Origin of the sequence: Microbacterium hibisci (assembly GCF_015278255.1) — a bacterium.
GTDB lineage: Bacteria > Actinomycetota > Actinomycetes > Actinomycetales > Microbacteriaceae > Microbacterium > Microbacterium hibisci.
Genome location: NZ_JADIJC010000001.1, coordinates 338,082 through 395,752, shown reverse-complemented (window position 1 = coordinate 395,752; position 57,671 = coordinate 338,082). Strand labels below are relative to the sequence as shown.

At 70.9% G+C, this 57,671-nt stretch carries 54 protein-coding genes and 1 tRNA gene (2 of these 55 cut by a window edge); 43 read left to right on the top strand and 12 right to left on the bottom strand.

All coding sequences use genetic code 11. The features are described 5' to 3' along the window. From IM770_RS01910 to IM770_RS01815, 20 genes are all read left to right on the top strand, one after another. Positions 1–37 carry the 3' end of a GNAT family N-acetyltransferase gene (locus IM770_RS01910; protein ID WP_307785340.1) on the top strand. The gene continues 512 nt to the left of window position 1, outside the view, so 37 of the gene's 549 nt are visible here — the last part of the coding sequence; the start codon falls outside the window, past its left edge; its stop codon occupies positions 35–37. Positions 38–80: 43 nt separating this feature from the next. Continuing rightward, positions 81–539, top strand: a complete 459-nt coding sequence (gene aroQ / locus IM770_RS01905; protein WP_203579438.1) for a type II 3-dehydroquinate dehydratase — start codon at positions 81–83, stop codon at positions 537–539. 118 nt (positions 540–657) lie between these two features. Then, positions 658–1,218: an elongation factor P gene (gene efp / locus IM770_RS01900; protein ID WP_045302503.1), complete on the top strand. Its 561-nt coding sequence runs from the start codon at positions 658–660 to the stop codon at positions 1,216–1,218. A gap of 19 nt (positions 1,219–1,237) precedes the next feature. Next, positions 1,238–1,648, top strand: coding sequence for a transcription antitermination factor NusB (gene nusB / locus IM770_RS01895; RefSeq protein ID WP_203579437.1), 411 nt, complete (start codon positions 1,238–1,240; stop codon positions 1,646–1,648). A gap of 124 nt (positions 1,649–1,772) precedes the next feature. Then, the gene (locus IM770_RS01890; RefSeq protein ID WP_307785339.1) at positions 1,773–5,042 is read left to right on the top strand and encodes a DEAD/DEAH box helicase; all 3,270 of its coding nucleotides are present in this window, start codon (positions 1,773–1,775) and stop codon (positions 5,040–5,042) included. 115 nt (positions 5,043–5,157) lie between these two features. Further along, positions 5,158–6,732 (top strand): Rieske 2Fe-2S domain-containing protein, encoded by a 1,575-nt coding sequence (locus IM770_RS01885; protein WP_203579435.1) that lies wholly within the window; start codon positions 5,158–5,160, stop codon positions 6,730–6,732. A gap of 172 nt (positions 6,733–6,904) precedes the next feature. Further along, positions 6,905–7,444 (top strand): DoxX family membrane protein, encoded by a 540-nt coding sequence (locus IM770_RS01880; RefSeq protein ID WP_203579434.1) that lies wholly within the window; start codon positions 6,905–6,907, stop codon positions 7,442–7,444. Between the two features lie 123 nt (positions 7,445–7,567). Beyond that, positions 7,568–8,101: a bifunctional pyr operon transcriptional regulator/uracil phosphoribosyltransferase PyrR gene (pyrR, locus tag IM770_RS01875; RefSeq protein WP_203579433.1), complete on the top strand. Its 534-nt coding sequence runs from the start codon at positions 7,568–7,570 to the stop codon at positions 8,099–8,101. A 10-nt stretch (positions 8,102–8,111) separates the two neighbouring features. Continuing rightward, a complete protein-coding gene (locus tag IM770_RS01870) occupies positions 8,112–9,119 on the top strand; it encodes an aspartate carbamoyltransferase catalytic subunit (RefSeq protein WP_203579432.1) in 1,008 nt (335 codons plus the stop codon). Further along, complete coding sequence (locus IM770_RS01865; protein ID WP_203579431.1) at positions 9,116–10,426, top strand: dihydroorotase; 1,311 nt, start codon at positions 9,116–9,118, stop codon at positions 10,424–10,426. Before IM770_RS01870 ends, IM770_RS01865 begins: the two co-directional genes overlap by 4 nt. Then, a complete protein-coding gene (locus IM770_RS01860; protein WP_203579430.1) occupies positions 10,423–10,932 on the top strand; it encodes a PH-like domain-containing protein in 510 nt (169 codons plus the stop codon). Before IM770_RS01865 ends, IM770_RS01860 begins: the two co-directional genes overlap by 4 nt. After that, positions 10,929–12,086, top strand: a complete 1,158-nt coding sequence (gene carA, locus IM770_RS01855; RefSeq protein ID WP_203579429.1) for a glutamine-hydrolyzing carbamoyl-phosphate synthase small subunit — start codon at positions 10,929–10,931, stop codon at positions 12,084–12,086. The genes IM770_RS01860 and carA overlap by 4 nt, the downstream gene beginning before the upstream one ends. Further along, positions 12,079–15,366, top strand: coding sequence for a carbamoyl-phosphate synthase large subunit (carB, locus tag IM770_RS01850; protein WP_203579428.1), 3,288 nt, complete (start codon positions 12,079–12,081; stop codon positions 15,364–15,366). Before carA ends, carB begins: the two co-directional genes overlap by 8 nt. Continuing rightward, complete coding sequence (pyrF, locus tag IM770_RS01845) at positions 15,363–16,196, top strand: orotidine-5'-phosphate decarboxylase (RefSeq protein ID WP_203579427.1); 834 nt, start codon at positions 15,363–15,365, stop codon at positions 16,194–16,196. Before carB ends, pyrF begins: the two co-directional genes overlap by 4 nt. A 1-nt stretch (position 16,197) precedes the next feature. Further along, complete coding sequence (gene gmk, locus IM770_RS01840) at positions 16,198–17,136, top strand: guanylate kinase (protein WP_203579426.1); 939 nt, start codon at positions 16,198–16,200, stop codon at positions 17,134–17,136. Between the two features lie 90 nt (positions 17,137–17,226). Further along, positions 17,227–17,481 (top strand): DNA-directed RNA polymerase subunit omega, encoded by a 255-nt coding sequence (gene rpoZ, locus IM770_RS01835; protein ID WP_109209451.1) that lies wholly within the window; start codon positions 17,227–17,229, stop codon positions 17,479–17,481. A 126-nt stretch (positions 17,482–17,607) separates the two neighbouring features. Further along, entirely contained in the window at positions 17,608–18,801 is a 1,194-nt protein-coding gene (gene metK / locus IM770_RS01830; protein WP_203579425.1) for a methionine adenosyltransferase, read from the top strand. Positions 18,802–18,811: 10 nt separating this feature from the next. Then, on the top strand, positions 18,812–20,833 hold the full coding sequence (locus IM770_RS01825; RefSeq protein ID WP_307785338.1) for a primosomal protein N' family DNA-binding protein: 2,022 nt from the start codon (positions 18,812–18,814) through the stop codon (positions 20,831–20,833). Positions 20,834–20,854: 21 nt separating this feature from the next. Then, the gene (gene fmt, locus IM770_RS01820) at positions 20,855–21,778 is read left to right on the top strand and encodes a methionyl-tRNA formyltransferase (protein WP_203579424.1); all 924 of its coding nucleotides are present in this window, start codon (positions 20,855–20,857) and stop codon (positions 21,776–21,778) included. After that, positions 21,775–23,145: an RsmB/NOP family class I SAM-dependent RNA methyltransferase gene (locus tag IM770_RS01815; protein ID WP_203579423.1), complete on the top strand. Its 1,371-nt coding sequence runs from the start codon at positions 21,775–21,777 to the stop codon at positions 23,143–23,145. Before fmt ends, IM770_RS01815 begins: the two co-directional genes overlap by 4 nt. A gap of 92 nt (positions 23,146–23,237) precedes the next feature. Here IM770_RS01815 and IM770_RS01810 read toward each other — a convergent pair whose 3' ends face one another. Continuing rightward, entirely contained in the window at positions 23,238–24,779 is a 1,542-nt protein-coding gene (locus tag IM770_RS01810) for a hypothetical protein (protein ID WP_203579422.1), read from the bottom strand. A gap of 86 nt (positions 24,780–24,865) precedes the next feature. After that, positions 24,866–26,038 carry a glutaminase A gene (gene glsA, locus IM770_RS01805; RefSeq protein WP_203579421.1) on the bottom strand — a complete coding sequence of 391 codons (1,173 nt, stop codon included), beginning with the start codon at positions 26,036–26,038 and terminating at the stop codon, positions 24,866–24,868. Positions 26,039–26,058: 20 nt separating this feature from the next. On the opposite strand from glsA, the gene rpe reads away from it, so the two are divergent. The 14 genes from rpe to pyk all read left to right on the top strand — a co-directional run bounded on the left by rpe (position 26,059) and on the right by pyk (position 41,526). Beyond that, entirely contained in the window at positions 26,059–26,754 is a 696-nt protein-coding gene (gene rpe, locus IM770_RS01800; RefSeq protein ID WP_203579420.1) for a ribulose-phosphate 3-epimerase, read from the top strand. A gap of 52 nt (positions 26,755–26,806) precedes the next feature. Beyond that, entirely contained in the window at positions 26,807–27,070 is a 264-nt protein-coding gene (locus tag IM770_RS01795; RefSeq protein WP_045302883.1) for a phosphoribosyl-ATP diphosphatase, read from the top strand. A gap of 43 nt (positions 27,071–27,113) precedes the next feature. Continuing rightward, positions 27,114–27,956, top strand: a complete 843-nt coding sequence (hisG, locus tag IM770_RS01790) for an ATP phosphoribosyltransferase (RefSeq protein ID WP_203579419.1) — start codon at positions 27,114–27,116, stop codon at positions 27,954–27,956. 16 nt (positions 27,957–27,972) lie between these two features. Then, positions 27,973–28,746, top strand: coding sequence for an imidazole glycerol phosphate synthase subunit HisF (gene hisF, locus IM770_RS01785; RefSeq protein ID WP_203579418.1), 774 nt, complete (start codon positions 27,973–27,975; stop codon positions 28,744–28,746). Next, positions 28,743–29,108, top strand: a complete 366-nt coding sequence (gene hisI / locus IM770_RS01780) for a phosphoribosyl-AMP cyclohydrolase (protein WP_203579417.1) — start codon at positions 28,743–28,745, stop codon at positions 29,106–29,108. Before hisF ends, hisI begins: the two co-directional genes overlap by 4 nt. Continuing rightward, positions 29,105–29,716 carry a Trp biosynthesis-associated membrane protein gene (locus IM770_RS01775; protein WP_203579416.1) on the top strand — a complete coding sequence of 204 codons (612 nt, stop codon included), beginning with the start codon at positions 29,105–29,107 and terminating at the stop codon, positions 29,714–29,716. The genes hisI and IM770_RS01775 overlap by 4 nt, the downstream gene beginning before the upstream one ends. Positions 29,717–29,767: 51 nt before the next feature. After that, positions 29,768–29,998 (top strand): DUF6704 family protein, encoded by a 231-nt coding sequence (locus IM770_RS01770; RefSeq protein WP_203579415.1) that lies wholly within the window; start codon positions 29,768–29,770, stop codon positions 29,996–29,998. A 2-nt stretch (positions 29,999–30,000) separates the two neighbouring features. Then, positions 30,001–30,777 carry an indole-3-glycerol phosphate synthase TrpC gene (gene trpC / locus IM770_RS01765; RefSeq protein ID WP_203579414.1) on the top strand — a complete coding sequence of 259 codons (777 nt, stop codon included), beginning with the start codon at positions 30,001–30,003 and terminating at the stop codon, positions 30,775–30,777. Next, positions 30,774–32,039 carry a tryptophan synthase subunit beta gene (gene trpB / locus IM770_RS01760; RefSeq protein WP_203579413.1) on the top strand — a complete coding sequence of 422 codons (1,266 nt, stop codon included), beginning with the start codon at positions 30,774–30,776 and terminating at the stop codon, positions 32,037–32,039. The genes trpC and trpB overlap by 4 nt, the downstream gene beginning before the upstream one ends. Beyond that, the gene (gene trpA / locus IM770_RS01755; RefSeq protein WP_203579412.1) at positions 32,036–32,845 is read left to right on the top strand and encodes a tryptophan synthase subunit alpha; all 810 of its coding nucleotides are present in this window, start codon (positions 32,036–32,038) and stop codon (positions 32,843–32,845) included. Before trpB ends, trpA begins: the two co-directional genes overlap by 4 nt. A gap of 65 nt (positions 32,846–32,910) precedes the next feature. Then, entirely contained in the window at positions 32,911–33,885 is a 975-nt protein-coding gene (gene lgt / locus IM770_RS01750) for a prolipoprotein diacylglyceryl transferase (protein WP_203579411.1), read from the top strand. Positions 33,886–33,960: 75 nt separating this feature from the next. Next, positions 33,961–38,568 (top strand): glutamate synthase large subunit, encoded by a 4,608-nt coding sequence (gene gltB / locus IM770_RS01745; protein ID WP_203579410.1) that lies wholly within the window; start codon positions 33,961–33,963, stop codon positions 38,566–38,568. Then, complete coding sequence (locus IM770_RS01740) at positions 38,561–40,027, top strand: glutamate synthase subunit beta (protein ID WP_203579409.1); 1,467 nt, start codon at positions 38,561–38,563, stop codon at positions 40,025–40,027. Before gltB ends, IM770_RS01740 begins: the two co-directional genes overlap by 8 nt. 47 nt (positions 40,028–40,074) lie before the next feature. After that, on the top strand, positions 40,075–41,526 hold the full coding sequence (pyk, locus tag IM770_RS01735; protein WP_203579408.1) for a pyruvate kinase: 1,452 nt from the start codon (positions 40,075–40,077) through the stop codon (positions 41,524–41,526). Positions 41,527–41,529: 3 nt separating this feature from the next. On the opposite strand, the gene IM770_RS01730 is transcribed toward pyk, so the two are convergent. Continuing rightward, on the bottom strand, positions 41,530–43,161 hold the full coding sequence (locus IM770_RS01730; RefSeq protein WP_203579407.1) for a RecQ family ATP-dependent DNA helicase: 1,632 nt from the start codon (positions 43,159–43,161) through the stop codon (positions 41,530–41,532). A gap of 146 nt (positions 43,162–43,307) precedes the next feature. Between IM770_RS01730 and IM770_RS01725 the strand changes: the two genes are divergently transcribed. Then, complete coding sequence (locus IM770_RS01725) at positions 43,308–43,697, top strand: SHOCT domain-containing protein (protein WP_203579406.1); 390 nt, start codon at positions 43,308–43,310, stop codon at positions 43,695–43,697. 82 nt (positions 43,698–43,779) lie between these two features. On the opposite strand, the gene IM770_RS01720 is transcribed toward IM770_RS01725, so the two are convergent. From IM770_RS01720 to IM770_RS01700, 5 genes are all read right to left on the bottom strand, one after another. Continuing rightward, entirely contained in the window at positions 43,780–44,547 is a 768-nt protein-coding gene (locus IM770_RS01720; protein WP_203579405.1) for an ABC transporter permease, read from the bottom strand. Beyond that, positions 44,544–45,359 (bottom strand): ABC transporter ATP-binding protein, encoded by an 816-nt coding sequence (locus IM770_RS01715; RefSeq protein ID WP_203579404.1) that lies wholly within the window; start codon positions 45,357–45,359, stop codon positions 44,544–44,546. The genes IM770_RS01720 and IM770_RS01715 overlap by 4 nt, the downstream gene beginning before the upstream one ends. Beyond that, positions 45,356–45,724, bottom strand: a complete 369-nt coding sequence (locus IM770_RS01710; protein WP_203579403.1) for a DUF1048 domain-containing protein — start codon at positions 45,722–45,724, stop codon at positions 45,356–45,358. Before IM770_RS01710 ends, IM770_RS01715 begins: the two co-directional genes overlap by 4 nt. Positions 45,725–45,726: 2 nt before the next feature. Next, positions 45,727–46,089 carry a PadR family transcriptional regulator gene (locus IM770_RS01705; RefSeq protein WP_203579402.1) on the bottom strand — a complete coding sequence of 121 codons (363 nt, stop codon included), beginning with the start codon at positions 46,087–46,089 and terminating at the stop codon, positions 45,727–45,729. A gap of 204 nt (positions 46,090–46,293) precedes the next feature. Beyond that, positions 46,294–46,376: transfer RNA gene (locus IM770_RS01700), tRNA-Leu, on the bottom strand. Positions 46,377–46,423: 47 nt separating this feature from the next. Between IM770_RS01700 and IM770_RS01695 the strand changes: the two genes are divergently transcribed. Then, positions 46,424–47,047: an ANTAR domain-containing response regulator gene (locus IM770_RS01695; protein ID WP_109209425.1), complete on the top strand. Its 624-nt coding sequence runs from the start codon at positions 46,424–46,426 to the stop codon at positions 47,045–47,047. 79 nt (positions 47,048–47,126) lie between these two features. On the opposite strand, the gene IM770_RS01690 is transcribed toward IM770_RS01695, so the two are convergent. Next, positions 47,127–47,552, bottom strand: coding sequence for a PaaI family thioesterase (locus IM770_RS01690; protein ID WP_203579401.1), 426 nt, complete (start codon positions 47,550–47,552; stop codon positions 47,127–47,129). Between the two features lie 64 nt (positions 47,553–47,616). Between IM770_RS01690 and polA the strand changes: the two genes are divergently transcribed. Together polA and IM770_RS01680 are read left to right on the top strand one after the other, a co-directional pair. After that, positions 47,617–50,274 carry a DNA polymerase I gene (gene polA / locus IM770_RS01685; RefSeq protein ID WP_203579400.1) on the top strand — a complete coding sequence of 886 codons (2,658 nt, stop codon included), beginning with the start codon at positions 47,617–47,619 and terminating at the stop codon, positions 50,272–50,274. Positions 50,275–50,353: 79 nt separating this feature from the next. Further along, positions 50,354–52,027: a DUF885 domain-containing protein gene (locus tag IM770_RS01680; RefSeq protein ID WP_203579399.1), complete on the top strand. Its 1,674-nt coding sequence runs from the start codon at positions 50,354–50,356 to the stop codon at positions 52,025–52,027. Positions 52,028–52,046: 19 nt separating this feature from the next. On the opposite strand, the gene IM770_RS01675 is transcribed toward IM770_RS01680, so the two are convergent. Beyond that, the gene (locus tag IM770_RS01675) at positions 52,047–52,697 is read right to left on the bottom strand and encodes a phosphoribosyltransferase (RefSeq protein WP_203579398.1); all 651 of its coding nucleotides are present in this window, start codon (positions 52,695–52,697) and stop codon (positions 52,047–52,049) included. A gap of 89 nt (positions 52,698–52,786) precedes the next feature. On the opposite strand from IM770_RS01675, the gene IM770_RS01670 reads away from it, so the two are divergent. From IM770_RS01670 to IM770_RS01660, 3 genes are read left to right on the top strand one after another with little or no spacing between them, the layout of a single operon-like run. Beyond that, positions 52,787–53,845, top strand: coding sequence for an LLM class flavin-dependent oxidoreductase (locus IM770_RS01670; protein ID WP_307785337.1), 1,059 nt, complete (start codon positions 52,787–52,789; stop codon positions 53,843–53,845). 36 nt (positions 53,846–53,881) lie between these two features. Next, on the top strand, positions 53,882–55,234 hold the full coding sequence (locus tag IM770_RS01665; protein WP_203579397.1) for an MFS transporter: 1,353 nt from the start codon (positions 53,882–53,884) through the stop codon (positions 55,232–55,234). Positions 55,235–55,275: 41 nt separating this feature from the next. After that, on the top strand, positions 55,276–56,037 hold the full coding sequence (locus IM770_RS01660; protein ID WP_203579396.1) for an SGNH/GDSL hydrolase family protein: 762 nt from the start codon (positions 55,276–55,278) through the stop codon (positions 56,035–56,037). Positions 56,038–56,073: 36 nt separating this feature from the next. Here IM770_RS01660 and IM770_RS01655 read toward each other — a convergent pair whose 3' ends face one another. Further along, a complete protein-coding gene (locus tag IM770_RS01655) occupies positions 56,074–56,643 on the bottom strand; it encodes a dihydrofolate reductase family protein (protein WP_203579395.1) in 570 nt (189 codons plus the stop codon). 94 nt (positions 56,644–56,737) lie between these two features. Here IM770_RS01655 and IM770_RS01650 point away from each other — a divergent pair, with 94 nt between their 5' ends. After that, entirely contained in the window at positions 56,738–57,124 is a 387-nt protein-coding gene (locus IM770_RS01650) for an ArsR/SmtB family transcription factor (protein ID WP_203579394.1), read from the top strand. After that, on the top strand, positions 57,121–57,567 hold the full coding sequence (locus tag IM770_RS01645) for an SRPBCC family protein (RefSeq protein ID WP_203579393.1): 447 nt from the start codon (positions 57,121–57,123) through the stop codon (positions 57,565–57,567). Before IM770_RS01650 ends, IM770_RS01645 begins: the two co-directional genes overlap by 4 nt. A gap of 77 nt (positions 57,568–57,644) precedes the next feature. On the opposite strand, the gene IM770_RS01640 is transcribed toward IM770_RS01645, so the two are convergent. Beyond that, positions 57,645–57,671: the final stretch of a carbohydrate kinase family protein gene (locus tag IM770_RS01640; protein WP_203579392.1), read on the bottom strand. Its footprint extends 810 nt past the window's final position; the window shows 27 of its 837 coding nt (coding positions 811–837); its start codon lies beyond the right edge, outside the window; its stop codon occupies positions 57,645–57,647.

Below are 57,671 nucleotides of genomic sequence, written 5' to 3'. Positions count from 1 at the left end.
CGGGCCCGAGATCGTCATGTCGCGGCCGCTCCCGTGACACGTGGTCCGGGGCTCTCCGTGCCCGCTGATATCGTGCGACCATGACCTCCCCCCGCCGTCTTCTGCTCGTCAACGGGCCCAACCTGAATCTCCTGGGCACGCGCGAGCCGGCCGTCTACGGCACCGCGACGCTCGCCGACGTCGAGCGTGTGACGACGGATGCCGCGGCCCGGCGCGGATTCGAGGTGCGGGCCGTGCAGAGCAATCACGAGGGCGTGCTCCTCGACGAGATCCACGCCGCGCGTGAGGACTGCGCCGGCATCGTGATCAACCCGGGCGGACTCACGCACACCTCCGTCGTGCTGCGCGATGCGCTGGCGGGTGTGGGCCTTCCCGTGGCCGAGGTCCACATCTCGGATGTGCGCGCCCGCGAGGAGTTCCGGCACCATTCGTACGTCGCCGACGTGGCGCTGGTGCACGTCGTCGGCGAGGGGGTCGCCGGCTACGAGACCGCCGTCGCGCGGCTGATCGACATCATCACCGGGCAGGCCGAGGGCTGACGAATCGGCCGGGGACCAGGCATCCCGTAGAATCGAACGTCGGCGCGTCCGCCCCCCTGAGCTTGTGGAGGGGCCGCCCAGCGCCTCCCTCACTTCGACGAAACGGATTCGCACCCTCATGGCTTCCACCGCAGACATCAAGAACGGCGTCGTCCTCAGCATCGACGGCCAGCTCTGGAACGTCATCGAGTTCCAGCACGTCAAGCCCGGCAAGGGCGGCGCTTTCGTCCGCACGAAGCTCAAGAACGTGGTCTCCGGCAAGGTCGTCGACCGCACCTACAACGCCGGCGCGAAGATCGACATCGAGAACGTCGACCGCCGCGACTTCACCTACCTCTACAACGACGGCGACAACTTCGTCTTCATGGACGTCGAGGACTACGACCAGATCAACGTGGGCGCCGCCACCGTCGGCGACGCCGCTCACTTCCTGCTCGAGAACCAGCAGGTGCAGATCGCCCTCAACAACGGCAACCCGCTCTACGTCGAGCTTCCGGCGTCGGTCGTGCTCGAGATCACCTACACCGAGCCGGGCCTGCAGGGCGACCGCTCGTCGGCCGGCACGAAGGCCGCCACCGTCGAGACCGGCTACGAGATCCAGGTGCCGCTGTTCGTCGAGACCGGCACCAAGGTCAAGGTCGACACCCGCACGGGCGACTACCTCGGCCGCGTCAACTGACGCGCGCGGCACCTGACACATGAGTGCCCGTACGAAGGCGCGCAAGCGCGCGCTCGACATCCTGTTCCAGGCCGACGTCCGCGGCGACACGCCTGCCACCGTCCTCGCGGCCGAGGCCCAGCGCGCGGCGAACGAGCCCGCCCGCCAGGCCTCGTGGCTGTACGCCCGCGAGATCGTGGACGGCGTGATCGACAACCAGGACGCGATCGACGAGCAGATCACGACGTTCGCGAAGGACTGGACGCTCGCTCGTATGCCCGCGGTCGACCGCGCCGTGCTGCGCATCGGCGCATGGGAGATCCTCTACAACGACGACGTGCCGACGGCCGTCGCGATCGACGAGGCGGTGGAGCTCGTCAAGGAGTTCTCGACCGACGAGTCGGGCCCGTTCGTCCACGGCGTGCTCGCGCGCATCGCGCGCGCGAGCTGACAACTCGGCGGCTGACGACGCCCCCGCTGCGCACGACCCGGCTGCCCACACGCCGGCCGAGGCCGGGCAGGCCGATCCGTCGCCGAGCGCCGGACTGTCGGCGGCCGCGGGCAGGATGGAAGCCGTGACCTCGTCCGCCGGAGCGCCTCCGTTCGTCGACCCCGGACACATCCGCCGTCACACCGACAGCGGAACCTTCGAACGCGGATCGGCGTACTTCGCCGACGGCGCGGTGCAGCGGCTCGAGTGGGATCCGGTCTCGTGCGTCGTCGAGTCGGTCGTGGCCGGCAGCGCGGGGCGGACGTATCGGTGCCGGATCCGGCTCGACCCTCACCGCGTCAACCGGCCGATCGCCGCGACGTCGTGCACGTGTCCGGTGCAGTTCGACTGCAAGCACACCGTGGCGACCCTGCTCGCGGGCAACCGTGCGGCTGCGGCCGCCCCCGGCCAGCCCGGCGGCACGGCCTGGCGCGCGCTGTTCGAGCCGCCGCGGGCGCCGGCGCGCCCGCACACTCCGCTCGCGCTCGGCGTCGAGCTGCGCCAGCGCATCCGGCACGGCGCGTCCGCATGGGCACCGGCGCGCGTGGCGTCGGCGACGCCGCGCGGGCTGCATCAGCACGGCGCCGACGTGCTGGTGGGGCTGCGCCCGCTCGAGCGCTCTGCGCGCTCCGACGCGTGGATCAAGGGCGGTGTCTCATGGGACGCGCTGCGCCGGCCCACGACCGCCTTCGACCCGGCGCAGGCTCGCTGGTTCGCCGAGCTGCACAGCATCGGCCGCGACGTGCGCTCATTCGGGGCGTTCTCGGATGTGTCGGAGTGGCTGACGCTCGACGACATCGAGTCCAGCCTGCTGTGGCCGCATCTCGCTGCCGCTGCGGCTCGCGGCATCCCGCTGGTGCCGACGAAGCGGAGCAGCTCCGTCACCCTGGCCACGGAGGCGACCGTCGCGGTCCGCGCCCAGCGCACGGCACGGGGGCTCGAGATCTCGCCCGTCGTCACCATCGACGGAGAGCGGACGGATGCCGCGGACGTGCGCGCCGTCGGACGCACCGGCATCTACCGATTCACCGCGCAGCGCGACCGCATCGACCTGGTGCTGGCCGCCGTCGCGCTGCCGGATCCGCTTCCGGCGCTCCTCTCGACGCGAGAGACCGTGATCGTGCCGGCTGCCGAGGCGGACGAGTTCGTCGGCGAGCACCTGCCCCGCATCGCCCGGCGGGTCGCTCTGGAGACGCCGGGCCTCGACGTCGCCCCGCCGCCGCGTCCTCGCCTCGTGGCGATGGTGCGGTTCGAGCCGAGTCATCGGCTCGTCTACACGCTGACGTGGCAGTACGGCGGCGGCGACCTGCAGGGCTGGGACTCGACGGGCGACGACCGCGACGCCGCGGCGGAAGCGATCGTGCGCGACCGCGTCGAGCGCCTGTGGCGTGATCACTCACCGGTCGACTTCGCGTCCGCGGACGCGCTGACCGGCATCGACGCGGCCGAGTTCGCGTCGCGCCTGCTCCCGCTGCTGGAGGCCGACCCCGACGTCCGCGTGGAGATCTCCGGCGAGCGCCCGCCGTACCGGGAGCTGGCCGGCGACCCGCGCATCGAGGTCAGCACGGCCGAGTCCACCGACGCCGACTGGTTCGATCTGGGCGTCGTCGTGACGATCGACGGACGCCGCATCCCGTTCGGCACGCTGTTCACCGCGCTGTCCCGTGGGCGCAAGAAGATCCTGTTGGGCGACGGCGCGTACTTCTCGCTGTCGCACCCCTCGCTCCAGCGGCTGCGCGACCTCATCGACGAGGCCGGCGAACTGGACGAGTGGGAGACCGGACCCCGCCTCAGCCGCTACCAGACCGCGCTGTGGGCCGATTTCGAGGATCTCGCCGACGAGGCGCAGCCGGCCGTGTCGTGGCGCGCCACGGTCGAGGCGCTCCGCGACGCCGACGGCGTGCCGGCGACGCCCCCGCCGGCAGCCCTCGAGGCAGAGCTGCGCCCGTATCAGCGGGTCGGCTACGACTGGCTGGCCTTCCTCTGGCACCACCGTCTCGGCGGCATCCTCGCCGACGACATGGGGCTCGGCAAGACGCTGCAGCTGCTCGCGCTCATCGCCCACGCGCGCGAGAGCGGCGAGCGACGACCGTTCCTGGTCGTCGCGCCCACGTCGGTCCTGTCGACGTGGCGGAGCGAGGCCGCGCGCTTCACCCCGGGCCTGCGCGTCGCCGTGGTCGACGCGACGCGCGCGAAGCGCGGGACGACGGTGACGGATGCCGCGACCACCGCCGACGTCGTCGTCACCTCGTATACGCTGCTGCGGCTCGACGAGCCCGAGTTCGCGCGGGTGCAGTGGGCGGGCCTCATCCTCGACGAGGCGCAGTTCGTGAAGAACAGCCAGACCAAGGCGTATCGCGCGGCGCGCGACCTGCCGGCCGACGTGGTCTACGCCGTCACCGGCACGCCGCTGGAGAACAGCCTCACCGAGCTCTGGGCGCTGCTCTCGCTCGCTGCGCCTGGGCTGTTCCCGTCGGCGCGACGGTTCCGCGAGGAGTACGTCGGACCGATCGAAAAGGGCAAGGTCCCCGAGAACCAGGAGGGCGGCGCCTACCGGGCCGGACGCCTCGCGCGCCTGCGCCGCCGCATCCGTCCGCTCGTGCTGCGTCGTACCAAAGACCTCGTGGCGGCCGATCTGCCGGCCAAGCAGGAGCAGGAGGTGCGCATCGAGCTCGGCGCGGCGCACCGCGCGCTGTACGACACCGTGCTCCAGCGCGAGCGGCAGAAGGTGCTGGGGCTGCTGGACGACCTCGACCGCAACCGGTTCATCGTCTTCCGCTCGCTGACGCTCCTCCGCATGCTGAGCCTGGCCCCCGAGCTCGTCGATCCGGCCCACGCCGGCATCGCGCCCAGCAAGCTCGGAGCCCTCTTCGAGCAGCTCGACGAGGCTCTCGCGGAGGGCCACCGCGCGCTGGTGTTCAGCCAGTTCACCTCGTTCCTCGGCCTCGTCGCCGCGAGACTCGAGGAGCGCGGCATCCCGTACGCGTACCTCGACGGCTCGACGCGCGATCGCGATGCCGCCGTCGCCGCTTTCCGCGGGGGAGAGGCGCCGGTGTTCCTCATCAGCCTCAAGGCGGGGGGCTTCGGCCTGACGCTGACCGAGGCCGACTACGTCTTCCTGCTCGACCCGTGGTGGAACCCGGCGGCCGAGGCCCAGGCCGTCGACCGCGCGCACCGCATCGGCCAGCATCGAAGCGTGATGGTCTACCGTCTCATCGCGAGCGGAACCATCGAGGAGAAGGTGATGGCGCTGCAGCAGCGGAAGGCGCGGCTGTTCCGCTCCGTGATGGACGACGACGCGCTGTTCGGCCAGGCCCTCACCGCCGACGACATCCGCGGGCTGTTCGACGTGTGAGGCGTCCGCGCCGCGCCGGCGCGAGGGGCCAGGTCGGGTTTTGCACGGCGGGCGGTCCGGTGCGCGCGACGACCCTCGCCTAGACTCTTCTGGTTCGACACGGGAGGACGCACCCATGCGCATCACGGGCCTCGGCCACGCCGGAATGTTCATCGAGACGGCCGGAGGAACCATCCTCTGCGACCCGGTGATCGGGCCGACCTTCTTCGGATCGTGGTTCCCGTTCCCCGACAACCGGGGACTCGACTGGGCGAAGTACGGCAACGCCGACTTCCTCTACGTCTCGCACCGTCACCGCGACCACTTCGATCCGGCGCTGATGGAGAAGTACATCCCGAAGGACATCAAGGTGCTCCTGCCGGAGTACCCGACGGATGACCTCGAGCAGGACCTTCGCAAGCTCGGCTACGACAACATCGTCTACACGCAGGCGGGCGTCCCGCTCGAGTTCGGCGCGCTCAAGGTGATGGTGACCCCGCTGCGCGCGCCCAGCGACGGCCCGATCGGCGACTCGTCGCTGAGCGTCGACGACGGCACCGCCAGCATCCTGAACCAGAACGACTCCCACCCCCTCGACCTCGAGAAGCTGCTGTCGTTCTCGAAGCCGGAGGCGTACTTCACGCAGGTGTCGGGCGCGATCTGGTGGCCGATGGTCTACGACCTGCCGCAGGACGCCAAGCAGAACTTCGCCAAGCTCAAGCGCGATGCGCAGAACAAGCGGGCGATGTACTACATCGAGAAGGTCGACGCCGAGCACGTCTTCCCGATGGCCGGTCCGCCGATGTTCCTGCGCGAGGAGCTGTTCAAGTACAACGGCCAGGGCCTCGACGGCGACGCGATCTTCACCGACCAGCGCGAGTTCCTCGCGCACATGCGGGAGCTCCGCCCCGAGCAGAAGGGCTATGAGTTCCTCCCCGGGACCGTCGTCGAACTCGTCGACGGCGAGCTCACGGTGACGCAGACGCTGTACACCCAGGCCGAGATCGACCGGATCTTCGACGACAAGTGGGCGTATCTCGCCGAGCAGCGCGACACGCGACAGGACGAGATCCGCGCCGAGGAGGCCTCGCGCGCCGCTGTGCTCCCGCCCGACGAGATGCTCGCGGCGATCAAGGAGTGGTGGGAGCCGCTGCTGCGCCGCGCGCGCACCATCCGCAACGGGGTGGGCGGCGTGGTGCGCTTCCGCATCGGCGAGCTCGACATGGTCGTCGACTTCCCCAAGGCGAAGGTGCGCGAATACGCCGGCGAGGAGTGCATCTACTGGTACACGATCCCGGCCGACCTCGTCTCGACGAACATCGCCGACCACGAGATCGACTGGTCCAACTCGATCTTCCTCTCGATGCAGTTCGAGGTCGGTCGCAGCGGCAAGTTCAACGAGTTCCTGACGACTTTCCTGAAGTGCCTGTCGCGCGACCGCATCGAGTATGTCGAGAACTGGTACGCGGAGCAGACCGACCAGACCGAGGACGCACAGCTCGGCGACTGGATCGTGCAGCGGCGATGCCCGCACCTGCGTGCGGATCTGACCAAGACCGGCAAGATCGAGGACGGCGTGCTCACCTGCTCGCTGCACGACTGGAAGTGGGATCTCGCCTCGGGCAGATGCCTGACCAGCCAGGGGCACCCCATCCGCGCGTCGCAGGTGGAGGACGACCTCTTCCGAGCGGCGACCACGCCGGCGGCCTGACGACGCCGAGCGCCGTCTCGTTGTAGGAACGCTACAACGAGACGGCGGTGTCATGCCGGAATCTGTGTACGACGGCCGCCAATCTCGGGTGCGGCGTATCACTGCGCGTCCGTCGGCGTCCTGATCACCGTGCCCGCGATCGCGGGTGATCAGAACCCGAAGGAGTCACGCCATGACCACCGTTCCCGTCCGCGGCGCCGCCGGCGTCGTCGTCCCGTCGTCCACCCGCCGCCAGAACCCGTTCGCGGCCGCCCTCGCGTGGGAAGCCCGCGCCGAAGCCGCCGTCAAGGTCTCGCTGCAGCGGTGGAGCATCCCCGCCCTGCGCGTCGCCCTCGGCGCGGTGTTCGCCGTGTTCGGCGCACTGAAGCTCTTCCCCGGCGTCAGCCCGGTCGAGGCGCTCGTGAGCTCCACCTGGGAGAAGCTCACCTTCGGTCTGGTCAGCGGACAGGTCGCACTCATCGCGACGGCCGCGATCGAGGTCGCCGCGGGTGTGCTGCTCATCGTGGGCGGCGCGTTCGCCCGCATCGGCCTCGTCGTGCTGGCCCTCGCGTTCGTCGGCATCCTGTCGCCGATCGTCCTCCTGCCCGCCGAGGTCTTCGGCCCGGCCGGCCCGACCCTGACCGGCCAGTACATCTTCAAGAACGTCGTGCTGATCGCCGCCGCCCTCGTCGTCGCCTCTCGGGTGCTGCGCGGACCGTCGCCGCGCTCCTGACGCCCGCTCCGCACACGGCGCAGGCCGGTCCCGATTCGGGACCGGCCTGCGCCGTGTCGTAGACTGGACGGCGATCACAGCAACCTTTAACCCCGTCCTGTGAGGCGGAGAAGGGAGCGGCGGATGAGCACGCGAACCGTGCTGCACGAGGCCGACATCGCCCGGGCCCTGACTCGGATCTCGCACGAGATCCTCGAGTCCAACAAGGGCCCCGACGGACTCGTCCTCCTGGGGATCCCCACCCGCGGCGTCACCCTCGCCCACCGCATCGGTGCGCTCGTCGAGCAGTTCGGCGGGGCTGCGGTCCCCGTCGGGGCGCTGGACGTGACCATGTACCGCGACGACCTGCACCGCAACCCGACCCGCGCCCCGCAGCCGACGCAGATCCCCGCCGGCGGCATCGACGGCAAGGTCGTCGTGCTCGTAGACGACGTGCTGTTCTCGGGCCGCAGCATCCGCGCCGCCCTCGACGCGCTCCAGGACATCGGGCGCCCGGCGGCCGTGCGCCTCGCCACCCTCGTCGACCGCGGGCATCGGGAGCTGCCGATCCGCCCGGACTTCGTGGGCAAGAACCTTCCGAGCTCGCGCGACGAGCGCGTCAACGTCCGACTTGCCGAGACCGACGGCTCGGAATCCGTCACGATCGAGGGGAGGTGACGTTCGGGTCATGAGGCACCTGCTCGACACCCAGACCCTCGCACGCGAGGACGCCCTGCGCATCCTCGACGTGGCCGAGGACATGGCCGACACCCAGCGCCGTGAGGTCAAGAAGCTTCCGACGCTCCGAGGCAAGACGGTCGTCAACCTGTTCTTCGAGGACTCCACGCGCACGCGCATCTCGTTCGAAGCCGCCGCGAAGCGCCTGTCGGCCGACGTGATCAACTTCTCCGCGAAGGGCTCCAGCGTCTCCAAGGGGGAGTCGCTGCAAGACACGGCGCAGACGCTGCAGGCGATGGGGGCGGATGCCGTCGTCATCCGTCACGGAGCCTCGGGCGCCCCCCGAACCCTGGCGACCAGCGGCTGGATCAGCGCGGGCGTCGTCAACGCCGGCGACGGCACGCACGAACACCCCACCCAGGCGCTGCTCGACGCGTTCACGATCCGCAAGCGCCGCTTCGGCGACGACAGCCGCGGACAGGACCTCGACGGCGTGAAGGTCACCATCGTCGGAGACGTCCTCCACTCGCGGGTCGCGCGGTCCAACGTCTGGCTGCTGAACACGCTCGGCGCGCGCGTCACGCTCGTGGCGCCGCCCACGCTGGTGCCTCAGGACGTGTCTAACTGGCCTGTCGAGGTGCTTTACGACCTCGACGACGCGATCTCCGCCGGTCCGGACGCCCTCATGATGCTGCGCATCCAGCTCGAGCGCATGAATGCCGCATATTTCCCCACTGAACGGGAGTATTCGCGCCGGTGGGGTCTGGACGCACGGCGTCTTCAGGAGCTCGGAGCGGATAGCATTGTCATGCACCCCGGACCCATGAACCGGGGGCTGGAGATCTCCGCAGAAGCCGCGGACTCGCCCCGCTCGACAGTGCTCGAACAGGTCGCGAACGGCGTCTCGGTGCGCATGGCCGCGCTGTACCTGCTGCTGGCGGGTGCGGAGCGCAGCACTGCCGACACCCTGTCCGCGAACGACGCCGCCGACGGCACGGAGAAGGAGAACACCCGATGAGCGAAACCCTTCTCTTCCGCGGAGCCCTCGTCGAGGGCACCGTCGGGGCCGACGTCGTCGTCGCGGACGGCGTCATCGCAGAGATCGGCCCGGGTCTCAGCCGCGCCGGCGCCACCGTCGTCGACGTCGACGGTCTCGTGCTGCTGCCCGGCCTGGTCGACCTGCACACGCACCTGCGCGAGCCCGGGTACGAGGCATCCGAGACGATCCTCACCGGATCCCGTGCCGCCGCGGCCGGCGGCTACACCGCCGTCTTCGCCATGCCCAACACCTCGCCGGTCGCCGACACGGCGGGCGTCGTCGAGCAGGAGCTCGCGCTGGGGGAGGCCGCCGGCTTCGTCACCGTGCAGCCCATCGGCGCCGTCACCGTCGGGCAGAAGGGCGAGCGCCTCGCCGAGCTCGGCGCGATGGCCGACTCGCGGGCGCGCGTGCGCGTGTTCAGCGACGACGGCTTCTGCGTGTGGGACCCGCTGATCATGCGGCGCGCGCTCGAGTACGTGAAGGCGTTCGACGGCGTCATCGCGCAGCATGCGCAGGACCCGCGCCTCACCGAGGGCGCGCAGATGAACGAGGGCGCGGTCTCGGCCGAGCTCGGCCTCGCCGGCTGGCCCGCCGTGGCCGAGGAGTCGATCATCGCGCGCGACGTCCTCCTCGCCGAGCACGTGGGCTCGCGCCTGCACGTCTGCCACCTCTCGACGGCGGGTTCGGTGGACATCATCCGCTGGGCCAAGAAGCGGGGCGTCGACGTCACCGCGGAGGTCACCCCCCACCACCTGCTCCTCACCGACGAGCTCGTGCGCGACTACGACGCACGCTTCAAGGTCAACCCGCCGCTGCGCCGCGAAGAGGACGTGCTGGCCGTGCGCGAAGGCCTCGCCGACGGCACGATCGACATCGTCGCCACGGACCACGCGCCGCATCCCGCCGAGTCCAAGGCCTGCGAGTGGCACGCCGCCGCGAACGGCATGGTGGGGCTCGAGAGCGCGCTGCGCGTGGTGCAGCAGTCGATGGTCGACACCGGCCTCATCACGTGGGGCGACGTCGCGCGCGTCATGTCGCGCGAGCCCGCGCGCATCGGACGGCTCGCCGGCCACGGCACCCCCCTGACCGAGGGGCAGCCCGCCTCGCTCGCCTTCTACGACCCGTCGCCGCGCCGGACGTTCACCGTCGGCGACCTGCGCGGCCGGAGCGTGAACTCGCCCTACCTCGGGCGCGAGCTGCCGGGCGACGTGCGCTGGACGCTCCACCAGGGCACCGTGACAGTGGCCGACGGCGCACTCCTCGACACCCCGGGAGTGCGCGCATGACGCGCGAAGGCGCTCTCGCCGTGATCGTGGTCGTCGCGGTCGCCCTGCTGGCCCTGCTGGCGTGGGCGTGGTGGCGACGAACCCGGCGCGATGCGGACCTCGCGGCCCCCGTCGGCGAGATCCCGGCGGGCGCGGCGACGCTGTCGGAGTTCCCCACGCTGTACGTGGCGACCACCCGCCACGGCGAGCCGCTGGAGCGTCTCGCCATCGGCGGTCTCGGCTTCCGCTCGCGCTCCGACGTCACCGTGACCGACGCGGGCGTGGCCCTGGACCTCACGGGCAAGCCCCGGGTGTTCCTGGCGGCCGACCGCATCCAGGACGTCGGGCAGGCGACGGTCGCGATCGACCGCGTCGTCGAGCCCGAGGGCCTCGTGCGCCTCGCCTGGCGTCTCGACGACGGCACCGTCGTCGACTCCTATCTCCGACCCCAGGATGCCTCGGCCCGCGCCCTCGCGGACGCCGTGGCCGGCATCCTTCCCCCGACCCAGACGGGAACCCGCCCATGACCTCCCTGTTCCAGACCGATCCGGCCGTCCTCGTGCTCGAGGACGGCACCCGCCACGTCGGACGCGCCTACGGCGCCCTCGGCACCACGATCGGCGAGGTGGTCTTCTCCACCGGCATGACCGGCTACCAGGAGACCCTCACCGACCCCTCGTACGCGGGCCAGATCGTCCTTCAGACCGCGCCGCACATCGGCAACACCGGCATGAACGACGAAGACCCCGAGTCCCGTCGCATCTGGGTGTCGGGCTACATCGTCCGCGACCCCTCTCGCGTCGTGTCCAACTGGCGCGCCGACGAGTCGCTCGACGACGCGCTCGTGAGCGACGGCGTCGTGGGCATCAGCGGCATCGACACCCGCGCGGTCACGCGCCACATCCGCTCGGCGGGCTCGATGCGCGGCGCCATCTTCTCGGGCGAGGCCGCCGCCATCGCACCCGAGGAGCAGCTCCGCCTGGTGCGCGAGGCGCCCCAGATGGCCGGCCAGAACCTGTCGGCCCAGGTGTCGGTGGCAGCGGCCGAGGTCACCGCCGCGACGGGCGAGCGCATCGGCAACCTCGCGGTGCTCGACCTCGGTGTCAAGCAGGCGACCGTCGACAACCTCGCCGCGCGCGGCTTCGACGTCCACGTCCTGCCGCAGGACGTGACGATCGACGAGATCCGGGCGATCGACCCCGTCGCGGTGTTCTACTCCAACGGTCCCGGCGACCCCGCGGCCTCGGGCGACCACGTCGACCTGCTGCGCGGCGTCCTGGACGACGGCCTGCCGTTCTTCGGCATCTGCTTCGGCAACCAGCTGCTGGGCCGGGCGCTCGGCCTCGGCACCTACAAGCTGCCCTTCGGCCATCGCGGCATCAACCAGCCGGTGCTCGACAAGGCGACCGGCCGCGTCGAGATCACCGCGCACAACCACGGCTTCGCGGTCGACGCGCCTGTCGAGGGCGAGTTCGACAGCCCCCACGGCTACGGCCGCATCGAGGTCAGTCACGTCGGGCTCAACGACCAGGTGGTCGAGGGTCTGCGCGCGCTCGACATCCCCGCGTTCTCGGTGCAGTACCACCCCGAGGCCGCCGCCGGCCCCCACGACGCCAACTACCTGTTCGACCGCTTCCGCGACCTGGTCGTCGCGACCCTGGAGACCAAGAAGAATGCCTAAGCGCGACGACATCCGCTCCGTCCTCGTCATCGGGTCCGGCCCGATCGTCATAGGCCAGGCGTGCGAGTTCGACTACTCGGGCACGCAGGCCTGCCGCGTGCTCCGCGAGGAGGGCGTGCGCGTCATCCTCGTGAACTCGAACCCGGCCACGATCATGACCGACCCCGACTTCGCCGACGCGACGTACATCGAGCCGATCACCCCCGAGGTGATCGAGACGATCATCGCCAAGGAGAAGCCCGACGCGATCCTGCCGACCCTCGGCGGTCAGACCGCGCTCAACGCGGCCATGGCGCTGCACGACCGCGGCATCCTCGAGAAGTACGACGTCGAGCTTATCGGCGCCAAGGTCGACGCCATCCGCAAGGGCGAGGACCGCCAGATCTTCAAGGAGCTCGTGCTCGAGGCCGGCGCAGACGTGGCCCAGTCGGTCATCTGCCACTCGATGGACGACCTGCTCGCCGGTGCCGAGAAGCTCGGCTACCCGCTCGTCGTGCGCCCGTCGTTCACGATGGGCGGTCTCGGGTCGGGCTTCGCGTACAACGAGGAGGACCTCCGCCGCATCGGAGGCGCGGGCCTGCACGACTCGCCGACCAACGAGGTGCTGCTCGAGGAGTCGATCCTCGGGTGGAAGGAGTACGAGCTCGAGCTCATGCGCGACACCGCCGACAACACGGTCGTCGTCTGCTCGATCGAGAACGTCGACCCGGTCGGCGTGCACACCGGCGACTCCATCACCGTCGCCCCGGCGCTCACGCTCACCGACCGCGAGTACCAGAAGCTCCGCGACATCGGCATCGACATCATCCGCGCGGTGGGCGTCGACACCGGCGGCTGCAACATCCAGTTCGCCGTCGACCCGACCAACGGGCGCATCATCGTCATCGAGATGAACCCCCGGGTGTCGCGCTCGTCGGCGCTCGCCTCGAAGGCGACCGGCTTCCCGATCGCCAAGATCGCCGCGAAGCTCGCGATCGGCTACCGCCTCGACGAGATCCCCAACGACATCACGAAGGTGACGCCGGCGAGCTTCGAGCCGACCCTCGACTACATCGTCGTCAAGGTGCCGCGCTTCAACTTCGAGAAGTTCCCGGCCGCCGACACGACGCTCACGACGACCATGAAGTCCGTCGGCGAGGCGATGGCCATCGGCCGCAACTACGCGACGGCACTGCAGAAGGCGCTCCGCTCGCTCGAGAAGCGCGGTTCGAGCTTCCACTGGGGCGACGAGCAGCGCTCGGTCGAGGAGCTGCTCGAGATCGCGCAGACGCCGACCGACGGCCGCATCGTCGTGCTGCAGCAGGCGCTCCGCAAGGGCGCCACGGTCGAGCAGGCGTTCGAGGCGACCAAGATCGATCCCTGGTTCCTCGACCAGATCGTGCTCATCAACGAGGTCGCAGAGTTCGTGCGCCAGGCGGCGGAGCTGGATGCCGCGACCCTGCGCATCGCGAAGGAGCACGGCTTCAGCGACGCCCAGATCGCGCAGCTGCGCGGCGACAGCGAGACGCAGGTGCGCGGCATCCGTCACAGTCTCGGCCTTCGCCCCGTCTACAAGACGGTCGACACGTGCGCGGGGGAGTTCCCGGCCCTCACGCCGTACCACTACTCCAGCTACGACTTCGAGACCGAGGTGACGCCCTCGGAGCGCACCAAGGTCGTGATCATCGGCTCGGGGCCCAACCGCATCGGGCAGGGCGTCGAGTTCGACTACTCGTGCGTGCACGCGTCGTTCGCCCTCGCGGACGCCGGCTACGAGACGGTCATGGTCAACTGCAACCCCGAGACCGTGTCGACCGACTACGACACCTCCGACCGCCTGTACTTCGAGCCGCTCACGCTCGAGGACGTGCTCGAGGTGCTGCACGCCGAGTCGCAGTCCGGCGAGATCCTCGGCGTCATCTGCCAGCTCGGCGGACAGACGCCGCTCGGACTCGCGAAGGGCATCGAAGAGGCCGGCTACACGATCCTGGGCACCAAGCCCGCCGCGATCGACCTCGCCGAGGAGCGCGAGCTGTTCTCGCGCCTGCTCGACGACGCCGGCCTGGTCGCTCCGCGCAACGGCACCGCGATCGACGTCGACGGCGCCGTCGCGGTCGCCGAAGAGATCGGCTACCCGGTGCTGGTGCGCCCGAGCTTCGTGCTCGGCGGCCGCGGCATGGAGATCGTGTACTCGACCGAGGCGCTGCGCGACTACTTCGTCCGCGTCGCGGGTGAGGCGATCATCGGCCCCGGTCTCCCGCTCCTGGTCGACCGCTTCCTCGACGACGCGATCGAGCTCGACGTGGACGCGCTCTACGACGGCGACGAGCTCTACATCGGCGGCGTCATGGAGCACCTCGAGGAGGCGGGCATCCACTCCGGCGACTCGTCGTGCACCCTGCCGCCGGTGAGCCTCGGCCGCACCGACATCGACCGCGTCCGCACCGCGACGCACGCCATCGCCGAGGGCGTCGGCGTGCGCGGCCTCCTCAACGTGCAGTTCGCGATCTCGGCCGGAGTGCTCTACGTCATCGAGGCGAACCCGCGTGCGAGCCGCACGGTGCCGTTCGTATCCAAGGCGCTCGGCATCCCGCTCGCCAAGGCCGCGTCGCGCATCATGGCGGGCACCACGATCGCCGAGCTCAAGGCGGAGGGCCTGCTGCCTCAGCAGGACGGCTCGCGCGTGCCCCTGGACGCGCCCGTCGCCGTCAAGGAGGCCGTGCTGCCCTTCAAGCGCTTCCGCACCGCCGACGGCCAGACGGTCGACTCGGTGCTCGGCCCCGAGATGCGCTCGACCGGCGAGGTGATGGGGATCGACCGCGACTTCCCGACGGCCTTCGCGAAGTCGCAGGAGGCCGCGTACGGGGGCATGCCGCAGTCGGGCACCGTCTTCATCTCGGTGGCCGACAGCGACAAGCGCGCGGTGATCCTGCCCGCGCACCGCCTGCAGGAGCTCGGGTTCGACCTGGTCGCCACCGAGGGGACCGCCGAGATCCTCGCGCGCAACGGCATCGACGTCCGCGTGGTGAGCAAGTACTCCGAGACGCACGAGTCCGGCGGCACCAACATCGTCGACCTGATCAACGCCGGCGAGATCGACATCGTCGTGAACACCCCGTCCGGCGGCGCCGCCCGCGCGGACGGCTACGAGATCCGGGCCGCGGCCGTCGCCGGCGACAAGGCGCTCTTCACCACGATGGCCGTCCTCGGCGCCGCGGTGAGCGCACTGCCGGTGCTGCGCGAGGGCTTCGACGTCAAGAGCCTGCAGGAGTACGCACTCGACCGGGAGGGCGCTGCATGACCTCGTTCGGCGAGCGGGTCCGCGCCGCGATGGCGGCGCGCGGACAGCTGTGCGTCGGCATCGACCCGCACGTCCACCTGCTCGCCGAGTGGGGGCTGGATGCCTCCGCCGCCGGTGTGCGGGAGTTCGGGCTGCGCACCGTCGAGGCCGCCGCGGGTCTGGTCGCCGTCGTGAAGCCGCAGGTGTCGTTCTTCGAGCGCTACGGGTCGGCGGGCTTCGCCGCACTCGAGGACGTCCTGGCCGCGGCCCGGGAGACCGGACTGCTCGTGATCGCCGACGCCAAGCGCGGCGACATCGGCACCACGATGGACGCGTACGCCGAGGCGTGGCTCACACCGGGGTCGCCGCTCGAGGCGGACGCGCTCACGGTGAGCCCCTTCCTGGGCGTCGGCGCGCTCGACGGCACGTTCGAACTCGCCGGGCGCCACGGCAAGGGCCTGTTCGTCCTCGCCGCCACGAGCAACCCCGAGGCGCTCCCGCTGCAGCGCTCGCGGCACGCGGACGGCGTCACGGTCTCGGCCGACATCATGCGCGAGGTCTCGGCCCGCAACGCCCGCTCCACGCCCGAGGGGCAGTGGGGGAGCTTCGGCCTCGTCATCGGAGCCACGGTGGACTGGACGGATGCCGGTCTCCGGCCGTTCTCGCCGATCGCGCCGATCCTGGGCCCGGGGTTCGGTCATCAGGGTGCGGAACCGCGAGAGCTCGGTGCGCGCTTCGGCGACCTCCAGGAAGCGGTGATAGCGTCGGAGAGCCGCAGCATCCTGGCTGCCGGACCCGACCGGCTCGCCGCGCGCATATCCGAGCGCGCCCTTCTCTACCGTGGTGATTGACATGCCCGATTCGCGCACCCCTTTGGACGGCGCTCCCTCCGACTCCGCCGCGCACGGGCGGCCTCCCGAGGTCGATCGCGTCGCAGCCTCGCGCCGCGCCGTCGCCGCCCGCCGTGAGCGCGCCGCCCTCAAGAAGGACGTCTCCATGCGCGTGATCACGCCGCAGGAACTCCTCCGTCGCGCGCTCGCGGATCCGACGTCGCCCGCCGGCGCGATGCGCGTGCCGGAGTTCCTGACGGCGATCCCCGCGATCGGCGAGGGCAAGCGGGACCGCATCCTGCACGACCTCGAGATCTCGCCGGTGAAACGGCTCGGCGGCCTCGGCTCACGCCAGCGCGAAGACCTCCGGCGGTTCCTCGACGCCCGCTGGCCCGAGTTGGAGCCGCGGGGCGGCCGCAGCCGCCTCGTCGTGCTCGCCGGTCCCACGGCGGTCGGCAAGGGCACGGTGGCGGGCCACATCAAGGAGCACCATCCCGAGATCCTGCTGTCGGTCTCGGCCACGACGCGCGCGCCGCGGCCGGGCGAGGTCGACGGCGAGCACTACTTCTTCGTCGACGACGCCGAGTTCGATCGCATGATCGCCGACGGCGAGCTCCTCGAGCACGCGACCGTGCACAACGCCCACCGGTACGGCACGCCGCGCGCGCCGATCGAGAAGGCGCTGTCCGCGGGCCGCACGGTGCTGCTCGAGATCGATCTGCAGGGTGCGCGCCAGGTGCGGGACGCCGACCCCTCGGCGACGCTCGTGTTCCTGCTGCCGCCGAGCTGGGACGAGCTCGTCCAGCGCCTGGTGGGCCGGGGCACCGAAGACGCGGCCGAGCGGGCCCGGCGGCTGCGCACGGCGAAGACCGAGCTGGCCTCGCAGGCGGAGTTCGATTACCGCGTCGTGAACGACGATGTGGCCCGCGCCGCCGACGAAGTCGCCCGCCTCGCGCACTGACCTGCGCCTTTCCCGTAGAATGGCGGGATGCCTCGGCACTCCGAGGCTCCGCAGACTCCCACTCCGACATCCGATCCAGGAGGTTTCGCCATGGCCGGAACGAACCAGGGCATCATCGAGCCCCCCATCGACAGCCTGCTCGAGAAGGTCGACTCGAAGTATCAGCTGGTGATCTACGCGGCCAAGCGCGCCCGTCAGATCAACGACTACTACTCCGACCTGCACGAGGGCAACCTGTTCGACAACGTCGGCCCGCTGGTCGACTCGACCGTCGAGGACAAGCCCCTCACGATCGCGATGCACGAGATCCACGAAGACAAGCTGCGCCTGCGCCGCGCGGAGTAATCGCGTTACGACCTGTGTGCCCCCGAAGACGGTGATGTCCGTCTCCGGGGGCATACTGGTGTCCGCCCCCTGGGCACGCGGTGCGCGCTGACGACCCGAGCCCACGTACTGACAACTGGAGTACCGATGACCGACCTGCGGCTGTTCACGTCCGAATCCGTCACCGAGGGCCACCCCGACAAGATCTGCGACCAGATCTCGGACTCCATCCTCGATGCGATCCTGGACGCCGACCCGAACGGACGCGTCGCCGTCGAGACGCTGGTGACCACGGGCCTGGTGCACGTGGCGGGCGAGGTCTCCACCTCCGCATATGTCGAGATCCCCGCGATCGTGCGCGGCGTCGTCAACCGCATCGGCTACACGTCGAGTGAGACCGGCTTCGACGGCGACTCCTGCGGCGTGAGCGTCTCGATCGGCGCCCAGTCCTCCGACATCGCGGCGGGCGTCGACAAGGCGTTCGAGCGCCGTGAGGACGGCTCGGAAGATCCCCACGACCTGCAGGGCGCCGGCGATCAGGGCATCATGTTCGGCTACGCGACCACCGAGACGCCGCAGCTGATGCCGATGGCCGCGTGGACGGCCCACCGCATGGCGGAGCGGCTCGCAGAGGTTCGACGATCGGGCGCGCTGCCGTTCCTGCGTCCGGACGGCAAGACCCAGGTGACCCTGGGCTACGACGGCGCGACGCCGAAGACCGTCGAGTCCGTCGTGCTGTCGACGCAGCATCAGCCCGACATCTCGCAGAAGGCGCTGCGCGCCGCCGTGCGAGCCGAGGTCATCGACCCGGTGCTCGAGTCGACCGGACTGGAGCTTCCCGACGTGAAGTTCTACATCAACCCGGCGGGGCCGTTCGTCACGGGCGGCCCGAAGGGCGACGCGGGACTCACCGGCCGCAAGATCATCATCGACACCTACGGCGGCGCGTCCCGCCACGGCGGCGGCGCGTTCAGCGGCAAGGACCCGTCGAAGGTCGACCGCTCGGCCGCGTACGCCATGCGCTGGGTCGCCAAGAACGCGGTGGCCGCGGGCCTGGCCGAGCGCCTCGAGGTGCAGGTCGCCTACGCCATCGGCAAGGCCAAGCCCGTCGGCCTCTACGTCGAGACCTTCGGCACCGGCCGGGTGTCGGACGACGCCATCACCAGGGCGATCCTCGAAGTGTTCGATCTGCGTCCCAAGGCGATCATCGACCAGCTCGACCTGCTGCGCCCGATCTACGCGCAGACCGCGGCGTACGGCCACTTCGGCCGTGAGCTGCCGGACTTCACGTGGGAGCGCACCGACCGCGCCGACGACCTGCGCGCGGCAGCCGGGCTCTGACGCCGGCCGCGTGACCGCGGTGCACGACGACGAGCACGGGCTCGGCGTGGGCGTCCGCCGCCCCCGCCGGGTCGCGCGCGTGCTCCTGGACTCGCCGCTGCCGCAGCTCGACCGCCTGTTCGACTACGAGATCCCCGCAGAGCTCGCCGACGACGCCCGACCGGGCGTGCGCGTCCGCGTGCCGCTGCGCAGCGCGGGCCGGGTCGTCGACGGCCTCCTCGTCGAGGTGGGGGAGCCGGATGCCTCGGACCGCCCTCTCTCTCAGCTCGACGCAGTGGTGTCTCCGGTGCCGGTGCTGACGCCCGCGCTGTATTCGCTCGCGCGGAAGGCGGCCGATCGGGCGGCGGGCTCGGCGGGCGACATCCTGCGACTGGCGATCCCGAAGCGGATGGTGCGGGCCGAGAAGGCCTGGCTGGCGGCGGGTCCGCCGCCGCTCCCCGCCGTCGATGAGACCGCCACCGGCTGGGCGGACGAGGTGCTCGCGGCGTTTCCGGGTCTCGCGACCGCCCTCGAAGCGGGCGAGAGGGTTGCCGTGGACGCGCCGCCGCTCCCCGCCCGCCTCGACGACGGAACGCCGGTGGGAGCCTGGGCCGTGCTCCTGGCCGCCGCCGCGACCCGCGTGCTCGCCCACGGACGCAGTGCGATCATCGCCGTGCCGGACCACCGCGACCGCGCGCAGCTGGAGGCCGCGCTGCAGTCGCGCATCCCCGCGGAGGCGCTGGTGCGCGACGACGCCAAACAGAGCGGCCCCGTCCGCTACGCGGCGTTCCTGCGCACCCTCTCGGACGCGCCGTGCGTCGTCATCGGCAACCGGTCCGCCGTCTACGCCCCTGTCGCCGATCTCGGCATGGTCGCACTGTGGGACGACGGCGATCCGCTGCTCGCCGAGCCGCTCAGTCCGGGGGTGCACGCACGCGACGCCGCGCTCCTTCGGCAGGAGCTCCACGGCGGAGCGCTCGTGTTCGCCGGCCACACCCGGACGACCGACGTGGAGCGCCTCGTCGCGATCGGATGGGTGCGGGAGCTGCCGGCGGCCCGCCGGGTGACTCCGCGCGTGGTGCTGACCGCCACGCGCGAGGGCGAGTCGCGCGCCGCGCGCGTTCCGTCGTCGGCGTTCGCAGCCGCCCGCGAGGCGCTCACCCAGGGCCCGGTCCTGGTGCAGGTCGCACGCCCCGGCTACGCGCCGGTGCTCGTCTGCGCATCCTGCCGGCACCCCGCCCGGTGCGCCCACTGCGGCGGCCCGCTCCACGCTGCCCGGCAGGGGGCTGTCCCGACATGCTCGTGGTGCGGCCGCGCGGCGCACGCGTGGGCGTGCTCCGAGTGCTCGTCGACGCTGCTGCGGATGGCGTCATCGGGCAGTGAGCGGACCGCCGACGAACTCGGCCGCGCGTTTCCCGGCACGCGGGTGATCGTCGCCGACGGCGACCACCCGGTCGCCCAGGTCGAGGACCGGCCGGCGCTGGTCGTCGCCACGCGGGGCGCCGAACCGCCCGCCGTCGGCGGGTATCGGGCGGTGATCCTGCTCGACGGCGACCGCATGCTCATGGCCGACGAGCTGCGAATCGGCGAATCGTGCCTGCGGTGGTGGTCGAACGCCGCCGCCCTCGCCGCTCCCGGAGCGCCCGTGCATCTCGTCGGCGTGGGCGGCGAGATCGCCCGCGCCCTCGCGACCTGGACGCAGGCCTCGTACGCCCGCGCCGAGCTCGCGGACCGGGCGCCGCTGCGCATGCCGCCCACGGTGCGCGTCGCCTCCGTCGACGGACCCCGTCGCGCGGTCGACACCGCGCTGGCCGAGCTCCGGCGTGCGGTGCCCGAGCTCGACGCCGAGGCGGTGCTCGGTCCGCTCGCGCGTGACGAGACCGTGCGAGCCCTCGTGCGCTTCGAGTACGCCCTCGGAGCGCGCGTGACCGAGAGCCTGCGCGCCTCGGTGGTGAGTCACGCGATGAAGGGCCGCCGCCCGGTGAAGGGTCGCACGCCCGGCGCCGCCCATACACTGAAGGTCCGGGTCGACGTGCCCGACCTCGACCTCTGACCCTCGACTTCCAGGACCGTCATGCGTCTCGTCTTCGCCGGCACCCCGGCGCCGGCTGTGCCGTCGCTGCGCCGGCTCGCGGCATCCGCTCACGACATCGTCGCGGTCGTCACCCGCCGCGACGCGCCCCTCGGCCGCAAGCGGGTGCTGACGCCGTCGCCGGTGGCGGTGGCGGCCGAGGAGCTCGGGCTCCCGGTCATCCGCGCCGACCGGCTGGACGCCGGCGTCACCGCCGAGATCGCGGCCCTCGAGCCGGACCTCGGCGTGATCGTGGCCTACGGAGGGCTCGTGCGCGAACCGCTGCTCTCGACGCCCGCGCACGGCTGGATCAATCTGCACTTCTCGCTGCTGCCGCGCTGGCGGGGCGCGGCGCCGGTGCAGCACGCGCTCATCGCCGGCGACGCACGGACGGGCGCGAGCGTGTTCCAGCTGGTTCCCGAGCTCGATGCCGGCGACGTGTTCGCCGAGCTCGCGATCGACGTGCCGCGCGATGCCACCGCCGGCGATCTGCTGTCGTCACTGGCCGACGACGGCGCTGAGCTTCTCGCGGAGGTCGTCGACGGCATCGGCACGGGCTCCGCGCTCGCGCACCCGCAGCAGGGCGAGCCCACCTACGCCGCCAAGCTCGGGGACGACGACGGACGCATCCGGTGGGACGAGCCCGTGGCCGCGGTGCTCGGCCGCATCCGCGGCGTGACGCCCGAGCCCGGCGCGCACACCACGATCGACGGCGCGCGTTTCAAGGTGCTCGTTGTCGCGCCCGCACCCGACGATGCACCGCGGCTCGCCCCAGGGACGCTCGCGCTGCACGGAAAGCACGTCGTCGCCGGCACCGCGTCGACCGCGATCGTGCTCGAGCGGGTGCAGCCCGCCGGCAAGGGAGCCATGCGCGCCGCGGACTGGTGGCGGGGCCTGCGCGAGACGACTCCGGTGGCGGGCTCATGAGCCGCACGGTCGCGGCGCGGCGCGTCGCCTACGACACGCTGCGGGCGGTCCACGAGTCCGACGCCTACGCGAACCTGCTGCTGCCGACGGCGATCGCCCGGGCGGCTCTGTCGACGGCCGACGCGGCGCTCGCGACGGAACTGACGTACGGCACGCTGCGCCGCCAGGGCACCTATGACGCGGTCATCGGGATCGCCGCCGACCGCCCCGTCGCCGACATCGACCCTGCGGTGCTCGACGCCCTGCGGCTCGGCGTGCACCAGCTGCTCTCGACGCGCGTCGCCTCGCACGCCGCTGTCAACGAGTCGGTCGAGCTCGCCCGCGCCGCGGGCGGGCGCGGCGCGGCCGGGTTCGCCAACGCGGTGCTGCGCCGCGTCTCGCGCGACACCCCCGGCGACTGGATGACCCACGTGGCGACCAGCGCCCGCTCGGACGACGAGCAGCTCGGTCTGCTGTTCTCGCATCCGGTGTGGGTCGTGCGGGCGTTCCGCCGCGCCCTGGCGGCCGAAGGGCGCGCCGACGAGCTGGAAGCCCTGCTGACGGCCGACAACGCCTCTCCGCGCGTCACCATGGCGGCCCTTCCCGAGCTCGCCGAGGTGCCGGAGGATGCGCGGCGCACGCCCTTCTCGCCCATCGGGTTCCGGCTGGGCGGGGGCGACCCCGACGGGCTCGTGCGCGGGTCGGGCGGCCGCATCCGCGTGCAGGACGAAGGCTCGCAGCTCGCCGCGCTCGCGCTGACGCGCGCGGTGCCCGTCACGCCGGGGGAGCGGTGGCTCGATCTGTGCGCCGGGCCGGGCGGCAAGACCGCCGTGCTCGCGGCGGAAGCGCTCGCGCACGGCGCGTCACTCGAGGCGAATGAGATCTCGCCGGCGCGCGCGGGACTCGTGCGGCAGGCGCTCGAAGGCGTGCCGCTCGACGTCCCTGTCTCGGAGGAGGACGGCCGCGTCCGTGCCCAGGAGGCACCCGGCACGTACGACCGCATCCTCGTCGACGCGCCGTGCACCGGACTCGGTGCGCTCCGCCGCCGTCCGGAAGCGCGCTGGCGCAAGGCGCCCAGCGACGTGCCGGCGCTCACCGAGCTTCAGCGCGAGTTGCTCGACGCCGCGATCTCGGCACTCAGACCGGGCGGTGTGGTGGCGTACGTGACGTGCTCGCCGCACCTCGCCGAGACCTCGGGCGTGGTGGCCGACATCCGGCGCGAGTGGGATGGCGCGATCGAGGAGCTGTCGGCTCGTGACGTCATCACCGCGTTGGCGGATGCCGACCCCGGCCTGCCCGCGCAGGCCGATGGCAGCGGTCGTGCACAGCTGTGGCCGCATCGCCACAACACCGACGCGATGTCGGTGTCGCTGCTGCGGCGCGTCTGACCGGCAAGACCTCCCTGGGGCGCGCACGCGAGCCTGCACGCGAACGAGGGGTGCGCACCGGCAGTGCGCACCCCTCGTCGTCCGCGTCTTCGTCAGTCCCAGAGCACCGCGACCGGATCCTGTCCGAAGTCGACCAGCGCCGGCCCGAGAGCCGGGCCGAAGAACAGCGTGCAGGTGCCGCTCGCGCCGTCCTTCTGGCACTCGGCGGTGGTCTCGATGCTGCCGATGGACTGGCTGCGCACCTGCAGCGGGCTGTCGGAGTACGCGTCGGTGGGCTGGAGGTTCGCGAGTTCGGCCTGCGTCTCGGCGCGAGGAACCCGCGTGATCGTGCCCTCGGTCAGCACGGTGCCGTCGTCCAGCGTCGCGGGCAGATCGAGCCCACAGCCGGCGGAGAGGTTCTTCGAGGCGAGGCACGCGGCGACCGCGTCGTTGATCGTCTGCTGGAACACCGCGAGTCCGTCGGCGTCGAGCGTGGCGGTCGTCTCGGTGAAGTCAGGGGTGCGGTATTCGTCCTCCACCGTGACGATCGGCGACCCCGTGATCTCGAAATACTCGGTGGTGGTCGCGAATTCGTAGGTGCCCGGGAAGACGGTGACCTGCTCGCCGTCGACCGGGATGCCGTTGAGCGTGAGGTCCATGCCTGAGAAGTAGGTGCCGAGCGACAGCTCGTTGACGCCGGTGCCGATCTTCCAGGCGCCGTCCTCGTCGAGGCTGACCGAGAACTCCGTCGACACGGAGACGTCTCCCAGCGCGTAGGTCGCGGGCACCGTCGCATACGAGTCCGAGTCGACGTCCTCGACGGAGATGTCGGCCATCGGCGCAAGCTCGTTGGAGGCCGTGAGCATCTCGTCGGTCAGCAGGGACTCGTCGCGCGGCCGGTCGGCGAGCTGTGCCAGCGCGCTCTCGGCGTCGGAGTCGGCCAGCGCCTCCAGATAGACCGTGACCGCGTCGGACGGGCTTCCTCCTGCCGCGCCGCCGGCGGCGGGCGAACCGCCCGCGCCGGGGGCCAGGGTCAACGCGATCACGATGACGAGCACGACGAGCAGTCCGACACCGCCGGCGATGATCCCGATGATCGCGCCTTTGCCGAGTCCCTTGCGCGGGGGCTGCGGACCGGACGCTCCGGGCGTGCCGTAGGGCTGGCCGGGGTAGCTCGCCCCGGGCGTGCCATACGGCTGGCCGGGGTAGCCCGTCCCGGGCGTGCCATACGGCTGGCCGGGGTAGCCCGTCCCGGGCTGGGGCTGACCGGGGTGGCCCGCCCCGGGCTGCGGCTGACCGGGGTAGGTCTGCGTCGGCGCCGGGTACTGCTGCCCCTGCGGCGGGTACTGCTGACCGACAGGGTACTGCGGGCCCTGGCCGGGCTGCGCCGACGCCGCGTGGGGCTGACCCGCATACGGCTCGCCGGCGTACGGCTGGCCGGGAGCCGCGGTGGCCGGTTGAGGCTGCGCAGCGGGCTGCTGCGGCTGCCCGACGGGCTGAGGCTGCTCCACGGGCTGACGGGCCGGCGCCACGGGCTGCTGCGTGTCGGCGGGTTGGACCGCCGGGTCAGGCCCGCCGGGAAGGGGCGGGGTGGTGTGCTGCTCAGGCGGCACCGGCGGCGCGGGGGGCACGGGGGTGTCGTCGGGGTTGCTCACGATGGCGTCTGCTCCTCTGGATCGGTCCCTCAGAGCCTAGGGGAGCAGTCGTCCGTCCCGCGTTCGAGCAGCCCCGGGTCACGCCCTCACTCGCGCAGCCGGATTCCTTGCGGCATCTGGTCGAATTCCGTCCGCAGCGCGATCAGCGCCGCCGCGTGGGTGCGCCCGAGGTCGCGCGCATCCACCGTCACCTCGGTCCCCTCCGGGAGCGCCTCGGCGACCTCGCGCAGCACCGCGACGACCCGCTCCGTGCCGGCCAGGCCCAGCTCGCCCGACAGCCGCAGGACGCGCCCGCGATCGGTGTCTTCGACGGTGAAGGCGGGGACGGCCACGCTCTCGTGCGGCTCGAGCAGATGCATGCCGAACCGCTCTCCGAGCGTCTCGAGCAGGGCGATGCCGCGCACCGAGTTGCCGTGCTCGTCGAGCCGCGGGCTGAAGGCCGCGACGCCGAACTGCGACGGGGCGACGGCGAGCAGTCCGCCGCTGACGCCGCTCTTCGCGGGAAGGCCGACGCGCAGCAGCCACTCCCCGGAGTAGTCGTACATGCCGCAGCTCGTCATGATCGACAGCACATCGCGCGCGACGGCCTCCTCGACGACCCGGTCGCCGGTCACCGGGTTCAGGCCGCCGAAGGCGAGCGTGGCCGACATGACGGCGAGGTCGCGCACGGTCACGAGCAGGGAGCACTGGCGGAAGTAGGTCTCCACCGCCGTCTCCACGGACCCGTCGACCACGTCGTACGAGCGCAGCAGATGTGCCAGCGCGCGGTTGCGGTCACCCGTCGCCGACTCCGACGCGTACACCTGCTCGTCCACCCACAGCGACCGCCCGGCGAAGGCGGAGAGCCCGTCGACGATGTGCGCGGTGCGTTCGTCGACGGCGTCGCCGGGGATCAGCGCCGACGTCGCGATCGCGCCGGCGTTGACCATCGGATTGGCGGGGCGCCCGGTGCGGGGCTCGAGGCTGATGGCGTTGAACGGCTCGCCGCTCGGCTCGACGCCGACCTTGCGCAGCACGGCGTCGCGTCCGCGATGCGCGAGGGCCAGGGCGAGGACGAAGGGCTTCGAGATCGACTGGATGGTGAACTCGTGGGTGACGTCGCCGACGGCCCGCACACGGCCGCGGGGACCCACTACCGCCAGCGCCAGCCGCTCCGGGTCGGCGGCGGCGAGCTCCGGGATGTAGCCCGCCGGGGCGCCGTCGTCGTGAGGCCGGATATCTTCGAGAACGTCATGCAGCAGCGCCGTGATCGGATCCACGGCTCGACCATAATGGAGCCGTGCCCCCGATCGACGAGAACGGCCGCGACGTCGGCATCCGCATCAACCCCAGCATCCTCGCCGCCGACTTCGTCAACATGCAGGTCGAGCTCTCGCGGATCGCGACGGCGGACTTCGTCCACGTCGACGTCATGGACAACCATTTCGTGCCCAATCTGACGTTCGGGCCGCAGATGGTCGAGCGCATCCAGGCGACGAGCCCCGTCCCGCTCGACGTGCACCTGATGATCACGAATCCTGACCGCTGGGCACCCGGCTATGCCGAACTCGGAGCGGCCTCCGTCACCTTCCACCTCGAAGCCGCAAAGGAGCCGGTCGCTCTCGCTCGTCGGCTGCGCGGGATCGGCGCACGCGCGGGGGTCGCGGTGAAGCCGGCGACGCCTGTCGAGGGACTGTTCGATCTTCTCGACGACTTCGACCAGATCCTCGTCATGACCGTGGAGCCGGGCTTCGGCGGACAGTCGTTCATGCCCGAGACCATGCCCAAGCTCCGGCGCCTCGCCGACGAAGCACGGCGGCGCGGCTCCGACGTGTGGCTCCAGGTCGACGGCGGGATCGCCGAATCGACCATCGCTCAGGCCGCCGAGGCCGGCGCCGACACGTTCGTCGCGGGATCCGCCGTCTTCGGCGCCGGCGACCCGTCGAACGCCATCGCGGGTCTGCGCGCGACCGCGGCGGAGCACCACGCGCACTGAGCACGGCGTCACGCGGCGGCGCGGCATCCCGTCCGGACGGTAACCTGGCATGGTGAAGACGTTCGACACGCTGTACGCCGAGCTCGCCGCGAAAGCGGCCGAGCGCCCCGAGGGATCGGGAACCGTCGCACAGCTGGACGCGGGCGTCCACGCGATCGGCAAGAAGATCGTGGAGGAGGCCGCCGAGGTCTGGATGGCGGCCGAGTACGAGTCGACGGATGCCGCAGCCGAGGAGATCTCGCAGCTGCTGTACCACCTGCAGGTGCTGATGCTCGCGAAGGGGCTGAGCCTCGAAGATGTCTACCGACATCTCTGAGCCCGCGTCCCCTTCCGTCCTCGAACCCGAAAGCTCCGCTGCCATGCTGCGAATCGCCGTGCCGAACAAGGGCTCGCTCGCCGAGACCGCCTCCGAGATGCTCCACGAGGCGGGTTACATCGGTCGTCGCGACCCCAAGGACCTGCACGTCATCGACCCCCAGAACGAGGTCGAGTTCTTCTATCTGCGCCCCAAAGACATCGCGACCTACGTCGGCTCCGGCGCGCTGGACGTCGGCATCACGGGCCGCGACCTGCTGCTGGACGCCCGCATGCCCGGCGCGCGTGAGATCGAGGCGCTCGGCTTCGGCGACTCCACCTTCCGATTCGCGGGCCCTCCGGGCCGCTTCGACACCGTCGAGGACCTCGAGGGCGCCCGCGTCGCGACGGCCTACCCCGGCCTCGTCGACGCCTTCCTCGACGAGCACGGCGTGGCGGTCGACCTGGTGCCGCTCGACGGCGCCGTCGAGTCGGCGGTGCGGCTGGGAGTGGCGGATGCCGTCGCCGACGTCGTCTCGACCGGCACCACCCTGCGCCAGGCCGGCCTCGAGATCTTCGGCCCGGTGCTGCTGCAGTCCGAGGCCGTGCTGATCACGTCGCCCACCCAGGCGGAGGGCACCGACACCCTGCTGCGGCGCCTGCGCGGCGTGATGGTCGCGCGGCGCTACGTGATGGTCGACTACGACCTGCCGGCCGACCTGGTCGACGACGCCGTGAAGATCGCCCCCGGCATCGAGTCGCCGACGATCTCGCCGCTGCGCGACCCCGCATGGGTCGCCGTGCGGGTCATGGTCGCCCGCAAGGGCGTCAACCAGGTGATGGACGCGCTGTACGGGATCGGCGCCCGCGCGATCCTCGTGACGGCCATCCACAACGCGCGGCTGTGAGGGGCGGAGCGGTGTCATGAGCCTGGTCTGCCGAGTCATCCCGTGCCTCGACGTCGCCGCCGGCCGCGTCGTCAAGGGAGTCAACTTCCAGAACCTGCGCGACATGGGCGATCCCGTCGAGCTCGCGCGCGAGTACTTCCGCCAGGGCGCCGACGAGATCACGTTCCTCGACGTGACGGCGACCGTCGACGAGCGCTCGACCACCTATGACGTCGTCCGCCGCACGGCCGAAGAAGTCTTCATCCCGCTCACGGTCGGCGGGGGAGTGCGCTCCGCCGACGACGTGGCCCGGCTGCTCTCGGTGGGGGCCGACAAGATCGGCGTCAACTCCGCCGCGATCGCACGGCCGCCACTCCTCGACGAGATCGCCGACCGCTTCGGCGCGCAGGTGCTGGTGCTCTCGCTGGACGTCAAGCGCTCCGAGGCGACCGAGTCCGGATTCGTCGTCACGACCCATGGCGGGCGCACCGAGACGAGCCTCGACGCCCTCGCCTGGGCGCGGGAGGCGATCGATCGCGGCGCCGGCGAGCTGCTCGTCAACTCGATCGACGCCGACGGCACCAAGCAGGGCTTCGACCTCGAGCTCGTGTCGCTGATGCGCGAGCTGTCGAGCGTGCCCGTCATCGCCTCGGGCGGCGCCGGCCAGGCGGCCGACTTCGCGCCGGCGATCGCCGCAGGCGCCGACGCCGTGCTCGCGGCATCCGTCTTCCACTCCGGGCAGCTGACCGTCGGCGACGTGAAATCCGCGATGGCCTCGGAGGGGATCGCCGTGCGAGAGGTGGCGTCATGAGCGGGACGGTCGACGAGCGCATCGCCCGCGTGACCTTCAACGGCGACGGGCTGGTCGCGGCGATCATCCAGCAGTGGGACACCCGCGAGGTGCTCATGCTCGGATGGATGGATGCCGAGGCCCTCCGTCGCACGCTCACCGAGGGACGCGTCACCTTCTGGTCGCGCTCCCGGCAGGAGTACTGGCGCAAGGGCGACATGTCGGGGCACATCCAGCTCGTCCGCTCGGCGAGCCTGGACTGCGACGGCGACACGATCCTCGTCGAGGTCGAGCAGGTCGGCGCCGCGTGCCACACCGGCACGCGCACCTGCTTCGACGGCCGCGACCTCGGAGCGGCACGAGGGCCGGAGCCCGTCGCGTGAAGCGCCGGGCACGCCTGCTCTCGGTCGCGGCGATCGTCCTCTGCGGCGCGATCGGCGTGATCTCGTCGACGCAGACGTGGCTCACGGTGGTGCTCACCGACGGCGCGCACCACGCGCTCGAGGTGCCGGGCGCGTCGGCGGTGCCGGTGCTGGCCCCGCTCAGCCTCGCCGTGCTCGCCCTCGGCGCCGCGCTGTCGATCGTCGGGCTCGCGCTGCGGTACGTCTTCGGAGCGCTGGCGCTGCTCATCGGCGGCGTGCTGACCTGGCTCACGGCGCTCGTGGTGCTCCAGCAGCCGGTCTCGGCCGTCGCCGCCGTCGTGACGGAATCGACCGGCATCGCCGGCGAGGCGTCGGTGTCCGCGCTCGTCGCGTCGATCACCGCGACCCCCTGGCCGGCGGTGACCTCGGCCGCGTGGGCGGTGCTCATCCTCGCAGGCGTCTTCGTGCTCGCGACCGCGCACGGATGGTCGCGCACCGGGCGCCGCTACCGCACTGACGACACCGCGCGCACCGCGGCGCCGGCCGGCGCGCGCCCCCACGACGCCGCCGGATCCCGCGCCATCGACGACTGGGACGACCTGTCGCGTGGCGAGGATCCGACCGCCTGACCGCTAGACTGGCGGCATCCCGCGCTTCCCAGGCTTCACGAGGAGACAAGCATGAGCAACAACATCGGCGACCCCGGCCACGGACACTCGCCCGCCGCCTGGACAGCCGTGGTGATCATGCTCGTCGCCGTCGGCCTCGGCACGCTGTTCTTCTGGCTCGACCTCCCCGTCCTGGTCTGGGCGTCGGCCGGCCTTCTCGTCGTCGGCCTCATCGTCGGCTGGGCGATGGCCAAGGCCGGCTACGGCGTGAACGGCTCGAAGTACGTCGCGAAAGAGCACTGATCATGCTCGCCGACCTCACGGCCGGCGCGGTTGAGGATGCCGAGGCGCGCGCCTCGGAACGCCCGCTGGCGGCCGTCGAGGCCGCAGCGCTGGCACAGCGTCCTGCGATCGACGCCCTCGCCGCGCTCGCCCCGTCCGAGCGGGTGAAGATCATCGCCGAGGTCAAGCGTGCGAGCCCGTCGCGCGGCGACCTCGCGGCGATCCCCGACCCCGCCCTGCAGGCCCGCCGCTACGAGGAGGGCGGCGCCTCCGCGATCTCGGTGCTGACCGAGGGCCGCCGGTTCAAGGGCAGCCTCGCCGATCTCGAGGCCGTGAAGGCCGCGGTCAGCCTGCCCGTGCTCCGCAAGGACTTCATCGCGACCGAGTACCAGGTGCTCGAGGCCCGCGCCTCCGGCGCCGACCTCGTGCTGCTGATCGTCGCCGCGCTCGACCAGGACGTTCTCGCCCGCCTGTACGCGTTCACGCAGCAGCTCGGCATGACCGCCCTCGTCGAGACGCACTCGGCCGAGGAGGTCGACCGCGCCGCCGAGCTCGGAGCGCAGCTCATCGGGGTCAACGCGCGCGACCTGTCGACCTTCCAGCTCGATCGCGACCTCTTCGGACGGCTGGCCGAGCGCATCCCCCCGGGTGCGGTCAAGATCGCCGAGTCGGCGGTGCTCGCACCGGCCGACGTGAGCCACTATCGCGCCGCCGGCGCCGACGTCGTGCTCGTCGGCGAGGCGCTCGTCACCAACGACCCCGTGTCCACCCTTCGCGCGTTCCTGGAGGCCGGCGCATGAGTCTTCGCGTGGCCCCCGGGCCCCTGTTCGGAGAGTTCGGCGGGCGCTACATGCCCGAGTCGCTGATCGCGGCGATCGACGAGCTGACCGCCGAGTACGAGTCGGCCAAGGCCGATCCCACGTTCCAGGCCGAGTTCGTGCGCCTGCTGCATTCGTACGCCGGCCGCCCGTCGCCCATCACCGAGGCCGCCCGGTTCGCCGAGCACGCCGGGGGCGCGCGCGTGTTCCTCAAGCGCGAGGATCTCAATCACACCGGGTCGCACAAGATCAACAACGTGCTCGGTCAGGCGCTGCTCACCAAGCGGCTCGGCAAGACACGCGTGATCGCCGAGACCGGCGCCGGCCAGCACGGCGTCGCGACAGCGACGGCGGCCGCGCTCTTCGGCTTCGAGTGCACGATCTACATGGGCGAGGTCGACACCGAGCGCCAAGCGCTCAACGTCGCGCGCATGCGGCTGCTCGGCGCCGAGGTGGTCCCGGTCAAGACCGGCTCGCGCACTCTCAAGGACGCGATCAACGACGCGTACCGCGACTGGGTCGCGAGCGTCGAGACGACCAACTACATCTTCGGCACCGCCGCGGGCCCGCACCCGTTCCCCGCGATGGTCCGCGACTTCCAGAAGGTGATCTCCGAAGAGGCGCGCGCGCAGCTCCTCGAGGAGGCCGGGCGGCTCCCCGACGCCGTCCTCGCGTGCGTCGGCGGCGGATCCAACGCCATCGGCATGTTCGACGCCTTCCTCGACGACGAGGGCGTGAAGCTCTACGGCGTCGAAGCCGCCGGCGACGGCGTCGACACGCCGCGCCACGCCGCATCGATCGAGCGCGGTCGCCCCGGAGTGCTGCACGGCGCGAAGACCTTCGTGCTGCAGGACGAGGACGGCCAGACGATCGAGTCGCACTCCATCTCGGCAGGCCTGGACTACCCGGGTGTCGGACCCGAGCACGCGTGGCTCGCGTCGATCGGCCGGGCCGAATACATCCCGGCGACCGACGACGAGGCGATGCAGGCGCTGCGCCTGCTCTCCGAGACGGAGGGCATCATCCCGGCGATCGAGTCGGCGCACGCCCTGGCCGGCGCGCTGCGAATCGGCCGCGAGCTCGGCCCCGACGCGATCCTCGCGGTGTGCCTCTCCGGCCGCGGCGACAAGGACATGGACACCGCCGCACGCTACTTCGACCTCTACGACGAGGGGGCGGATGCCGCGACCGCCGCGCGCGCGCCCCACGACGACTCCGCCAAGGGCGAGGGGGAGAAGCTGTGACATCGCCTGCCACCGCTTCACGAGTGGGTGCGGCGATCGACGCCGCGGAGGCCGCCGGGCGCGGTGCCTTCGTCGGCTATCTGCCGATCGGCTACCCCGACCTTCGCACGAGCATCGAGGCCGCCGTCACCCTCGCCGAGAACGGCGCCGACGTGCTCGAGCTCGGCCCGCCCTACTCCGACCCGGTCATGGACGGCACGGTCATCCAGGAGGCGACGCAGGCGGCCCTCGCGGGAGGCTTCCGGCTGCGAGACACCTTCACGGCGGTGCGCGAGATCGCGCGTCGCGTCGACGTCCCCGTGCTCGTGATGACCTACTGGAACCCCGTGCTCCAGTACGGCGTCGACCGCTTCGCCGACGACCTGCTCGCCGCCGGAGGCGCAGGCCTCATCACCCCCGACATCACGCCCGAGGCGGCGCCCGAGTGGATCGCCGCCAGCGAGCGCACCGGCCTCGACCGCGTCTTCCTCGCCGCGCCGACGTCCACCGACGAGCGCCTCGAGCTCATCGTCCGGCACTCCACGGGCTTCGTCTACACGGTGTCGACCATGGGCATCACAGGGGAGCGCGCCCAGTTGGATGCCGCGGCCCGCACGCTCGTCGCGCGGCTGCGCGAGCACGGCGCCGAGCACGCGTGCGTGGGGATCGGCATCTCCAACGCCGATCAGGTCGCCGGCGTGCTCGAGTACGCCGACGGCGCCATCGTCGGCACGGCGCTCGTGCGCGCGCTCCGCGAAGGCGGGCTCGAGGGCCTTGGCGAGACCGCGCGCGCCCTCGCCGCAGGCACTGCGCGTCGCGCGAACTAGACTTCTGAGGTCGGCGGCCACCGCCGGCACGCCCAGCACGGATCCAGCAAGGACACGGTTCTCCCATGATCAACGCCGCCGCGAGCGTCGTCGCCAGCATTCCGAGCCCGGAGATCAGCTACTTCGACATCGGCCCCCTGCGGATCCACATCTACGCGCTGTGCATCATCACGGGCATCATCGTCGCGGTGCTGTGGACCAACGCCCGCCTCACCAAGCGCGGGGCCGAGCCGTGGGTCGTCATCGACATCGCCCTGCTCGCCGTGCCGCTCGCGATCATCACCGCCCGGATCTACCACGTGCTGACGCACTGGAACTTCTACTTCGGCGAGGGTGCGGATCCCTGGTCGGCGCTCTACATCTGGGAGGGCGGCATCGCGATCTACGGCGCCCTCATCGGCGGCGCGATCGGTGCATGGCTCGGCTGCCGGTGGACCGGCATCCGCTTCTGGACGTTCGCCGACGCACTGGCGCCCGGACTGCTGCTGGCCCAGGCGATCGGCCGCTTCGGCAACTGGTTCAACCAGGAGCTGTACGGCCTGCCGACCGACGTCCCGTGGGGCCTCGAGATCGACTACCCGAACCCCGCCTGGCCGATCGGGCTGCCCGAGGGCACGCTGTTCCACCCGACCTTCCTCTACGAGGTCATCTGGAACGTGCTGGGCGTCGCCTTCCTCGTGTGGGTCGGCCGCCGGTTCCGACTCCAGTGGGGCCGCCTCTTCGGCCTGTACCTCGTCTGGTACAGCGCCGGCCGCATCGTGTGGGAGTCGATCCGGATCGACCCGAGCGACATCTTCCTGGGCCTGCGCACCAACGTGTGGGCGGCGATCCTCGGGGTCGTCCTCGGTCTCGCGATCTTCTTCGTGCAGAAGCGGCGGCACCCGGGCCTGGAGCCGTCACCCTATGTGTCCGGCCGCGAGTGGAACGGTGGACAGGCTGTACAATCGCAGAACAACACCGACGACTTCGTCGACGTCAGCGAACCCCCGACGTCCGAGGTCGAAGGGGCCAGCGCCACAAGCACTCCTGCCACGAACTAACGCCGCTCACCCCCCGAGGAGCGCGCCCAGGGCCGACGTCGTCCCATCTTGACTATCAACGTGAGGACGGTAGGTATGGCTTCGAGCCCCCGTCACAGCGCCTCTTCCGAGGCGATCACCCCTGTTTCGTCCGGCCGCGCCGGGTTCCCGCAGAAGCAGGGCATGTACAACCCGGCATTCGAGAAGGACGCCTGCGGCCTCGCCATGGTCGCGACGCTCCGCGGCGAAGCCGGGCACGACATCATCGACCTGGCGCTCACGGCGCTGCGCAACCTCGAGCACCGCGGTGCGATCGGCTCCGACGCGGGCACGGGCGACGGCGCCGGCATCCTCACCCAGATGCCGGACGCGTTCCTGCGCGCCGTCGTCGGCTTCGAGCTCCCGCCGGTGGGGGAGTACGCCGCGGGCATGGTGTTCCTGCCGCGCGACGATGACGCGCGCGCCGCGCAGAAGGCGGGCATCGAGCGGATCGCGGCGTCCGAGGGCCTCACCGTCCTCGGCTGGCGCGAGGTCCCCACCGTCGAGGAGAACCTCGGCAAGCTGGCGTTCGAGGCGCGCCCGGTCTTCGAGCAGCTGTTCGTCTCGCGGCCCGCCACCGGCGATGCCCCGGCGCTGTCGGGCATCGCGCTCGACCGCCGCACCTTCCGCCTGCGCAAGCGCGCCCGCACCGAGCTCGACGCGTACTTCGTGTCGCTGTCGGCGCGCACGCTCGGCTACAAGGGCATGGTCACCACGCTTCAGCTCGAGCCGTTCTACCCCGACCTGCAGGACGAGCGCTTCGCCTCCGAGCTCGCGGTCGTCCACTCGCGCTACTCGACCAACACGTTCCCGTCCTGGCCGCTCGCGCAGCCGCTGCGCATGCTCGCGCACAACGGCGAGATCAACACCGTCAACGGCAACCGCAACTGGATGCGCGCGCGCCAGTCGCAGCTCGAGTCGGAGCTGCTGGGCGACATCCGTCCGCTTCTCCCCATCTGCACCGAGGGAGCGAGCGACTCGGCGTCGTTCGACGAGGTGCTCGAACTCCTCACGCTGACCGGCCGCAGCCTGCCGCACGCCATCATGATGATGGTTCCCGAGGCCTACGAGAAGCAGGCCGACATCGACCCCAAGCTGCGGTCGTTCTACGAGTACCACTCGATGCAGATGGAGCCGTGGGACGGCCCCGCCGCGCTCATCTTCACCGACGGCACGCTCGTCGGCGCCACCCTCGACCGCAACGGCCTCCGGCCCGGCCGCTGGACCGAGACGACCGACGGCCTCATCGTCATCGGCAGCGAGACCGGCGTGCTGGACTTCGAGCCCGAGCGCATCAAGCGCCGCGGGCGGCTGCGCCCCGGCCGCATGTTCCTCGTCGACACGGCCGAGCGGCGCATCATCGAGGACGACGAGATCAAGGCCCAGCTGGCCGATCTCGAGCCGTGGCAGGAGTGGCTCGACCAGGGCCGCGTGCGCCTGGCCGACCTTCCGGAGCGCGAGCACATCGTGCACCCGATCGCCTCGATCACCCGCCGTCAGCGCACGTTCGGGTACACCGAGGAAGAGGTCAAGATCCTCCTCACGCCCATGGGGCAGACCGGCGCAGAGCCGCTGGGCGCCATGGGCTCCGACACCCCGGTCGCGGTGCTGAGCGAGCGCCCGCGCCTGCTGTTCGACTACTTCACCCAGCAGTTCGCACAGGTGACCAACCCCCCGCTGGACTCGATCCGCGAAGAGGTCGTGACGTCGCTCGGACTCGGGCTGGGGCCGGAGCGCAACCTCCTGGAGTGGGGTCCGCAGCACACGCGTGTCGTGACGCTGGACTTCCCGGTCATCGACAACGACGAGCTGGCCAAGATCCAGCACATCGACACCGCGCTGCCCGGGCGCACCTCGGTCACCATCCGCGGGCTGTACCGGGTCGAGGCCGGGCACAAGGGCATGAAGAAGCGCCTCGAGCAGATGTGCCACGAGGTCGATCAGGCCATCGAGGACGGCGCGGAGTTCATCGTGCTCTCCGACCGCGACTCCAACAAGGACCTCGCGCCCATCCCGTCGCTGCTGATGCTGGCGGCCGTGCACCACCACCTCATCCGCAAGCAGACCCGCATGAAGTGCGGCCTCGTGGTCGAGGCGGGCGACGTCCGAGAGGTGCACCACATCGCCACGCTCATCGGGTACGGCGCCTCCGCCGTCAACCCGTACCTGGCGATGGAGACCGTCGAGTACCTGGTCCGCGCGGGCTTCATCACGGGGATCGCGCCGGCGAAGGCCGTCAAGAACCTGATCTACGCCCTCGGCAAGGGCGTGCTGAAGATCATGTCGAAGATGGGCATCTCGACCGTGTCGTCTTACGCCGGCGCCCAGGTGTTCGAGGCCGTCGGCCTCTCGCAGGACTTCGTCGACACGTACTTCACGGGCACCGAGTCCAAGCTCGGCGGCGTCGGCCTCGACGTCATCGCGGCCGAGAACGCCGCCCGGCATGCGTACGCGTACCCGGAGGATGCCGCGGTGCGCGCGCACGAGCGCCTGTGGACCGGCGGCGAGTACCAGTGGCGGCGCGACGGATCGCCCCACCTGTTCAACCCCGACACGGTGTTCCGCCTGCAGCACTCGACGCGGACCCGCCGCTACGACATCTTCCGCGAGTACACCAAGCTCGTCGACGACCAGGCGAACGAGCTGAAGACGCTCCGCGGCCTGTTCGCACTCAAGACCGAGGGCCGCACGCCGGTGCCAATCGACGAGGTCGAATCGGTGTCCTCGATCGTCAAGCGCTTCTCCACGGGTGCGATGAGCTACGGCTCGATCTCCAAAGAGGCGCACGAGACCCTTGCGATCGCGATGAACCGCATCGGCGGCAAGTCGAACACGGGGGAGGGCGGCGAGGACGTCGACCGCCTGCTCGACCCGGAGCGTCGCAGCTCGATCAAGCAGGTCGCGTCGGGACGCTTCGGCGTGACGAGCCTCTACCTCACCGAGGCCGACGACATCCAGATCAAGCTCGCCCAGGGCGCCAAGCCCGGCGAGGGCGGTCAGCTCCCGCCGACCAAGGTCTACCCGTGGGTGGCGCGGACGCGTCACGCGACCGCCGGCGTCGGACTGATCTCCCCGCCGCCGCACCACGACATCTACTCGATCGAGGATCTCAAGCAGCTGATCTTCGACCTCAAGCGGGCCAACCCCAGTGCGCGCGTGCACGTGAAGCTCGTGAGCCAGTCGGGCATCGGCGCGGTCGCGGCGGGCACCGCCAAGGCGCTGGCCGACGTCATCCTGGTCTCGGGTCACGACGGCGGCACGGGCGCGAGCCCACTCAACTCGCTGAAGCACGCCGGGACGCCGTGGGAGCTCGGCCTCGCCGAGACCCAGCAGACGCTCATGCTCAACGGCATGCGCGACCGCGTGGTGGTGCAGGTCGACGGCCAGCTCAAGACGGGTCGCGACGTCATCATCGGCGCGCTGCTGGGCGCCGAGGAGTTCGGCTTCGCGACCGCGCCGCTCGTGGTCTCGGGCTGCATCATGATGCGCGTCTGCCACCTCGACACCTGCCCGGTGGGCGTCGCGACGCAGAACCCGGTTCTGCGCGAGCGCTTCAACGGCAAGCCCGAGTTCGTCGTCAACTTCATGGAGTTCATCGCGGAGGAGGTCCGCGAGTACCTCGCGGCACTGGGCCTGCGCTCGCTCGACGAGGCGATCGGACGCAGCGACCTTCTCGACGTCGACGGTGCGGTCTCGCACTGGAAGGCCAGCGGCCTCGACCTCGGTCCAGTGCTCGACGGCCCCCTGTTCGCCGAGGACGAGCCGCGCCGCAACACCACGGCGCAGCTGCATGAGCTCGAAGAGCACTTCGACATCGCCCTGCTGGAGCGCGCGAAGGACGTCATCGAGAACGGCGGCGAGATCACGATCGACCTGCCGATCCGCAACACCGAGCGCGCGGTCGGCACCCTCCTGGGTCACCACGTCACCCGCGCGCGGGGCGAGAACGGGCTGCGAACGGGCAGCATCGTCGTCAACCTCACCGGCTCGGCCGGGCAGTCCTTCGGCGCCTTCATGCCCGCGGGCATCACGCTGCGCCTCGAGGGCGACTCGAACGACTACGTCGGCAAGGGGCTCTCGGGCGGCCAGATCGTCGTCCGGCCGCCGCGCGGCGCGACCTTCGACGCCTCGAAGAACGTGATCGCGGGCAACGTGATCGGCTACGGCGCGACGCAGGGCACCATGTTCCTGCGCGGTGTCGTGGGCGAGCGCTTCTTCGTCCGCAACTCGGGTGCCACGGCGGTCGTCGAAGGCGTCGGCGACCACGCGCTGGAGTACATGACCGGCGGCCTGGCCGTCATCCTCGGCGCCACCGGCCGCAACCTCGGCGCCGGGATGTCGGGCGGCACCGCGTACGTGTACCGCCTCGACAGCAAGCTCGTCAACCGCGAGGCACTCGCCTCGGGCGAGCTCGTCCTCGGTGAGCTGGGCTCCGGCGACGCCGAGATCCTGCGCGACCTGCTCGAGCAGCACGTCGCCGAGACCGAATCGACTCTCGCCCAGGCTCTCCTCGACGACTTCGAGGCCGAGCTGGCGAACTTCGTCCGGGTCCTGCCGCGCGACTACGCCGCGGTGCTGCAGACCCGCCAGGAGGCGGTCGCCGAGGGGCTCGACCCCGACGGCGACGTCGTCTGGAACCGCATCCTGGAGGTGACGGGTGGCTGACCCGAAAGGCTTTCTGAAGGTCACCGAGCGCGAGCTGCCGCAGCGGCGGCCCGTGCCGGTGAGGATCATGGACTGGAAAGAGGTCTACGAGCCGGGCGACTCCGCGGTCCTGCGCCGTCAGGCCGGCCGCTGCATGGACTGCGGCGTGCCGTTCTGCCACCAGGGCTGCCCGCTCGGCAACCTCATCCCGGAGTGGAACGACCTCACGTGGCGCGGCGAAGGTCGCGCGGCCAGCGAGCGTCTGCACGCGACGAACAACTTCCCCGAGTTCACCGGCCGCCTGTGCCCCGCTCCATGCGAGAGCTCGTGCGTGCTCGGCATCAACCAGCCGGCGGTGACGATCAAGCAGATCGAGGTGTCGATCGCCGACGAGGCGTTCTCGAACGGCTGGATCGAGCCGGAGCCGCCCGGGCGCCTGACCGGCAAGACCGTCGCCGTCGTGGGCTCGGGCCCGGCGGGCCTCGCCGCGGCGCAGCAGCTCACGCGCGCCGGCCACACGGTGGCGGTGTTCGAGCGCGACGATCGCATCGGCGGCCTCCTGCGCTACGGCATCCCCGACTTCAAGATGGAGAAGAAGCACCTCGAGGCTCGCCTTCGCCAGATGCAGGACGAGGGCACGCGCTTCCGCGCCGGCGTCGAGATCGGCAAGGACATCTCCTGGGCCGACCTGCGCGCGCGCTACGACGCCGTCGTGATCGCCACCGGTGCGACCGTCCCGCGCGAGCTCCCGATCCCGGGCCGCGACCTCGCCGGCGTGCACTTCGCCATGGAGTACCTCATCGAGTCGAACAAGGCTGTGGCCGGCGACGCGGTGCCCAACCAGATCACGGCCGAGGGCAAGCACGTCGTCGTCATCGGCGGTGGCGACACCGGAGCCGACTGCATCGGCACCGCGCACCGGCACGGTGCACTCAGCGTGACGAACCTCGCGATCGGCCGCCGGCCTCCGGGTGAGCGCCCGGAGCACCAGCCGTGGCCCATGTTCCCGACGGTCTTCGAGGTACAGTCCGCGCACGAGGAGGGCGGCGACCGCTCCTACCTCGCGTCGACGGTCGAGTTCCTCGCGAACGGCGCGGGCGAGGTGCGCGCCCTGCGCGTGGCCGAGACCGAGTTCGTCGACGGGCGCCGCGTGCCCAAGAGCGGCACCGAGCGCGAGATCCCGGCCGACCTCGTGCTCATCGCGATGGGCTTCACCGGACCCGAGCGTGCTCTCCTCGAGGAGCAGCTGGGCGCCCGCTTCACCGACCGCGGCAACGTGCGGCGCGAAGACGACTACCAGACGACCGCCCCGGGCGTGTTCGTGGCCGGCGACGCCGGCCGCGGTCAGTCGCTCATCGTGTGGGCGATCGCCGAGGGACGCGCCGCGGCGGCGAGCGTCGACCGCTTCCTGATGGGTGAGACGGAGCTGCCCGCTCCCGTCCGCCCCACCGATATCGCCATCGGCCTGCAGCCCGCGTAGGCTTGCCGAGGCACTCGCCAACACCCCCTACCCGGAGAAAACCACGGATGAGACGCGCGAAGATCGTCGCCACCCTGGGTCCGGCCACATCCACGTATGAGATGGTCCGCGCGATCATCGATGCCGGTGTGGACGTCACCCGCTTCAACTTGAGCCACGGGGACTACTCGGTCCACGACAACAACTTCGCCAATGTGCGCAAGGCGGCCGACGACGCGGAGCGCTCCGTCGCGATCCTGGTCGACCTGCAGGGTCCCAAGATCCGCCTCGGCAAGTTCGAGAACGGCCCCCACGAGCTCGCCGCGGGCGACATCTTCAAGATCACCACGGAAGACATCCTCGGGACCAAGGAGATCGTCGGCACGACGTTCAAGGGCCTCCCGCAGGACGTCAAGGCCGGCGACTTCCTCCTCATCGACGACGGCAAGGTGCGTGTGAAGGTCCTCGAGACCGACGGCACCGTCGTCACCACCGAGGTCGTCGTCGGCGGCCCGGTGTCGAACAACAAGGGCATCAACCTGCCCGGCGTCGCCGTGAACGTGCCGGCGCTGTCGGAGAAGGACGAGGCCGACCTGCGCTGGGGCCTGCGCGCCGGCGCCGACATCATCGCCCTGTCGTTCGTCCGCGACGCGAAGGACGTGCAGCGCGTCCACGTGATCATGGCCGAGGAGGGACGCCACGTCCCCGTCATCGCCAAGATCGAGAAGCCGCAGGCGGTCGACAACCTCGAAGAGATCATCGACGCGTTCGACGGCATCATGGTCGCCCGCGGCGACCTCGCTGTCGAACTGCCTCTCGAGGCGGTGCCGATCGTGCAGAAGCGCGCAGTCGAGCTCTGCCGCCGCATGGCGAAGCCCGTCATCGTCGCGACGCAGATGCTCGAGTCGATGACGCACTCGCCGGTGCCGACCCGCGCAGAGGCCTCCGACGTCGCCAACGCCGTTCTGGACGGCGCCGACGCGGTCATGCTGTCGGGTGAGACGAGCGTCGGCGATTACCCCGTCGTGACCGTCGAGACGATGGCCCGCATCATCGGGTCCACCGAGGAGCACGGCCTCGAGCGCATCCTGCCACTCACGACGAAGCCCCGCACACAGGGCGGCGCGATCACGCTGGCCGCGCTCGAAGTCGCGGAGTTCGTCGACGCGAAGTACCTCTGCATCTTCACCGAGTCGGGCGACACCGCCCGTCGCATGTCGCGTCTGCGCCCCCGCATCCCCATGATCGGATTCACGCCGGAGCCGGCCATCCGCCGCCGCATGGCGCTCACGTGGGGCGTGCAGTCCACTCTCGTCGAGCACGTGGCGCACACCGACCGGATGTTCATCCAGGTCGACGATCACCTGCTGTCCAACGACCTGGCGAAGGTCGGCGACAAGGTGGTCGTGATCTCGGGATCCCCTCCCGGAATCATCGGCTCGACGAACGACATCCGCATCCACAAGGTCGGCGACGCGGTGCACGGCAAGGCGCCGATCTACAAGTCGGGCGAGCTCTGAGCATCAGCCCGCGCGGCTGAGCAGTCCGTTCTCGATGACGGTGTCGAGGGCGAGCGTCTTGTAGCCCTGTTCTTCGAAGAACACGGTGAGACGGTCGCCCTCCACCGCCGAGACCGACCCCAGGCCCCATTCCGCGTGCTCGACCGCCGATCCGGTGGGGAACGGCACGCCCGCCTCGTCGATCCCGCTGTCGTCCACGACGCCGGCCCGGCAGGTGTCGCAGGTGCCGCATGGGCCGTCGAGATCCTCGCCGAAGTAGCGCAGCAGCACGCGACGGCGGCAGTCGCGCGTCTCGGCGTAGCGTCGCATCACGTCCAGGCGGGACCGCTCGATCCGCTCCCGACGCTCGGACGCCTCCTCCGCGGCCGCGGCAGCCGCGGCAGGGGAGACGGATGCCGCCACCACCGCGCCTCGCCGCTCGGCGCGCACCGCCCCGCCCTCGACGAGCAGGTTCACCAGGTGCTGGGCACGCCGCGGTGCGATCTCGAGCCGCTCCGCCAATGCCTTCGTCGACAGCCGCCCCTCGGCGCGGGCGACCGCACGGTAGGCGGCCGCGACCTCGCCACGGTCGACCGTCCGCGACACGAAGTACTTTCTGATCCCGAGATCCTCCGGACGGTAGAACAACGTGGCGTCGGCGGCGGCCCCGTCCCGCCCGGCACGGCCGATCTCCTGGTAGTACGAGTCGAGCGACTCGGGCACCGAGGCGTGGGTGACGAATCGGACGCCGGGCTTGTCGATGCCCATGCCGAACGCGTTCGTGGCCACGACCACGTCGACCGCGTCGTCGAGGAACGCGCGATGCGCGGCCTCGCGCTCGGCCTTAGACAGGCCCGCGTGGTAGACGCCGACGCGCGTGCCGCGCTCGGCGAGCACGGCGGCGTACTCCTCGGCCTCGCGGCGGGTCGCGGTGTAGAGGAGCCCCGGCCCGCTCGCCGCCGCCGCCGCGACGGAATCGATCACGGCACCGCGCTTGTCGTCGGCGCCCACGAACCGCCGCACCGTCAGCTCGATGTTGGGGCGGTCGACGCCGCGCACGATCACGTCGGGATCACGGAGCCGCAGACGGTCGGCGATCTCGACGCGCACGGGCTCGGCCCCGGTCGCCGTGAGGGCGGCGATCGGCGGTGCGCCGAGGCGCTCGCGCACCGCGCCGAGCCGCAGATAGTCCGGGCGGAAGTCGTGGCCCCAGCTCGCGACGCAGTGGGCCTCGTCGACCGCGAGCAGGCCGACGCCGATCGCGCGCAGCCGGTCGACCACCTCGTCCTTCGCCAGCTGTTCGGGCGTCAGGAAGAGGCATCCGATCCGCCCCTCGGCGAGCTCGCCCCACAGCTCCTCGGCGGCGCGATCGGACAGCGTGGAGTTGAGCACCGCGCCGCGCGGGGCGCGTGGCGCCGCCGCGAGCTGCGCCACCTGGTCGTCCTGCAGCGCGATGAGCGGCGACACCACGAGCGTCAGCCCCTCGCGCAGGTAGCCCGCGAGCTGGTAGACGGCCGACTTGCCGGCTCCGGTGGGCAGGATCACGATGGCGTCCCGACCGGCCACGAGCGCCGCGATCGCGTCCGGCTGCCCGTCGCGCAGCGTCTTCCAGCCGAAGACCTCACGTGCCGTCCGGGCGATCTCGGAGTGGGGCATACGGGTCCTTTCCCCTCGTGCCGGAGGGGCAATCCTCGCATCGCGGACGTGTCGCGCCGGCGGGGTTGACACAGTCTCGGTGTGTCGTGTCCGGCCGCTTCGCGGCGCGCTACGCTAGCGCCACCATCTCTCGCCGAAGGGGCACCATGTTCTTCAACGACTTCATCTGGTTCCTGCTGTGGAGCTTCTACTTCATCGCGTACCTATACGTGGTGATCGTGATCATCACGGACCTGTTCCGTGACGAGAAGCTCAATGGCTGGCTCAAGGCGCTGTGGATCATCGCACTGGTGTTCGTGCCGTTCCTGACCGCCCTGATCTACATCATCGTCAACGGAAAGGGCATGGCCCAGCGTGCCGCGGCCGCCCGCGGGGGAGTCGTGCCCGAGTCCGACGAGTACCGTCCGGCAGCCTCGTCGAGCCCCGCCGAAGACATCGCCAAGGCCAAGGAGCTCCTCGACGCCGGCACGATCACGCAGGGCGAGTTCGACGCCCTCAAGAGCAAGGCGCTGGGCAACCAGTACTTCGGCGCGTAGTCGGGAAGACATCAGAAGAGCGGATGCCTCGGGTCGAGGCATCCGCTCTTCGTCTTGTCGGCGGGGTGCCGAGCAGCAGTGGTCAGCTGATCTTCTTGCGGTAGATCGCCATCGACCCGATGTACGCGGCGACGAGGATGCCGACGAGCCAGGCCATGGCGACCCAGATGTCGGAGCCGACCGGCTCTCCGGCGAACAGGGCCCGCATCGAGTCGACGATCGACGTCACCGGCTGGTTCTCGGCGAACCACTGCACCGGACCCGGCATGCTCTCGGTCGGCACGAAGGCCGAGCTGATGAACGGCAGGAAGATGAGCGGGTACGAGAACGCGCTCGCGCCGTCCACCGTCTTCGCCGTCAGGCCCGGGATCACGGCCAGCCACGTCAGGGCGAGCGTGAACAGCACCAGCATGCCGACCACCCCGAGCCACGCCCCGAGGCTCGCCCCGGTGCGGAATCCCATCAGGAGCGCCACCCCGATGACGATCGCGAGCGACACCAGGATCGACACGAGCGAGGTGAGCACGTGCGCCCACAGCACGCCCGACCGCGAGATCGGCAGCGACTGGAACCGCTCGAAGATGCCGCCCTTCATGTCGAGGAAGAGCCGGTAGGCCGTGTAGGCGATGCCCGACGCGATCGTGATGAGCAGGATGCCGGGCAGCATGTAGTCGATGTACGACCCCTGGCTCAGACCGGTGTCGATCGCCCCGCCGAAGACGTAGACGAACAGCAGCATCAGGGCGATCGGCGTGACCGCGGTCGTGATGATGGTGTCGGGGCTGCGCAGGATGTGGCGCAGCGACCGGCTGGTGAGTACGGCGGTGTCGCCGAGTGCGTGCGCGGTCATCGTCCTTCCTTCCGTGTCGTGGCGGAGCCGGTCTCGGCGTCGCCGGGTTCTGCGGCGTCCTCCTCGCCCGTCAGGGCGAAGAAGACGTCCTCGAGGCTGGGCTGCTTCTCGACGTACTCGACCTGCGCCGGCGGCAGCAGCTGCTTGAGCTCGCCGAGCGTGCCGTTCACGATGATCCGGCCCTTGTGGAGGATCGCGATGCGGTCCGCCAGCTGCTCCGCCTCTTCGAGGTACTGCGTCGTCAGCAGCACGGTGGTGCCGCCGCGGGCGAGCTCCTTGACCGCGTCCCACACCTCGATGCGGGCCGCGGGGTCGAGCCCGGTGGTCGGCTCGTCGAGGAAGATCACCGGCGGGTTGCCGATGAGGCTCATCGCGATGTCGAGCCGCCGGCGCATGCCGCCCGAGTAGGTGGCGACCTTGCGGCCGCCGGCCTCGGTCAGCGAGAACCGGGCGAGCAGATCGTCCGCGATCCGGCCGGGATCCGGCAGGTGGCGCAGCTGAGCGATCAGCACGAGATTCTCGCGACCGCTCAGGATCTCGTCCACCGCGGCGAACTGGCCCGTGAGACTGATCGTCTCGCGCACCTTCTGCGACTGCGCGGCGACATCGAAGCCGCCGATCGCGGCGGTTCCGGCATCCGCTCGCAGCAGCGTGGAGAGGATGCGCACCACGGTGGTCTTGCCGGCGCCGTTGGATCCGAGGAGGGCGAAGATGCTGCCCCGCTCCACCTCGAAGTCGACGCCGCGAAGGACGTGCAGGTCTTTGTAGGACTTCTCGAGTCCCGCGACCTGGATGGCGCTGGCCGTGCTCATGATCCTTCTCCTCGCTCCGCCTCGTCGATCGCCTGGTTGAGGCGAGCGCGTTCCTTGTCGATCCACTGCTTGCCCGAGTACGCCGCGGTGAACTCCTCGGCGAACGCCGACGGGTCCTCTCCGACGATGTCGCGCACGGGCGTGCCGTCGGCCGCCGCGCGCTCCCACAGGTCGGCGGAGTCGCCGAGCATCTGGATCAGGGTCTCGCCGTCGGTCATGCCGCCGACGGTCATGAAGTATCGGTCCAAGGCCTTCGCGGCCGTGCGATACGGCTCGGGGAGGGCCTCGACGCGGGCCTTGTACTGCCGGTACTGCTTCTTCTGCTCGAGCGAGCCGGTGACGACTTCGTACCACTTGGCGGCCATGATCAGTCCTCTTCCTGGGGAGTGGGGGTGTTGTTGTCTGCGTTCTGGCGGTGGAGCGTCTCGATGCGTTCTGCGAGGAAGCTCCAGGTCCTCCAGAATTCGGCCAGTTGGTCGCGGCCCTGCGCGTTGAGGGAGTACACCTTGCGCGGCGGCCCCTTCTCGGACGGGACCTTCTCGACGTCGACGAGGCCCCGCTGCTCGACCCTGACCAGCAGGGCGTACACGGTGCCTTCCGCGATGTCGGAGAAGCCCTGGTCGCGCAGCCACGAGGTGATCTCGTAGCCGTACGCCGGCCGGCCGGAGAGGATCGCGAGCACGATGCCCTCGAGCGTGCCCTTGAGCATCTCGGTCTCCTGCTTGCCCATCGCGCACCTCCTTCGTTTCGCTACTCAGTGTTGTTGACTACCACTAGAAAGTAACACTAGGTACCAGTACTTAGCAACACCGAATACCAACCTCTTTCGAGTCGCTGGCAAAGCAGAAGAGCGGATGCCTCGGATCGAGGCATCCGCTCTTCGCGATGTCGGGGGAGTGCCGACTGGAGACGTCACCTCGCCGGACTGGATGGGTGCCGGTGGTGGGAGTCGAACCCACACGCCCTTGCGGGCAACCGAGTTTGAGTCGGTCGCGTCTGCCATTCCGCCACACCGGCCCGCGCGGCGTGCCGCGCGTCCGCGATTGACCATACCGTAGGATTCAATGGTGACTGAGCAGGAGCAGACCGCCGCATCGACGGCATCCACCCCCCGCCGAGTCGTGGTCGCCGAGGACGAGTCGCTCATCCGGCTCGACATCGTCGAGATCCTCCGCGACAACGGATTCGACGTCGTCGGCGAGGCCGGCGACGGAGAGACGGCGGTGGCGCTGGCCACCGAGCTGCGTCCCGACCTCGTCATCATGGACGTCAAGATGCCGCAGCTCGACGGCATCTCCGCCGCCGAGAAGCTCAGCAAGAACCACATCGCCCCCGTCGTGCTGCTCACCGCCTTCAGCCAGAAGGAGCTCGTCGAGCGCGCGAGCGAGGCGGGCGCCCTCGCGTACGTCGTGAAGCCGTTCACGCCGAACGACCTGCTGCCCGCGATCGAGATCGCCCTGGCCCGCTACGAGCAGATCATCACGCTCGAGGCCGAGGTGGCCGACATGGTCGAGCGCTTCGAGACCCGCAAGCTCGTCGACCGCGCCAAGGGCCTGCTGAACGAGAAGATGGGCCTCAGCGAGCCGGAGGCGTTCCGCTGGATCCAGAAGGCGTCGATGGACCGCCGCCTCACCATGCAGGACGTCGCCAAGGCGATCATCGAGCAGCTCGCGCCCAAGAAGGGCTGAGCGCGCTCCGTTCCGCTTCGCTCGCTCGACGACCGAAGCCGAAGCGGATGCCTCGACTCGAGGCATCCGCTTCTGTTTGTCAGCCGATGGTCTTGATGTGGTTCGTGATGCGCACGGTCGAGCAGCGGCGACCCTGGTCGTCCGTCAGCACGATCTCATGCACGGTGAGACTGCGACCGAGGTGGACCGGCGTGCAGACGCCCGTCACGTAGCCCTCGGTCGCCGAGCGGGTGTGGGTCGCATTGATGTCGACGCCGACGGCGAGCCGTCCCGGGCCGGCGTGGTAGTTCGCGTGCATCGAGCCCAGCGACTCGCCCAGCACCACGTACGCGCCGCCGTGGAAGAGCCCGACGGGCTGGGTGTTGCCGGCCACCGGCATCCGCGCCACCGCGCGCTCAGCGGTGAACTCGAGCCACTCGAAGCCCATCTTCTCGGCCAGCGCACCGATGCCCCGGCTCATCGCCCACTCGAGGCCGTCGACGGTGGCGGGGGAGTGCTCGGGCATGCGGCGCCTTCGGGTGCTCGGGGCAGGAGATCGGGGTGTCGCCGGCCCTGACTAGGCTTGCAGGGTGACGGACTCCGCAAAGCCTACCCTTCTCGTCGTGGACGGCCATTCGCTGGCGTATCGGGCTTTCTACGCCCTCCCGGTGGACAACTTCTCGACGAAGGACGGGCAGCACACGAACGGGATCTACGGGTTCCTCGCGATGCTGATCAACCTGATCAAGGCGGAGAAGCCGACCCACCTGGCGGTAGCCTTCGACACCTCTCGTCAGTCCTTCCGCACCCGCGAGTACACCGAGTACAAAGCCAACCGCTCCGAGACGCCGTCCGAGTTCAAAGGGCAGATCCCGCTTCTTCAGGACTGCCTCGCGGCCATGAGCATCCGCGTGCTCCAGCAGGAAGACATCGAGGCCGACGACATCCTGGCGACCCTCGCGACGCAGGGCGCCGAGCAGGGCTTCCAGGTCCTCGTCTGCTCGGGCGACCGCGACACGATCCAGCTCGTGAACGACGACATCACTCTGCTCTATCCCAACGTGCAGGGCGTGTCGCAGCTGAAGCGCTACGACCGCCAGGCCGTGATCGACCGCTATGGCGTGCCGCCCGAGCAGTACCCCGACATCGCGGCGCTCGTGGGCGAGACCAGCGACAACCTGCCCGGCGTGCCGAAGGTGGGCGAGAAGACGGCCGTCAAGTGGCTGACGCAGTTCGGCTCGCTCGACGCGCTCCTCGACGGCGCCGACTCGATCAAGGGCGTCGTGGGCGGCAACCTGCGCGATCACCTCGACGACGTCCGCCGCAACCGCCGGCTGAACCGGCTGCTGACCGACGTCGAGCTGCCGCTGACGCCTGCCGACCTCGAGGTGCAGCCGATGGACGCGCAGGCCGTGCGCGACATCTTCTCGCGGCTCGAGTTCAAGACGCTGATCCCGCGCGTCGCCGAGCTCGCCGGCATCGAGCAGCAGATGGCGGCCGTCTCGTCGGCGGCCGCCGAGCTCGCGCCCGTCGCGACCCGGCTCGCGCCCGCGGAGTTCGCCGCCTGGCTCGCCGATGCTCCCGGGGAGCTCGGCGTCACGATCACCGTCGAAGGCGGCCTTCCGGCACGCATCGGCGTGGCGACGGCGGATGCCGCGGCCGAGGCCGACTGGACGCCTGACCTGGCCGCGGCGATCGGCCCCTGGCTCGCGTCCGACGCGCCCAAGGCGTTCGCCGACGCGAAGCCGCAGGTGAAGGCGCTCCGCCGCGCCGGCCTCACGCTCGGCGGCCTGGCGTTCGACGTCATCCTCGCGGGCTGGCTGCTGCGGCCGAGCTTCCCCGACAAGACCCTCGCCGACCTGGTGGACCGCTACCTCGACGAGAGGCTCCCCGAGTCCGACCCCACGCAGCTCGTCCCCGAGACCGAGGGCGCCACCACCGGCCAGCTCTCCTGGTACCTCGTGCGCGTCGTCCGCGCGATCCGCGCCGAGCTGCCGCCGAGCGTCGCGACAGTGCTCACCGACATCGAGCTGCCGACGCTCCACACGCTCGCCGACATGGAGCTCGCGGGGGTCGCCGTCTCGCACGACACGCTCACGCAGTTCTCGGGAGAGCTCGGCGCCCGCGCCGACGCGCTCGCGCAGCAGGCGTACGCCGCGATCGGCCGCGAAGTGAACCTCGGCTCGCCGAAGCAGCTGCAGGAGGTGCTCTTCGAAGAGCTCCAGCTGCCCAAGACGCGCAAGACCAAGACCGGCTACTCGACGGACGCCGCGGTCCTCGCCGACCTGCAGGAGACCAACCCGCACCCGTTCCTCGACCTGCTCCTGCAGCACCGCGAGGCGACGAAGCTGCGCCAGATCATCGAGTCGCTCGACAGCGCGATCGGCGGCGACCGCACGAGCGGCGCCGACGGGCGCATCCACACCACGTACGTCCAGACCGGCAGCCAGACCGGGCGCCTGTCGAGCACCGATCCCAACCTGCAGAACATTCCGATCCGCACCGAGGAGAGCCGGCGCATCCGCTCCGCGTTCACGGTGGGCGAAGGCTACGAGACGCTGCTGACCGCCGACTACTCGCAGATCGAGATGCGGATCATGGCGCATCTCTCGGGAGATCCGGGTCTCATCGAGGCGTTCAACTCCGGCGAAGACACCCACCGCTTCGTCGGCTCGCGTGTCTTCGGCGTCGCCCCCGAAGACGTCACACCGGCGATGCGCACGAAGGTCAAGGCGATGTCGTACGGACTGGTGTACGGCCTCTCGGCCTTCGGACTGTCGAAGCAGCTGCGCATCGAGCAGGCCGAGGCCAAGCAGCTCATGCTGGAGTACTTCGCCCGCTTCGGCGCGGTGCGCGACTACCTGCGCTCGTCGGTCGAGCAGGCCCGCATCGACGGCTACACCGAGACGATCTTCGGTCGCCGGCGGCCGTTCCCCGACCTCGCGAGCCCCAACCGGGTGCTGCGAGAGAACGCGGAGCGTGCCGCCCTCAACGCGCCCATCCAGGGCAGCGCGGCCGACATCATGAAGGTCGCGCTGTTCCACATCCACGACGACTTCGCCGCCGAAGAGCTGCGCTCGCGCGTGCTGCTGCAGATCCACGACGAGCTCGTGATCGAAGTGGCGGCGGGGGAGTGGGATGCCGCGGAGCGGATCGTCCGGACGCGTATGGGCGATGCCGCCCAGCTGTCGGTGCCGCTCGACGTGCAGGTCGGACGCGGCGCCGACTGGGACATCGCGGGCCACTGACCCAGCGCTTCCCGACGCCTGGTGCAGGGACCGGGGATCACGTTTGTCGGCACCGCGTCGCATGCCTAGGCTCGAAGCCATGACAGACGAAACCCGCACGCCCACGCAGATCGACAAGATCGCAGATGCGTGGGTCGACACCCTCGCCGAACTCGAGCCCACGCTCGCGACGTACATCGGCCGGTCGGAGTACAACGACCGGTTCGGCGACTACAGCCCTGCCGGTCAGGAGCGCCTCGTCGAGGAGGGGCGCAAGACGCTCGCCGCCCTGGAGGCCGCAACCGCCGACGACGACGTCGACGCCGTGACGAAGGACGACATCTCGCGCGAGATCCAGCTCGCGCTCGACCTGCACGAGGCGAAGTGGCACCTGCGCGACTTGAACGTCATCGCCTCGCACGCGCAGGACATCCGCTCGGCCTTCGACCTGATGCCCACCGCGACCGCCGACGACTGGTCGGTGGTCGCCCGGCGCCTCGGCGCGGTCTCCGGTGCGATCGACGGCTACATCACCACGCTGCGCGAGGGCATCTCGCAGGGTGTGATGCCGGCGCGCCGCCAGGTGACCGAGGTCGCGACGCAGATCGCCCGCTACACCGCCGAGAACGGCTTCTTCGCCACCTTCGCCGCTGAGGCCGCACCCGAGGAGGGTCAGCTGCCGGCGTCGCTGGCGCGCGATCTCGCCGACAACGCCAATGCCGCCCGCGTCGCGTACGACGAGCTCGCCTCGTTCCTCTCGAACGAGCTCGCGCCGGTCGCGGGGGAGAACGACGCCGTGGGCCGCGAGCTGTACGCGCTGCACAGCCGCCGCTTCCTCGGCGCGACGATCGATCTCGACGAGACGTACGAGTGGGGCGTCGAGGAGCTCGCGCGCATGGTCGCCGAGCAGGAGTCGATCGCGAACGAGATCAAGGCGGGCGCCAGCGTGGAGGAGGCCGTCGCCTTCCTCGAGCAGGACGCCAGCCGCAAGCTGTACGGCACCGATGCGCTGCAGAAGTGGATGCAGGAGACGAGCGACCGCGCCGTCGCCGAGCTCGGCAAGACGCACTTCGACATCGCGGAGCCCATCCGCAAGCTCGAGTGCATGATCGCCCCCACCAAGGAGGGCGGGATCTACTACACCGGCCCGACCGACGACTTCTCGCGGCCCGGCCGCATGTGGTGGTCGGTGCCCGAGGGCGTCGAGGAGTTCGACACCTGGCGTGAGCTCACCACCGTGTACCACGAGGGCGTTCCCGGGCACCACCTGCAGATCGCCCAGGCCGTGTACAACCGCGCGCAGCTGAACACCTATCGCCGCTTGCTCGGCGGCACCTCGGGCCACGCCGAGGGATGGGCGCTGTACGCCGAGCGCCTCATGGAGCAGCTGGGTTATCTCTCCGACCCGGCAGACCGCCTCGGCATGCTCGATGGCCAGCGCATGCGCGCCGCGCGCGTCGTGCTCGACATCGGCGTGCACCTCGGCAAGCAGCGTCCCGACGACCAGGGTGTGTGGGACGCCGACTTCGCGCTGGAGTTCATGCTGCGCAACGTCAACATGCCCGAGGAGTTCGTGAAGTTCGAGGTGAACCGCTACCTCGGCTGGCCGGGACAGGCACCGTCGTACAAGGTCGGCCAGCGCATCTGGGAGCAGCTGCGCGACGACGTCGCCGAGCGCGAGGGCGACGCCTTCTCGATCAAGCAGTTCCACAAGCGGGCGCTCGACATCGGCGGCGTCGGCCTCGACACGCTGCGCTTCGCGCTGTCGCGCTGAGCGCACGGACGCGGCAGGCTCAGCGACCGTCCTCGGTCGCTGAGCCTGCCGCGTCTCTGCGGAGCAGCGCCATGACCTCGGCGTCGCTGGTCTGCCCGAAGTCGTCGTAGTACTGCCCGACCGCCCAGAAGTCCTCCTCGCGGTGCGGGCACACGAACTCGTCGACCGCGTCGGCGGGGGCGCTCCACCGCACGGGCGCGACCGGCACGGCCAGCACGACCCTCGCCGGTCCGCGCGCGCGGACCGCCCGGCACGCGGCGACCGCGCTCGCGCCGGTCGCGACACCGTCGTCCACCACGATCGCGGTGCGATCGGTGAGGTCGCCGCCGCGCCCGCCGTAGGCCTCCGTCCGCCGCGCCAGCTCGTCGCGCTCGGCCGCCTCGACGCGGTCCAGGTCGGTCGCAGACATCCCCGCCCAGCGCACGGCTCCCGGCGTGACGATCCGCACGCCGTCGGCGATGGCGCCGACGGCGAACTCCTCCTGACCCGTGGCGCCGAGCTTGCGGACGATCACCGCGTCGAGGGGAAGCGCCAGCGCGCCGGCCACCTCGGCCGCGACCACGACTCCACCGCGCGGAATGCCCAGGATGACGGCATCCGTCCCGCGCCAGTGCGCGAGATGCGCGGCCAGCTCACGCCCGGCGGCCCATCGGTCTGCGAACAGGGCCATGGCTCCACGCTACGCTCGCGAAGTCTCAGTGTCTCGGGAATGCCGCGGCCGCCGCGCTGGTTCATGCAAACGAATAGAAGGAGTCGATCGTGACCACTGCCGACCTCGCCCCCGTGGACCCTGCCGACATCGAGCTGGGCCTCGACACCTTCGGCGATGTGACCCGAGACGCATCGGGTGAGCTGCTGAGCGACGCCCAGACCATCCGCAACGTGGTGGACCAAGCGGTCCTCGCCGACCAGGCGGGGCTGTCGTTCTTCGGCGTCGGCGAGCACCACCGGCGAGAGTTCGCGGTGTCGAGTCCCGAGATCGTGCTCGCCGCCGCCGCGGCCCGCACCGAGCGGATCCACCTCGGGACGGCGGTCACAGTGCTTTCGAGCGACGACCCCGTGCGCGTGTTCGAGCGGTTCTCGACGCTCGACGCCGTGTCGAGCGGCCGCGCCGAGGTGATCCTCGGGCGCGGCTCGTTCATCGAGTCCTTCCCCCTGTTCGGCTACGACCTTCGCGACTACGAGGCGCTGTTCGACGAGAAGCTCGAGCTCTTCTCGCAGCTGCTGACGGAGAAGCCGGTCACCTGGAGCGGCACGCTGCGTGCGCCCCTGGAAGCGGCCGACGTCTTCCCGAAGACCGAGAACGGGCTGCGGGCGTGGGTCGGCGTCGGCGGCACCCCCGAGTCGGCGGTGCGGGCCGCCCGCTACGGGTACGGCCTGATGCTCGCCATCATCGGCGGCCCGGCGGAGCGCTTCCGACCGTTCGCCGAGCTGTACCGCCGGTCGCTCGCGACCTTCGAGCGGCCGCAGCTCCCCGTGGGGGTCCACTCGCCCGGCCACATCGCCGAGACCGACCAGCAGGCATGGGACGAGGCGTACGAGGGCTTCGAGGCCATGAACAACTCGATCGGCCGCGAGCGCGGCTGGCCGCCGTACAGCCGTCTGCGCTTCCAGCACGACGTCGGTCCGGGCGGAGCGCTGTACGTCGGCTCACCCGACACGGTGGCCCGCAAGATCGCCGACACGGTTCGGACGCTCGGCGCCTCGCGCTTCGACATGAAGTTCTCGACGGGCACCCTCTCGCACGAGAAGATGATGCGCTCCATCGAGCTGTACGGCACCGAGGTGGCCCCTCGCGTGCGCGACATGCTGTCGTAGCGCCCGCAGTGCCGTCGGCATCCGTAGCATGACGCTATGACGGATGCCGGAACCCGCGCCGAGTCGACGCTCTCGGAGCGTCTCGACCGCCTGCCGTTCACCCGCCCGCACCTCCGGGTGCTGACCGGCTCGGGTGTCGGCTGGGCGCTGGACGCGATGGATGTCGGCCTGATCTCGTTCATCATCGCGGCGCTCGCGGCCCAGTGGAGCCTCGCCCCGAGCGAGACCGCGTGGATCGCGTCGATCGGGTTCGTCGGCATGGCGGTCGGCGCGAGCGTGGGCGGTCTGCTCGCGGACCGGTTCGGCCGGCGCCAGGTGTTCGCGCTCACGCTGCTGGTGTACGGCCTCGCGACCGGCGCGAGCGCGCTCGTGGGCGGGCTCGCGGCTCTTCTCGTGCTGCGATTCCTCGTGGGACTCGGCCTCGGTGCCGAGCTGCCGGTCGCCAGCACCTACGTGAGCGAGTTCGCTCCCGCGCGCATCCGCGGCCGGCTCATCGTGATCCTCGAGGCCTTCTGGGCCGTCGGCTGGACACTCGCCGCGCTGATCGGATACTTCGTCATCCCGGCGTCCGAGAACGGGTGGCGGTGGGCGTTCCTGCTCGGCGCCATCCCCGCCGCGTACGCGCTCATCGTGCGCTGGGGTCTGCCCGAGTCGGCGCGTTGGCTGGAGCGGCGCGGGCGGTTCACCCAGGCCGACGCCGTCGTCCGGCGCTTCGAAGACGCCGCGGGCGTCACCGCCGCGCCTGCGGCGGGGCGCCCCACGGCACCGCCGGCCACCGCGACCTCGCTCGGTGAGCGGCTGGGCGCGCTGTGGTCGCGGGAGTTCCGCGCGCGCACCGCCTGCCTCTGGCTCGTGTGGTTCTGCGTGAACTTCTCGTACTACGGCGCCTTCATCTGGATCCCCTCGATCCTGGTGGCGCAGGGATACGACCTGGTGCGCTCGTTCGGGTTCACGCTCCTGATCACCTTGGCGCAGCTGCCCGGCTACGCCGCCGCCGCATGGCTGATCGAGGTGTGGGGCCGGCGGGCGACATTGTCGGTGTTCCTCGTCGGCTCGGCGGTGTCGGCCATCTTCTTCGGCACGGCCGGCACTCCCGCGACGATCATCGCCGCCGGGATGGCGCTGTCGTTCTTCAACCTCGGCGCGTGGGGCGCGCTGTACGCGGTGACCCCGGAGATGTATCCGACGTCGTTGCGCGCCACGGGCAGCGGGTGGGCCGCGGGCGTCGGCCGCATCGCGTCGATCGTCGCACCACTGGTGGTGCCGTCACTGCTGCTGGCTGGGGGAGCACCGGTGCTGTTCGTGGTGTTCGCCGCGTTCTTCGCCGTCGCCGCTGCGGCTGCCTGGGGCCTCGTCGACCGCCGGGGCGTGGCGCTCGACGACCGCTGACCGCGTCGGGTGCACGCTCGGCGCGGTCGTAGGCTGGACGGGTGGCATCCGTTCGATACGTCGCCATCGGCGACTCCTTCACCGAAGGCGTGGGCGACGACCTCCCCGACGGGCACGTGCGCGGCTGGGCCGATCTCGTGGCGCAGGGGTGGGCGGACGCGGCCGGCGAGCCCATCGAGTATGCGAACCTCGCTATCCGCGGCAAACTCGTCTGGCCGATCGTCGACGAGCAGCTCGAACCCGCGCTCGCGCTGCGGCCGACCCACCTGTCTTTCAACGGCGGTGGCAACGACATGCTGCGTCCGCGCACGAGCGTCGCCCATGTGGTGGCGGCGTTCGAACGAGTGCTGCGCCGGTGCGACGAGGAGGGCGTACAGCTCATCGTGCTCTCGGGCGCGAATCCGACCGCCCAGCTGCCCCTGCGCGGGGTGATCCAGCGCCGCGGCGACCTGCTCTCGCACGCCGTGGAGAAGCGCCTCGCGTCGCGCGCCGATGTCGTGCAGGCGTACAACTGGTTCGACGCGGAGCTCGCCACACCGCCCTTCTGGTCGGAAGACCGCCTCCACATGAACTCGCGCGGTCATCACCGCGTGGCCGCGCGGGTGCTCAGCGCACTCGGCCTGGAGCCGCCACCGGAGTGGTGGTCGCTGCCGCCGCTGCCGGCCGCCGGCGCGCGGGGAGCGGCGTACTACCGCGAGCACGTCGGTCCGTGGGTGCGTCGCCGCCTGACGGGCACGTCATCGGGCGACGGTCGCACGCCGAAGTTCGGCGAGTGGACCGAGTTCGTGCCCGCGGCGCGCTGACGCCGGCTCAGCCGACGACGCGATGCCGAGACTCGTTCAGCTGGGCGGCCCGCTGACCGCGTAGGTCAGTTCGGCGAACGCGCCGGCCTGGCGGACGTCGATCAGCTGCAGCCGGTCGGCCCCGAGGCTCCGGGGGAGGAGCGGCTTGCCCGACGGCAGCGTCGCGGGCGCGATCGACACCCGGATCTCGTCGAGGAGCCCGGCGTCGGCGAACTGCCCCGCGAGGTCGCCGCCGCCCACGATCCAGACGTCGCGACCGCCGGTGGACTCCTCGATCTGCGGCCAGAACTCCCGCACGTCGCCCGACGCGAAGCGGATATCCACACCCGGAACGACCGGCTGCTCGCGGCTCGTGAAGACCCACGTGGGCCGATCGCCGTAGTACGCGGGCCACTTCTCGGGGTGTGCGACGAGATCCTCGTGCTCGAGCACCCAGCGGTAGGTCGACGATCCCTGCACGAGCACGCCAATGCCCGAGAGGAAGCGCTGGAAGTCGTCGTCGCCGCCCTCGCCGCCGGGCGCCGCGAACAGCCAATCGAGGGAGTCGTTCTCGTCGGCCAGGAAGCCGTTCACTGTGGTCGCGGTGTAGAAGATGACGCGAGGCATGTCGTCACGCTAGCGCGGCCCATCGACATCGGGGCTTGACCGTTATTCAACTGCCCAGTATTGTACTTCTCGGTTGAACAAGGAGGTGAACACCGTGACAGACGACCTCAGCCGCACGTTCTCGGCGCTGGCCGATCCCACCCGCCGCGCGATCCTGGCGCGTCTCAGCGAGGGCGAGGCGACGGTGGGGGAGCTCGCCGAGCCCTTCGACATGACGTTCGCCGCCGTGTCGAAGCACCTCCGCGTGCTCGAAGGAGCGGGGCTCGTCACGCGCGGACGCAGCGCCCAGTACCGGCCGGCCCGGCTGGACGCGCGACCGCTGGCCGCGGCATCCGACTGGATCGGCGGATATGCGCAGTTCTGGGAGGACAGCGTCGGCGCCCTCGATCAGTACCTCAATGCCCTGCAGCAGCTGGGCGCACCACAACCGCGGCGGGTGGACCCCACGTCCGCCGCACCCGAGAAGGAGCAGAGAACATGACCGAGTACTTCACCGTCACCCGCACCCTTCGTGCACCGCGTGAGCTGGTGTTCGAAGCGATCACCAAGCCCGAGCACTTCGCGGTCTGGTTCGGCACGGCCGCCGTCGAGGTGCCGCAGGACAGTCTCACGATGGATGTCCGGCCCGGCGGCGAGTTCCGCGCCGTCATGATTCTTCCGGACGGCAACCGCATCGACTGGTCGGGCGAGTACAAGGTCGTCGAGCCGCCCTCGCACATCGCCATGAGCCTCACGGACCAGCCCGGAGACGACGTGGGGCTGCCCGTGCTGTTCGACCTGGAGGAGTCCGCCGACGGCACCGTGCTGACCATCCGACAGGACCGCAGCGACTTCACCGACGAGCAGGTCGCCGCCACGATCGCCGGCTACAACGAGTTCATCGACGACATCGAGCGGGTGCTGGAGCGGCTCCAGAGCGCCTGAGCGGCGCCGTCGCCATCCCTGGTGGGAGCGGCCCCCGAGCCGCACCCCTCATGGGAGCGGCCCCCGAGCCGCACCCCTCACAGAGCGCCCGGACGGCGCAGTGC

Coding starts and splice junctions, on each gene's coding strand:
- aroQ (WP_203579438.1), top strand. CDS start 81: ATGACCTCCCCCCGCCGTCTTCTGCTCGTCAACGGGCCCAACCTGAAT.
- efp (WP_045302503.1), top strand. CDS start 658: ATGGCTTCCACCGCAGACATCAAGAACGGCGTCGTCCTCAGCATCGAC.
- nusB (WP_203579437.1), top strand. CDS start 1,238: ATGAGTGCCCGTACGAAGGCGCGCAAGCGCGCGCTCGACATCCTGTTC.
- IM770_RS01885 (WP_203579435.1), top strand. CDS start 5,158: ATGCGCATCACGGGCCTCGGCCACGCCGGAATGTTCATCGAGACGGCC.
- IM770_RS01880 (WP_203579434.1), top strand. CDS start 6,905: ATGACCACCGTTCCCGTCCGCGGCGCCGCCGGCGTCGTCGTCCCGTCG.
- pyrR (WP_203579433.1), top strand. CDS start 7,568: ATGAGCACGCGAACCGTGCTGCACGAGGCCGACATCGCCCGGGCCCTG.
- IM770_RS01870 (WP_203579432.1), top strand. CDS start 8,112: ATGAGGCACCTGCTCGACACCCAGACCCTCGCACGCGAGGACGCCCTG.
- IM770_RS01865 (WP_203579431.1), top strand. CDS start 9,116: ATGAGCGAAACCCTTCTCTTCCGCGGAGCCCTCGTCGAGGGCACCGTC.
- IM770_RS01860 (WP_203579430.1), top strand. CDS start 10,423: ATGACGCGCGAAGGCGCTCTCGCCGTGATCGTGGTCGTCGCGGTCGCC.
- carA (WP_203579429.1), top strand. CDS start 10,929: ATGACCTCCCTGTTCCAGACCGATCCGGCCGTCCTCGTGCTCGAGGAC.
- carB (WP_203579428.1), top strand. CDS start 12,079: ATGCCTAAGCGCGACGACATCCGCTCCGTCCTCGTCATCGGGTCCGGC.
- pyrF (WP_203579427.1), top strand. CDS start 15,363: ATGACCTCGTTCGGCGAGCGGGTCCGCGCCGCGATGGCGGCGCGCGGA.
- gmk (WP_203579426.1), top strand. CDS start 16,198: ATGCCCGATTCGCGCACCCCTTTGGACGGCGCTCCCTCCGACTCCGCC.
- rpoZ (WP_109209451.1), top strand. CDS start 17,227: ATGGCCGGAACGAACCAGGGCATCATCGAGCCCCCCATCGACAGCCTG.
- metK (WP_203579425.1), top strand. CDS start 17,608: ATGACCGACCTGCGGCTGTTCACGTCCGAATCCGTCACCGAGGGCCAC.
- fmt (WP_203579424.1), top strand. CDS start 20,855: ATGCGTCTCGTCTTCGCCGGCACCCCGGCGCCGGCTGTGCCGTCGCTG.
- IM770_RS01815 (WP_203579423.1), top strand. CDS start 21,775: ATGAGCCGCACGGTCGCGGCGCGGCGCGTCGCCTACGACACGCTGCGG.
- hisG (WP_203579419.1), top strand. CDS start 27,114: ATGCTGCGAATCGCCGTGCCGAACAAGGGCTCGCTCGCCGAGACCGCC.
- hisF (WP_203579418.1), top strand. CDS start 27,973: ATGAGCCTGGTCTGCCGAGTCATCCCGTGCCTCGACGTCGCCGCCGGC.
- hisI (WP_203579417.1), top strand. CDS start 28,743: ATGAGCGGGACGGTCGACGAGCGCATCGCCCGCGTGACCTTCAACGGC.
- IM770_RS01770 (WP_203579415.1), top strand. CDS start 29,768: ATGAGCAACAACATCGGCGACCCCGGCCACGGACACTCGCCCGCCGCC.
- trpC (WP_203579414.1), top strand. CDS start 30,001: ATGCTCGCCGACCTCACGGCCGGCGCGGTTGAGGATGCCGAGGCGCGC.
- trpB (WP_203579413.1), top strand. CDS start 30,774: ATGAGTCTTCGCGTGGCCCCCGGGCCCCTGTTCGGAGAGTTCGGCGGG.
- lgt (WP_203579411.1), top strand. CDS start 32,911: ATGATCAACGCCGCCGCGAGCGTCGTCGCCAGCATTCCGAGCCCGGAG.
- gltB (WP_203579410.1), top strand. CDS start 33,961: ATGGCTTCGAGCCCCCGTCACAGCGCCTCTTCCGAGGCGATCACCCCT.
- pyk (WP_203579408.1), top strand. CDS start 40,075: ATGAGACGCGCGAAGATCGTCGCCACCCTGGGTCCGGCCACATCCACG.
- IM770_RS01730 (WP_203579407.1), bottom strand. CDS start 43,161: ATGCCCCACTCCGAGATCGCCCGGACGGCACGTGAGGTCTTCGGCTGG.
- IM770_RS01725 (WP_203579406.1), top strand. CDS start 43,308: ATGTTCTTCAACGACTTCATCTGGTTCCTGCTGTGGAGCTTCTACTTC.
- IM770_RS01720 (WP_203579405.1), bottom strand. CDS start 44,547: ATGACCGCGCACGCACTCGGCGACACCGCCGTACTCACCAGCCGGTCG.
- IM770_RS01715 (WP_203579404.1), bottom strand. CDS start 45,359: ATGAGCACGGCCAGCGCCATCCAGGTCGCGGGACTCGAGAAGTCCTAC.
- IM770_RS01710 (WP_203579403.1), bottom strand. CDS start 45,724: ATGGCCGCCAAGTGGTACGAAGTCGTCACCGGCTCGCTCGAGCAGAAG.
- IM770_RS01705 (WP_203579402.1), bottom strand. CDS start 46,089: ATGGGCAAGCAGGAGACCGAGATGCTCAAGGGCACGCTCGAGGGCATC.
- IM770_RS01695 (WP_109209425.1), top strand. CDS start 46,424: ATGGTGACTGAGCAGGAGCAGACCGCCGCATCGACGGCATCCACCCCC.
- IM770_RS01690 (WP_203579401.1), bottom strand. CDS start 47,552: ATGCCCGAGCACTCCCCCGCCACCGTCGACGGCCTCGAGTGGGCGATG.
- IM770_RS01680 (WP_203579399.1), top strand. CDS start 50,354: ATGACAGACGAAACCCGCACGCCCACGCAGATCGACAAGATCGCAGAT.
- IM770_RS01675 (WP_203579398.1), bottom strand. CDS start 52,697: ATGGCCCTGTTCGCAGACCGATGGGCCGCCGGGCGTGAGCTGGCCGCG.
- IM770_RS01665 (WP_203579397.1), top strand. CDS start 53,882: ATGACGGATGCCGGAACCCGCGCCGAGTCGACGCTCTCGGAGCGTCTC.
- IM770_RS01655 (WP_203579395.1), bottom strand. CDS start 56,643: ATGCCTCGCGTCATCTTCTACACCGCGACCACAGTGAACGGCTTCCTG.
- IM770_RS01645 (WP_203579393.1), top strand. CDS start 57,121: ATGACCGAGTACTTCACCGTCACCCGCACCCTTCGTGCACCGCGTGAG.